At 36.6% G+C, this 57671-nt stretch carries 63 protein-coding genes (1 of these 63 running past the window's edge); 38 read left to right on the forward strand and 25 right to left on the reverse strand.

All coding sequences use genetic code 11. The features are described 5' to 3' along the window. Positions 1-147 precede the first annotated feature (147 nt). A complete protein-coding gene (locus tag IGQ45_14725) occupies positions 148-957 on the forward strand; it encodes a uroporphyrinogen-III synthase (protein ID MBF2058424.1) in 810 nt (269 codons plus the stop codon). A gap of 23 nt (positions 958-980) precedes the next feature. Here IGQ45_14725 and IGQ45_14730 read toward each other — a convergent pair whose 3' ends face one another. Both IGQ45_14730 and IGQ45_14735 read right to left on the reverse strand, forming a co-directional pair. Next, complete coding sequence (locus IGQ45_14730) at positions 981-1409, reverse strand: DUF5615 family PIN-like protein (protein ID MBF2058425.1); 429 nt, start codon at positions 1407-1409, stop codon at positions 981-983. Continuing rightward, positions 1406-1657, reverse strand: coding sequence for a DUF433 domain-containing protein (locus tag IGQ45_14735; GenBank protein MBF2058426.1), 252 nt, complete (start codon positions 1655-1657; stop codon positions 1406-1408). Before IGQ45_14735 ends, IGQ45_14730 begins: the two co-directional genes overlap by 4 nt. 415 nt (positions 1658-2072) lie before the next feature. Between IGQ45_14735 and secA the strand changes: the two genes are divergently transcribed. The 9 genes from secA to IGQ45_14780 all read left to right on the forward strand — a co-directional run bounded on the left by secA (position 2073) and on the right by IGQ45_14780 (position 12352). Continuing rightward, the gene (gene secA, locus IGQ45_14740) at positions 2073-4892 is read left to right on the forward strand and encodes a preprotein translocase subunit SecA (protein MBF2058427.1); all 2820 of its coding nucleotides are present in this window, start codon (positions 2073-2075) and stop codon (positions 4890-4892) included. Between the two features lie 226 nt (positions 4893-5118). Next, complete coding sequence (locus tag IGQ45_14745) at positions 5119-5703, forward strand: phycobiliprotein lyase (protein ID MBF2058428.1); 585 nt, start codon at positions 5119-5121, stop codon at positions 5701-5703. A gap of 39 nt (positions 5704-5742) precedes the next feature. After that, positions 5743-5874: a photosystem II reaction center protein PsbN gene (gene psbN, locus IGQ45_14750; GenBank protein ID MBF2058429.1), complete on the forward strand. Its 132-nt coding sequence runs from the start codon at positions 5743-5745 to the stop codon at positions 5872-5874. A gap of 335 nt (positions 5875-6209) precedes the next feature. Beyond that, entirely contained in the window at positions 6210-7040 is an 831-nt protein-coding gene (locus IGQ45_14755) for an ABC transporter permease (protein ID MBF2058430.1), read from the forward strand. Between the two features lie 219 nt (positions 7041-7259). Beyond that, on the forward strand, positions 7260-7661 hold the full coding sequence (locus IGQ45_14760) for a hypothetical protein (protein MBF2058431.1): 402 nt from the start codon (positions 7260-7262) through the stop codon (positions 7659-7661). 217 nt (positions 7662-7878) lie between these two features. After that, positions 7879-8721, forward strand: coding sequence for an ABC transporter ATP-binding protein (locus IGQ45_14765; GenBank protein ID MBF2058432.1), 843 nt, complete (start codon positions 7879-7881; stop codon positions 8719-8721). Between the two features lie 3 nt (positions 8722-8724). Further along, a complete protein-coding gene (locus tag IGQ45_14770; GenBank protein MBF2058433.1) occupies positions 8725-10869 on the forward strand; it encodes a transglycosylase SLT domain-containing protein in 2145 nt (714 codons plus the stop codon). A gap of 312 nt (positions 10870-11181) precedes the next feature. Beyond that, on the forward strand, positions 11182-11622 hold the full coding sequence (locus IGQ45_14775; protein MBF2058434.1) for a DUF2996 domain-containing protein: 441 nt from the start codon (positions 11182-11184) through the stop codon (positions 11620-11622). Positions 11623-12049: 427 nt separating this feature from the next. Beyond that, complete coding sequence (locus IGQ45_14780) at positions 12050-12352, forward strand: RNA-binding protein (protein ID MBF2058435.1); 303 nt, start codon at positions 12050-12052, stop codon at positions 12350-12352. A gap of 422 nt (positions 12353-12774) precedes the next feature. On the opposite strand, the gene IGQ45_14785 is transcribed toward IGQ45_14780, so the two are convergent. From IGQ45_14785 to IGQ45_14800, 4 genes are all read right to left on the reverse strand, one after another. Continuing rightward, entirely contained in the window at positions 12775-13593 is an 819-nt protein-coding gene (locus tag IGQ45_14785; protein MBF2058436.1) for a class I SAM-dependent methyltransferase, read from the reverse strand. A gap of 293 nt (positions 13594-13886) precedes the next feature. Next, on the reverse strand, positions 13887-14456 hold the full coding sequence (locus tag IGQ45_14790) for a DUF3611 family protein (protein MBF2058437.1): 570 nt from the start codon (positions 14454-14456) through the stop codon (positions 13887-13889). 238 nt (positions 14457-14694) lie between these two features. Beyond that, positions 14695-16119, reverse strand: a complete 1425-nt coding sequence (glnA, locus tag IGQ45_14795) for a type I glutamate--ammonia ligase (protein MBF2058438.1) — start codon at positions 16117-16119, stop codon at positions 14695-14697. A gap of 106 nt (positions 16120-16225) precedes the next feature. After that, positions 16226-16789: a Uma2 family endonuclease gene (locus tag IGQ45_14800; GenBank protein MBF2058439.1), complete on the reverse strand. Its 564-nt coding sequence runs from the start codon at positions 16787-16789 to the stop codon at positions 16226-16228. Between the two features lie 272 nt (positions 16790-17061). Here IGQ45_14800 and IGQ45_14805 point away from each other — a divergent pair, with 272 nt between their 5' ends. Then, positions 17062-17235 carry a hypothetical protein gene (locus IGQ45_14805; GenBank protein ID MBF2058440.1) on the forward strand — a complete coding sequence of 58 codons (174 nt, stop codon included), beginning with the start codon at positions 17062-17064 and terminating at the stop codon, positions 17233-17235. A gap of 96 nt (positions 17236-17331) precedes the next feature. Here the strand turns inward: IGQ45_14805 and IGQ45_14810 are convergent, their stop codons facing one another. Beyond that, a complete protein-coding gene (locus tag IGQ45_14810) occupies positions 17332-17643 on the reverse strand; it encodes a hypothetical protein (protein ID MBF2058441.1) in 312 nt (103 codons plus the stop codon). A gap of 303 nt (positions 17644-17946) precedes the next feature. Between IGQ45_14810 and IGQ45_14815 the strand changes: the two genes are divergently transcribed. Both IGQ45_14815 and IGQ45_14820 read left to right on the forward strand, forming a co-directional pair. Next, positions 17947-18729 carry a nuclear transport factor 2 family protein gene (locus tag IGQ45_14815; GenBank protein MBF2058442.1) on the forward strand — a complete coding sequence of 261 codons (783 nt, stop codon included), beginning with the start codon at positions 17947-17949 and terminating at the stop codon, positions 18727-18729. Positions 18730-18814: 85 nt separating this feature from the next. Beyond that, positions 18815-19660, forward strand: coding sequence for a hypothetical protein (locus tag IGQ45_14820; GenBank protein ID MBF2058443.1), 846 nt, complete (start codon positions 18815-18817; stop codon positions 19658-19660). Here IGQ45_14820 and IGQ45_14825 read toward each other — a convergent pair. From IGQ45_14825 to IGQ45_14835, 3 genes are all read right to left on the reverse strand, one after another. After that, positions 19657-20517, reverse strand: a complete 861-nt coding sequence (locus IGQ45_14825) for a hypothetical protein (protein MBF2058444.1) — start codon at positions 20515-20517, stop codon at positions 19657-19659. The two genes, IGQ45_14820 and IGQ45_14825, sit on opposite strands and share 4 nt — an antisense overlap. Positions 20518-20687: 170 nt before the next feature. After that, positions 20688-21044, reverse strand: a complete 357-nt coding sequence (locus IGQ45_14830) for an iron-sulfur cluster assembly accessory protein (GenBank protein MBF2058445.1) — start codon at positions 21042-21044, stop codon at positions 20688-20690. Positions 21045-21052: 8 nt separating this feature from the next. After that, complete coding sequence (locus tag IGQ45_14835; protein ID MBF2058446.1) at positions 21053-21457, reverse strand: phosphomannose isomerase type II C-terminal cupin domain; 405 nt, start codon at positions 21455-21457, stop codon at positions 21053-21055. A 120-nt stretch (positions 21458-21577) separates the two neighbouring features. On the opposite strand from IGQ45_14835, the gene IGQ45_14840 reads away from it, so the two are divergent. Further along, a complete protein-coding gene (locus tag IGQ45_14840; protein MBF2058447.1) occupies positions 21578-22015 on the forward strand; it encodes a hypothetical protein in 438 nt (145 codons plus the stop codon). A 623-nt stretch (positions 22016-22638) separates the two neighbouring features. Here the strand turns inward: IGQ45_14840 and IGQ45_14845 are convergent. From IGQ45_14845 to fabZ, 5 genes are all read right to left on the reverse strand, one after another. Continuing rightward, the gene (locus IGQ45_14845; GenBank protein MBF2058448.1) at positions 22639-24153 is read right to left on the reverse strand and encodes a pentapeptide repeat-containing protein; all 1515 of its coding nucleotides are present in this window, start codon (positions 24151-24153) and stop codon (positions 22639-22641) included. A gap of 116 nt (positions 24154-24269) precedes the next feature. Beyond that, positions 24270-25127 carry a glutamate racemase gene (locus IGQ45_14850; GenBank protein MBF2058449.1) on the reverse strand — a complete coding sequence of 286 codons (858 nt, stop codon included), beginning with the start codon at positions 25125-25127 and terminating at the stop codon, positions 24270-24272. A gap of 271 nt (positions 25128-25398) precedes the next feature. Continuing rightward, a complete protein-coding gene (gene cimA / locus IGQ45_14855; GenBank protein ID MBF2058450.1) occupies positions 25399-26994 on the reverse strand; it encodes a citramalate synthase in 1596 nt (531 codons plus the stop codon). A gap of 160 nt (positions 26995-27154) precedes the next feature. Further along, the gene (lpxA, locus tag IGQ45_14860; GenBank protein MBF2058451.1) at positions 27155-27943 is read right to left on the reverse strand and encodes an acyl-ACP--UDP-N-acetylglucosamine O-acyltransferase; all 789 of its coding nucleotides are present in this window, start codon (positions 27941-27943) and stop codon (positions 27155-27157) included. 101 nt (positions 27944-28044) lie between these two features. Beyond that, entirely contained in the window at positions 28045-28512 is a 468-nt protein-coding gene (gene fabZ / locus IGQ45_14865; protein MBF2058452.1) for a 3-hydroxyacyl-ACP dehydratase FabZ, read from the reverse strand. Positions 28513-28747: 235 nt separating this feature from the next. Between fabZ and menB the strand changes: the two genes are divergently transcribed. After that, the gene (gene menB / locus IGQ45_14870; protein MBF2058453.1) at positions 28748-29581 is read left to right on the forward strand and encodes a 1,4-dihydroxy-2-naphthoyl-CoA synthase; all 834 of its coding nucleotides are present in this window, start codon (positions 28748-28750) and stop codon (positions 29579-29581) included. Positions 29582-29723: 142 nt separating this feature from the next. After that, positions 29724-30356 carry a Uma2 family endonuclease gene (locus IGQ45_14875; protein MBF2058454.1) on the forward strand — a complete coding sequence of 211 codons (633 nt, stop codon included), beginning with the start codon at positions 29724-29726 and terminating at the stop codon, positions 30354-30356. Positions 30357-30531: 175 nt separating this feature from the next. Here IGQ45_14875 and pgsA read toward each other — a convergent pair whose 3' ends face one another. Then, a complete protein-coding gene (gene pgsA, locus IGQ45_14880) occupies positions 30532-31044 on the reverse strand; it encodes a CDP-diacylglycerol--glycerol-3-phosphate 3-phosphatidyltransferase (GenBank protein MBF2058455.1) in 513 nt (170 codons plus the stop codon). A gap of 57 nt (positions 31045-31101) precedes the next feature. Between pgsA and IGQ45_14885 the strand changes: the two genes are divergently transcribed. From IGQ45_14885 to IGQ45_14915, 7 genes are all read left to right on the forward strand, one after another. After that, positions 31102-31521 (forward strand): XisH family protein, encoded by a 420-nt coding sequence (locus IGQ45_14885; protein ID MBF2058456.1) that lies wholly within the window; start codon positions 31102-31104, stop codon positions 31519-31521. Beyond that, complete coding sequence (locus tag IGQ45_14890) at positions 31509-31844, forward strand: XisI protein (protein ID MBF2058457.1); 336 nt, start codon at positions 31509-31511, stop codon at positions 31842-31844. Before IGQ45_14885 ends, IGQ45_14890 begins: the two co-directional genes overlap by 13 nt. Positions 31845-31888: 44 nt before the next feature. After that, entirely contained in the window at positions 31889-32332 is a 444-nt protein-coding gene (locus IGQ45_14895) for a hypothetical protein (GenBank protein MBF2058458.1), read from the forward strand. 110 nt (positions 32333-32442) lie between these two features. After that, positions 32443-32778 carry a photosystem II reaction center protein Psb28 gene (gene psb28 / locus IGQ45_14900; protein ID MBF2058459.1) on the forward strand — a complete coding sequence of 112 codons (336 nt, stop codon included), beginning with the start codon at positions 32443-32445 and terminating at the stop codon, positions 32776-32778. A 506-nt stretch (positions 32779-33284) separates the two neighbouring features. Further along, complete coding sequence (gene rimP / locus IGQ45_14905; GenBank protein ID MBF2058460.1) at positions 33285-33749, forward strand: ribosome maturation factor RimP; 465 nt, start codon at positions 33285-33287, stop codon at positions 33747-33749. Between the two features lie 26 nt (positions 33750-33775). Then, entirely contained in the window at positions 33776-35059 is a 1284-nt protein-coding gene (gene nusA, locus IGQ45_14910; GenBank protein ID MBF2058461.1) for a transcription termination factor NusA, read from the forward strand. Next, positions 35046-35300: a YlxR family protein gene (locus IGQ45_14915; GenBank protein ID MBF2058462.1), complete on the forward strand. Its 255-nt coding sequence runs from the start codon at positions 35046-35048 to the stop codon at positions 35298-35300. Before nusA ends, IGQ45_14915 begins: the two co-directional genes overlap by 14 nt. Positions 35301-35810: 510 nt before the next feature. On the opposite strand, the gene IGQ45_14920 is transcribed toward IGQ45_14915, so the two are convergent. Continuing rightward, the gene (locus IGQ45_14920; protein MBF2058463.1) at positions 35811-36416 is read right to left on the reverse strand and encodes a tetratricopeptide repeat protein; all 606 of its coding nucleotides are present in this window, start codon (positions 36414-36416) and stop codon (positions 35811-35813) included. A gap of 159 nt (positions 36417-36575) precedes the next feature. Between IGQ45_14920 and trpS the strand changes: the two genes are divergently transcribed. Next, a complete protein-coding gene (gene trpS, locus IGQ45_14925; GenBank protein ID MBF2058464.1) occupies positions 36576-37583 on the forward strand; it encodes a tryptophan--tRNA ligase in 1008 nt (335 codons plus the stop codon). 129 nt (positions 37584-37712) lie between these two features. After that, on the forward strand, positions 37713-38615 hold the full coding sequence (locus IGQ45_14930) for a methylenetetrahydrofolate reductase (protein ID MBF2058465.1): 903 nt from the start codon (positions 37713-37715) through the stop codon (positions 38613-38615). 48 nt (positions 38616-38663) lie between these two features. On the opposite strand, the gene IGQ45_14935 is transcribed toward IGQ45_14930, so the two are convergent. Then, on the reverse strand, positions 38664-38825 hold the full coding sequence (locus tag IGQ45_14935) for a hypothetical protein (protein MBF2058466.1): 162 nt from the start codon (positions 38823-38825) through the stop codon (positions 38664-38666). A 104-nt stretch (positions 38826-38929) separates the two neighbouring features. Continuing rightward, positions 38930-39220, reverse strand: coding sequence for an RNA-binding protein (locus IGQ45_14940; GenBank protein ID MBF2058467.1), 291 nt, complete (start codon positions 39218-39220; stop codon positions 38930-38932). 313 nt (positions 39221-39533) lie between these two features. Here IGQ45_14940 and IGQ45_14945 point away from each other — a divergent pair, with 313 nt between their 5' ends. Then, on the forward strand, positions 39534-41276 hold the full coding sequence (locus tag IGQ45_14945) for a GHKL domain-containing protein (GenBank protein ID MBF2058468.1): 1743 nt from the start codon (positions 39534-39536) through the stop codon (positions 41274-41276). 92 nt (positions 41277-41368) lie between these two features. Beyond that, on the forward strand, positions 41369-41809 hold the full coding sequence (locus IGQ45_14950) for a response regulator (protein ID MBF2058469.1): 441 nt from the start codon (positions 41369-41371) through the stop codon (positions 41807-41809). Between the two features lie 30 nt (positions 41810-41839). Here the strand turns inward: IGQ45_14950 and IGQ45_14955 are convergent, their stop codons facing one another. From IGQ45_14955 to IGQ45_14965, 3 genes are read right to left on the reverse strand one after another with little or no spacing between them, the layout of a single operon-like run. After that, the gene (locus IGQ45_14955; GenBank protein ID MBF2058470.1) at positions 41840-42148 is read right to left on the reverse strand and encodes a hypothetical protein; all 309 of its coding nucleotides are present in this window, start codon (positions 42146-42148) and stop codon (positions 41840-41842) included. Positions 42149-42156: 8 nt separating this feature from the next. Then, complete coding sequence (locus tag IGQ45_14960; protein ID MBF2058471.1) at positions 42157-42339, reverse strand: hypothetical protein; 183 nt, start codon at positions 42337-42339, stop codon at positions 42157-42159. A gap of 44 nt (positions 42340-42383) precedes the next feature. Beyond that, positions 42384-44057: a diguanylate cyclase gene (locus IGQ45_14965; GenBank protein MBF2058472.1), complete on the reverse strand. Its 1674-nt coding sequence runs from the start codon at positions 44055-44057 to the stop codon at positions 42384-42386. A 413-nt stretch (positions 44058-44470) separates the two neighbouring features. On the opposite strand from IGQ45_14965, the gene IGQ45_14970 reads away from it, so the two are divergent. The 7 genes from IGQ45_14970 to IGQ45_15000 all read left to right on the forward strand — a co-directional run bounded on the left by IGQ45_14970 (position 44471) and on the right by IGQ45_15000 (position 48539). Then, the gene (locus IGQ45_14970) at positions 44471-44815 is read left to right on the forward strand and encodes a metal-sensitive transcriptional regulator (GenBank protein MBF2058473.1); all 345 of its coding nucleotides are present in this window, start codon (positions 44471-44473) and stop codon (positions 44813-44815) included. A 164-nt stretch (positions 44816-44979) separates the two neighbouring features. Continuing rightward, complete coding sequence (gene rpmH / locus IGQ45_14975; protein ID MBF2058474.1) at positions 44980-45117, forward strand: 50S ribosomal protein L34; 138 nt, start codon at positions 44980-44982, stop codon at positions 45115-45117. 39 nt (positions 45118-45156) lie between these two features. Next, complete coding sequence (locus IGQ45_14980) at positions 45157-45519, forward strand: ribonuclease P protein component (GenBank protein ID MBF2058475.1); 363 nt, start codon at positions 45157-45159, stop codon at positions 45517-45519. After that, positions 45509-45901: a PH domain-containing protein gene (locus IGQ45_14985; protein MBF2058476.1), complete on the forward strand. Its 393-nt coding sequence runs from the start codon at positions 45509-45511 to the stop codon at positions 45899-45901. Before IGQ45_14980 ends, IGQ45_14985 begins: the two co-directional genes overlap by 11 nt. Positions 45902-46153: 252 nt before the next feature. Then, a complete protein-coding gene (gene yidC, locus IGQ45_14990) occupies positions 46154-47302 on the forward strand; it encodes a membrane protein insertase YidC (GenBank protein ID MBF2058477.1) in 1149 nt (382 codons plus the stop codon). Positions 47303-47321: 19 nt separating this feature from the next. Further along, positions 47322-47810 (forward strand): RNA-binding protein, encoded by a 489-nt coding sequence (locus IGQ45_14995; protein ID MBF2058478.1) that lies wholly within the window; start codon positions 47322-47324, stop codon positions 47808-47810. A 249-nt stretch (positions 47811-48059) separates the two neighbouring features. Next, positions 48060-48539: an SRPBCC family protein gene (locus tag IGQ45_15000; GenBank protein MBF2058479.1), complete on the forward strand. Its 480-nt coding sequence runs from the start codon at positions 48060-48062 to the stop codon at positions 48537-48539. Positions 48540-48693: 154 nt separating this feature from the next. On the opposite strand, the gene IGQ45_15005 is transcribed toward IGQ45_15000, so the two are convergent. Together IGQ45_15005 and IGQ45_15010 are read right to left on the reverse strand one after the other, a co-directional pair. After that, entirely contained in the window at positions 48694-49656 is a 963-nt protein-coding gene (locus tag IGQ45_15005) for an ABC transporter ATP-binding protein (protein MBF2058480.1), read from the reverse strand. 117 nt (positions 49657-49773) lie between these two features. Further along, positions 49774-50034, reverse strand: coding sequence for a 2TM domain-containing protein (locus tag IGQ45_15010; protein ID MBF2058481.1), 261 nt, complete (start codon positions 50032-50034; stop codon positions 49774-49776). Positions 50035-50271: 237 nt separating this feature from the next. Between IGQ45_15010 and IGQ45_15015 the strand changes: the two genes are divergently transcribed. Further along, the gene (locus tag IGQ45_15015; protein ID MBF2058482.1) at positions 50272-51405 is read left to right on the forward strand and encodes an extracellular solute-binding protein; all 1134 of its coding nucleotides are present in this window, start codon (positions 50272-50274) and stop codon (positions 51403-51405) included. Between the two features lie 373 nt (positions 51406-51778). Then, positions 51779-54034 carry a glycosyltransferase gene (locus IGQ45_15020; GenBank protein MBF2058483.1) on the forward strand — a complete coding sequence of 752 codons (2256 nt, stop codon included), beginning with the start codon at positions 51779-51781 and terminating at the stop codon, positions 54032-54034. Between the two features lie 307 nt (positions 54035-54341). On the opposite strand, the gene IGQ45_15025 is transcribed toward IGQ45_15020, so the two are convergent. Next, positions 54342-56444 (reverse strand): nitrate reductase, encoded by a 2103-nt coding sequence (locus IGQ45_15025; GenBank protein ID MBF2058484.1) that lies wholly within the window; start codon positions 56442-56444, stop codon positions 54342-54344. Between the two features lie 237 nt (positions 56445-56681). Here IGQ45_15025 and IGQ45_15030 point away from each other — a divergent pair, with 237 nt between their 5' ends. Together IGQ45_15030 and IGQ45_15035 are read left to right on the forward strand one after the other, a co-directional pair. Then, a complete protein-coding gene (locus tag IGQ45_15030) occupies positions 56682-56945 on the forward strand; it encodes a nucleotidyltransferase family protein (GenBank protein MBF2058485.1) in 264 nt (87 codons plus the stop codon). A 339-nt stretch (positions 56946-57284) separates the two neighbouring features. Next, positions 57285-57671 carry the 5' portion of a nitrate reductase associated protein gene (locus IGQ45_15035; GenBank protein MBF2058486.1) on the forward strand. 66 nt of this gene lie beyond the right edge of the window, so 387 of the gene's 453 nt are visible here — the first part of the coding sequence; the start codon lies at positions 57285-57287; its stop codon lies beyond the right edge, outside the window.

Consider the following 57671-nt stretch of genomic DNA (forward strand, 5'->3'; position numbering starts at 1 on the left):
ACCTGAAACCTGAAACCTGAAACCTGAAACCTGAAACCTGAAACCTGAAACCTGACACTTCCCCTCACCAACATACTTTTTCAGCAAACCCTAATTATAGGTGTCTGAGCGGTTACAATAGCTATGGCTGATTTCTTTTTATAATAAATGTCTAATTATCGCATGACTTATCCCTTAGCTGGACAAACTATTTTAATTACTAGGGCAATGGGCGCTGCTTCGGAGTTTCGGCATTTGCTAGAGGCGAAGGGCGCTGTTGTTTTAGAGTTACCAGCTTTAGTGATTAAACCTCCTTCTAGTTGGGTAGAGTTAGATCAGGCAATTATTGATATAAATAACTTTGATTGGTTAATTCTTACCAGTGCCAATGGCGTTAATTATTTTTGGCAGAGGTGGGAAAAATACGGCAAAACTAAAGAAGATTTACAACATCTCAAGATTGCGGTGGTAGGTAAAAAAACCGCCCAAGTTTTGAGTAATTATGGTGTGGAAGCGGATTTTATTCCCCCTGATTTTGTGGCAGATGCCATGGTGACAAATTTTCCTGATGCCTTAGTAGGATGTAAAATGCTATTCCCTAGGGTGGAAACAGGAGGACGAGAAATATTAGTACAAGAGTTCTCTCAAGAAGGGGCTTGGGTGCTAGAAGTACCAGCTTATCAGTCAGGATGTCCTGATGATATTGATTCTACGGTATTATCAGCACTGGAAAATGGTATCGTTGATATTATTACCTTTGCTAGTTCTAAAACAGTGGGTAATTTTTATGATTTACTGGTAAGGGCGGAGGGCGCTGATACGGCACAATCTTTATTAGAATCTGTCGCCCTTGCTTCTATTGGACCACAAACTTCTCAAACTTGTCAAGAGTTATTCCAAAGAGTGGATGTGGAAGCGTCTGAATATACGTTATCTGGTTTGGGGCGGGCGCTGGAAAATTTTGTGTCGAAAAGATAGGTGGAGGGCGCTGAATAATCATACTACAAGTCTAAAAAAGGCCTAAAAATTACCTTTTTACCTTGAAGCTCGCCTATTTTAATTTTTTTAGCAAACGGTAAATTTCTAATACGATAACTATTGTCTTTGATCACAATAATTGCCCCAACTTGCAAAACATCTTGATGTTTTTGTAAAATGGGGTTTAATTTACTCAAAACATAATCAGGATTGGCTTTTTCTAACCGAAAAATAATCACACTGGGTAACGTATCACCGCTAAATGCTAATAATTCACCGAAATCTAAATCAAAAGTTAGAATAACTCTGTTTTCTGCTTTTGCCTTAATGACAATATCGCTATCTGCCAGTTTCTGTAAACTTTGATCTCTAAGATGTATAGCATCATAACCATTATTGCGTAGGTTATTAATGACAGTTTGAGAAACGCCCATATCCCCTAGAAATTTCATGCTACTTTTTCTTCCTCATAATAATAAATTTTTTCATCCGCCAATAATGAAGCATATTTTAAAGAGGCTTGTATGTCTTCCAATTCTAAATCAGGATATTCTCTTAAAATTTCTTCAATAGTCATATCACTGGCTAACAATTTTAAGACTAAGGTTACAGTAATGCGCATCCCTCGGATACACGCCCTTCCTCCCATGATTTCTGGGTTAAAAGTGATTCTTTCTAAAATAACTTTAGTTTTTTCCATTACTTTAGTTTTTTCCATTTTTCCATCCTACTTTGCTAAACTATACCTTCTCATTCTAGCTAATTGAAGTCTGCTAAATAAATTATATCAAGTTCGGATAATCTGTTACAAACACATTATATCTTCGCTGTTTCCCCACCGTGTAATGAATTACACGGAACCAACAGTATCACGTTCAATAAATTGAACTAAAATTATTTTAATTGATTGATAAGTGATCAAACGAACTTGATACTAGACAATACAATACAATTATCAAAAGTTTAGGCACATACCCCCCTGAGATGGTAACGCCTCACCATTGTCAATTTACCTTCATGATTGGACTTTTTCAGCAAACCCTAAATAGCCTTTCACGCAAAATGATATGATGAAGAATTATATAGAAATATAGAAGAACTTATAAAAATAGAGTATGTTTAAGAAAATATTTGGCGATCCCAACGCGCGCAAACTAAAAAAAATACAACCCCTCATCGCTGATATTAATATCCTCGAAGAAGATATGCAAAAGCTCACAGATGACGAAATGAGGGCAAAAACAGCCTCTTTCAAGGAAATGTTAGCCAAAGCCAAAAACAAAGAAGAAAGAGACGATTTACTTGATGAAATTTTACCAGAAGCCTTCGCTTTAGTCAGAGAAGCAGGGGTAAGAGTATTAGGAATGCGCCATTATGACGTGCAAATGTTAGGAGGAATTGTTTTACACACTGGACAAATTGCCGAGATGAAAACGGGGGAAGGTAAAACCCTTGTGGCTACTTTACCAGCTTATCTTAATGGTTTAACTGGTAAAGGGGTTCATGTTGTCACTGTTAACGACTATCTCGCGCGCCGTGATGCGGAATGGATGGGACAAATTCACCGCTTTCTAGGTTTAGAAGTGGGTTTGATTCAAAGTGGTATGGATTCTCCTGAAAGAAGAAAAAATTATCTCGCTGATATAACTTATGCCACGAATAGTGAGTTAGGTTTTGATTACCTACGGGATAATATGGCGACTTCCATTGAAGAAGTGGTCCAGCGCCCTCCCAACTACTCTATCATTGACGAGGTGGATTCTATTTTAGTGGACGAAGCGCGCACCCCGTTAATCATTTCTGGGCAGGTAGATCGCCCCATGGAAAAATATCAACAGGCAGCCCAAATCGCTCAAATCCTTACTAGACAAAAGGAAGACGGAGACGGAGGCCATTACGAAGTGGATGAAAAAGCCAAAAGTGTCTTATTAACCGATGAAGGTTTTGCCAAAGCTGAGGAATTATTAGGGGTTGAGGATTTATACGATCAACAAAACCCTTGGGCGCATTATATCTTCAACGCTATTAAGGCTAAGGAATTATTTGCCCGTGACGTTAACTACATCGTGCGTAATAATGAAGTGGTGATTGTGGATGAGTTTACGGGAAGGGTATTACAAGGGAGAAGATGGAGTGACGGTTTGCATCAGGCCATGGAAGCCAAAGAAGGGGTAGAAATCCAACGAGAAACCCAAACCCTCGCTAGTATAACCTATCAAAACTTTTTCCTACTGTACGAAAAATTATCGGGTATGACAGGCACGGCAAAAACAGAGGAAACGGAATTTGAGAAGGTTTATAACCTCCAAGTTACCATTATCCCCACCAATCGCCCTAATGATCGTCATGATTTACCCGATGTAGTCTATAAAAATGAGGTGGCTAAATGGAAAGCGGTAGCGGAGGAGTGCGCTGAAATGCACGAAACTGGTCGCCCTGTCTTAGTTGGTACTACAAGCGTAGAGAAATCAGAATTATTATCTCATTTATTAAAAGAAAGAAAAATCCCCCATAATCTCCTCAATGCGCGCCCCGAAAACGTGGAGAGGGAATCAGAAATTGTCGCTCAGGCCGGGCGCAAGGGCGCTGTAACTATTGCTACTAACATGGCGGGAAGGGGTACAGATATTATTCTTGGCGGTAACTCTGACTACATGGCGCGCCTCAAAATTCGAGAATATTTAATGCCTCAAATCGTGCGCCCAGAGGATGATAGTTTGATGGTTAACGTGGCTGGAATTGACATGGCAAAGCGCCCTTCACCCCAAGGATTTAGCGGTAACGGTAAAGGTAAAAAAGGCAAAACATGGAAACCTAGTTCTGATATTTTCCCTTGTGAATTATCCCCCGAAACAGAACAGGCGCTGAAAGATGTTGTTAAAATGGCAGTGGATAGCTATGGCTTACAAACCCTCTCGGAATTAGATGCTGAGGAAAAGATCGCTGTGGCGGCTGAAAAAGCGCCCGTCACCGATCCTGTTATCCTAAAAATGAGAGAAGTATATCAAATGATTCGTCGTGAATACGAAAACCTCACCAGTACAGAACATGATATGGTAATCGATAAGGGTGGTTTACACGTCATCGGTACAGAAAGACACGAATCACGGCGTATAGACAACCAATTAAGAGGTAGAGCCGGAAGACAGGGCGATCCGGGTTCAACACGCTTCTTCTTGAGCTTAGAGGACAATTTACTGCGGATTTTCGGCGGTGATCGAGTGGCTGGGTTGATGAATGCTTTTCGAGTGGAAGAAGATATGCCCATCGAATCAGGGATGTTAACTCGTTCGTTGGAGGGCGCTCAGAAAAAGGTCGAAACCTTCTATTATGATGCTCGTAAGAGCGTTTTTGAGTATGACGAAGTGATGAATAATCAACGGCGCGCCATCTATGCCGAAAGGCGACGGGTGTTAGAAGGGCGCGATTTGAAAGACCAAGTTATTCAATATGCTGAAAAAACTATGGATGAAATTGTCGATGCTTACGTCAATCCAGACTTACCCCCCGATGAGTGGAATTTAGAGGCATTAGTCGATAAAGCCAAAGAATTTATTTATCTCTTACAAGATATTACTGTCAAGGATTTGGAAGATATGACGGCATCGGAGATGAAAGCCTTTTTACGAGAAGAAGTCCACAAGGCTTATGATTTAAAAGAACATCAAATCGAACAAATGCAACCCGGTTTAATGCGTCAAGTGGAAAGATTTTTCATTTTGCAACAAATCGATATGTTGTGGCGTGAACATTTACAAAATATGGATGGTTTGCGCGAAGCAGTGGGATTGCGGGGTTATGGGCAAAAAGACCCTCTAGTTGAATATAAGCAGGAAGGTTATGAGATGTTTTTGGAATTGATGATCGATATTCGCCGTAATGTGGTGTACAATCTCTTTCAATTTCAACCCCAAGCACAACCCCAAGCAGTTTAAAAGGGCAAAGGTTAAATAAAGGTGTCAGGTATCAGGTGTTAGGTATTAGGTGAAAGAATTGACAAAAAATATATCTTAATTGATTTTTTCGGTTAAATTTTTTTCTCGAATCATATCATCGTCTGAAAATTACACCTGCAACCTGAAACCTGAAACCTGCCCTTATCAGGCATTCTTGCACCTAAATGACTATAAAATAAAATAAAACAATATCAACTGAATAAAAATGGACGGATTAAAATTTTTTCAACAAAGCGCCGGAGAGTGGAAATCCCAGCGCACGACACACCATCTCCCTTTTCGTCGTGCAGAAAGTGGCGAATCAGAAATTAAGGTAAAAAATCTTGATAAAAACGATGCCAAAATTGCTGAAATCTGTGATATGCACCAATTTGATCCAGAATTATCCGTAGGTGGTTCTTTTGTCAGTTGGGAGGGCGCTATGGCATGGGATAAAGAAGACGAAAATCATCAAGGGGAAACGGTTTTTGCCCTCATTCCCGAAGCGGATAACCCCCGTCAAGGTAAGTTATTGAGAGAGAGAGGCTACGCTGAAATTGTCCCCGTAGCAGGGGAATATTACTTGGATGATGAAGACGCTTTAATTTTAACCACTGAATACGAAACCATGACTATTTATGAGCGTTTTTGGTTTGTGAATGAAGACGTAAGACTCAGAACCAGCACAGTACAAAGATTTGGCGGTTTTAATACCGCTACTTTTTGCATTGAAACGAGGGAAAAACCAGCGCCCTCCACCCCCACCAGTAAAGAATTATTATTGGATACCCCTGCCATTACAGGGTGGTAGAATAGAAAATATATTATTGAAATTAATTTAACATTATCTATGGATACAGCAACTTTAATTGGTTTTAGCGTCGCTATTGCCCTTGTCGTCTTAACAGGATACTCCATTTATCTCGCTTTCGGACCTCCTTCCGCTGAACTTAGCGATCCTTTTGATGATCACGAAGACTAATAAATAATTGACCATGGATAATTAAGTTTTGCTGAATCAATCAGCAACATTACAGCGCATTTCAGATGAGCAAATCACGTTTTTTGTTTCTCGCAAAGGCGCTAAGACGCAAAGATAATCTTTGTGATAATCCGAAGTGTCTTTCAAGTAAATGAAGACCTTTGTAATTGATAAAGTTTAAGACAGATTATATTAAGTCCGTTGATTACTTACAAATTAGTAATATCAATATCTTAGTTCAATTTATTGAACGTGGTCTCGTTAGCCGTGTAATTCATTACACGGTGGGTAAATTACTGTTATTCATTGTCCATTGTCAGTTATTCTCGGATAAAATGCTTAAAAAAAATCATGATTTTGACTTATCAACTTATTTATTTTATACAGGAATTATCATAACCTTATTTTTCCTTATTATTGCCTTATCTGCTAACTTTTGGCAACATATCGGAGTAATAAAAGACCCCCTCGAATCTCTTGCTAACCCTATTCACCAAGCGCCCGATAGTCAATATTGGTGGGGAACTACAGGACAAGGTTATGATGTATTTAGTCGCACTATTTTTGGCACTCAAACAGCTTTTAAAGTAGTAATTTTAGCCACCAGTTTAAGTTTAATTATTGGTGTGCCTTTAGGATTAGTTAGCGGTTATTTTGGGGGAAATTTAGACAAGTTTTTGTTATTTATCATGGATACAATTTACACTTTACCCGGTTTATTATTATCCATAACTTTAGCTTTTGTGGTGGGTAGAGGCATTTTAAACGCTTCCATCGCTTTATCTATTTCTTATATTCCCCAATATTATCGAGTGGTGCGCAATCAAACTACCAGTGTGAAAAATGAATTATTTGTAGAGGCTGCCACGGCGACGGGCGCTGGTGAAGGGCGCATTTTAAGCAAATATATTTTTTTTAATGTCGTTCAAAGTATCCCCGTTTTATTTACTCTCAACACTGCTGATGCTATTCTAATCTTGGGAGGTTTAGGCTTTTTAGGTCTCGGTTTGCCCGATAATGTGCCAGAATGGGGTTATGATTTGCGCCTAGCCTTGGATGGATTACCCACAGGGATTTGGTGGACAGCATTTTTTCCCGGTTTTACCATGACATTAATGGTGACAGGTTTATCTTTATTAGGAGAGGGATTGACAAGAAATAAGTAGGTGGTGCTGAAAAAGTATTTTGGTGAGGGGATGTGGAATTTAGAATGTAGAATGTAGAATTTAGAATTTTTGACTGGGATGAAAAAAATACAGTATTTTTAGAGAAAAAAGTCAATTTATGACACTTTTTGTTATGTATAATAGACTTTAAACCTTTATTTGACAAGCGTTATGATTTATTCAGCAGACCCTAAGTAAAAAGTAAAAAAGCCATATTAAATGAGTAATAATTTTAATTTTCAAGTAGCTAATTTATCTCTAAATCTTCCTGATGAATGGTTAGAAAAATTGGATAAAATTGCCTTACAAAAAGAGCAAAATATAGAAGAGCTAGTAACGGATATTATTGGGCAATATTTAACCATTGATATTGAACCACTAAAAATAGAAGAAATACTACAAAAAAATAAAGCCGTTGAAGGGCGCTTGAAAGTATTGGAAAATAAAGTATTGGAAAATAAAGATCAACAAATTGAAAAAATAGTTAATCGTTTAAGTATTTTAGAAAAATTAGTTGCCTCACTGCAAATCAATAGAAGTCTTGCTCCTGTTCAATTTAGTCAGGATTATGATGAGATTGAAGATGAACCAGACGAAATTCTCACCGATTTTTTATTATAAGAAAGGCAGTCGTGAGAGCAAATTGACAATTGACCATGGACAATTATGAGGTTTTACTATCCTAGTGTAGTGTCTATAATCTTGTGGTTTAATTAACTTTTTTCTCTAAAAATACTGTATTTTTTTCATTCCAATCAAAAATTCTAAATTCTACATTCTACATTCTAAATTCTATATCCCCTCACCAAAATACTTTTTCATCAAACCCTAATTAAATATGGCAGTTATATTAAAAAACGTTAGCAAAATTTACAATCAAATTCCAGTAGTAAATGACCTTTCCTTTGAGATTAAATCAGGGGAAATATTCGGTTTATTAGGACCAAATGGTGCAGGAAAATCCACAACTATTAAAATGTTAATAACTCTCGCTAGTGCTAGTAGTGGTATTATTGAAGTGGCTGGGTATGATGTGAGCAAAAATCCCGAACAAGTTAAACGCAGTATTGGGGTAGTCTTACAACAAACTAGCGTAGATGGGGAGTTGACGGTATGGGAAAATTTGGAATTTCATGGCAGAATGCACCATATTCCTAACCCAGAAAGACAAGAATTAATCAATCGTTGGTTAGAATATGTGGAGTTGTCAGATCGGCGCCGTGATTTAGTCAAGACGTTATCAGGGGGCATGAAAAGACGTTTACAAATTGCACGGGCGCTATTACATAATCCACAAGTGTTATTTTTAGATGAACCTACCGTAGGATTAGACCCTCAAACTCGTCGTCGTTTGTGGGAAATTATCAAAGATTTAAACCGTCAAGGCATGACAATTTTATTAACTACTCATTATATGGAAGAAGTGGAGTTTTTGTGTCAGAGAGTTGGTATTATTGATGCTGGTCAGCTAATTGAATTGGGTACGGTGGAGCAGTTTAAGGAAAAATATGGTCAGGGAATTATGGTAAAGCAAAAGGGCGAACGCATTGATTATGAGTTTTTTCCGACTCTTCAGGATGCTAATGAATATGTTAATCATCTTCAAGATCGCACGGGTATTATGATTCGAGCGTCTAATTTAGAAGATATTTTCGTTAAACTTACTGGTCATCAACTTTAGTCTATGAATAGCAAAAAATCTCGCTTAATTCTTCCCCTCTCTACGTTGGTGTTATTGGCATCAGGGGTAATTGGAGCAACTTATTTAACTCCTCAGTTTGGTAAAATTTGGGATAAAGTGATCTTGCCTCGTTTTGAAGAAGCGCCCGAATACCGTTTAGATGCGCCCTCCGAAGTATTAGCATTAGCGCCCGACCCCCCAGCCGAAAGAAGAGCTAAATTAGCAGAAATTGCTTCTCGTCCAGATTCTAGCTTAGATAGGGCGCGCGCCCGTTATTTATTAGCCTCTGATTTAATTAACGAAGATTTTGACGGCGGTTTAGCTTGGACTTACTTAGAAAATTTAGAGCTACAGTATCCCATACTAGCGCCCTCCATCCTCTACAAACAGGGTCGAGCCTTTGAGTTGATGAATGATCGAACCCGAGGGGAAGAATTTTGGCAAAAATTAATTACTGAATATCCCACCTCCCCTATAACAGTAAATGCTTATTATAAATTAGGAGAAAATGACGAAAGTTATTGGCGCATTGCCATAGAATCTTTCCCTCAACATCCCCTCAGCCAAACCATGATGTATGAATTGTTGACAGATAATCCCGACCAAATGGATTTAATGTTAAAGTTGGTGCAACATGATATTACAGCAAAAAGTGATCCGATACGAGATCGTTTAGTGAGTGAATATGCCGAGAAATTAACCCCTTCTCAGTGGCAAATTATTGCCGATAGTTATTGGCGCCGAGGGCAATTTTTAAGTGGGGCGCAAAGTTATGTCAAAGCGCCCTCCACCGCCGAAAATCTCTATCGTATTGCCAGAGGTTATCAGGTGAGTGAGAAAAAAAATGAGGCAATTATCGGCTATGAAAATTTAATTAAACAATTTCCCGAAGCCACAGAAACAGGTTTAGGGCTAAGACGTTTAGCCACCCTCGTCAGTGGGGAAAAAGCCCTTAATTATCTCACTCAAGTGGATGAGCGTTTTCCAGCAGAAGCGCCCTCCGCCCTTAGTCAAAAAATCGTCCTCTTAAATAGTTTAGGCAGAGGTAATGAGGCGACGGGCGCTAGATCAGAATTACTACAAAAATATTCCAACTCCGATGAAGCTGGTGATTACCGTTGGCAAATCGCGCGCGATTTTGCTAGTAGAGGGGATACCGCTTCCGCATGGCAATGGGCGCAACAAATTGCCGTCAATAATCCTGATAGTAGCGTTGCCCCCAAAGCCTCTTTTTGGGTGGGCAAATGGGCGCGAGGATTAGGACAAACGGCAGAAGCAGAAAAAGCCTTTCAATATGTCTTAGAAAAACATCCTCACTCTTACTATGCTTGGCGTTCAGCCGTTAATTTAGGTCAAGATGTGGGAGATTTTACTACCATTAAAAACCGCTCATTTACCATCGAAACTCCGACGGCGCGCGCCATTCTTCCCGGCGGATCGACTATGTTTAAAGAACTTTATTTACTAGGGCAAGATGAAGACGCCAAAACCCTATTTCAAGCAGAAATAATCGATCCTGAAAATATTTCGGTGACAGAACAATTTTCCCAAGCCGTCTTATTGCAACTGGAAGGAAAATATCTGCAAAGCATTAGTATGATTTGGAATTTGAGCAACCGAGAAAAACCCGATGACTTGCGCCAATGGCACATTTTGCGTAGTAGTCCTGAATATTGGCAAGCATTATTTCCCCTACCATATAAAGAACAAATTGTCAAGTGGTCAACGGAAAGAAAATTAAACCCATTTTTAGTAACCGCATTGATACGTCAAGAGTCAAGATTTCAACCGTTAATTAAGTCGCCGGTGGGCGCTACGGGTTTGATGCAGGTAATGCCAGACACGGGGGAATGGATTGCACCACAAATCGGCTTGGCGGATTATTCTTTAACAGACCCTGATGATAGTATTAATTTAGGTACATGGTATTTAGATTATACCCATCGCACCTATGACAATAACTCCATGTTAGCCATTGCTAGTTATAATGCAGGTCCGGGTAATATTTCTAGTTGGTTACAAGAGTATGATATTTCTGATTTTGATCAGTTTGTGGAAAATATTCCTTTTCCTGAAACTAAAAATTATGTAGAGACAGTATTCGGCAATTATTGGAATTATGTCAATCTTTACAAGGATAATGGATAATTTACGCATCGATGATAAGTATCAAAACTTCATAATTCATAATTCCTACTTAATTGGGAGTTTTCGTTTTAAAATAAAGCTGAGTTCGAGATAAAATTTTCTGTACTGTAAGGGTGTCAGGTGTTAGGTATTAGGTGAAAGAATTGACAAAAAATATATCTTAATTGATTTTTTAGGTTCAATTTTTTCCTCGAATTATATCATCGTCTGAAAATTACACCTGAAACCCGCAACCTGAAACCTGCCCTTATCAGGTACTATTGCATCGAACTGAGGTTAAAATAAACTGAGAAATAATTAAATATTAAAATTATGAGCGAAGAAACCCAAAATAATAACCCAGCGCCCTCCGCCAAAACACCAGCAAAAAAAGCTAAACCACCGGCATTAGAAGATAAACCATTTACTGAATTTATCGAACAAGATTTTACCCCATCCCTAAAAACTGCCTTTGCAAACCAAGGTATTGCTGACATCGACATCGCCCTCAAAAAAGGCAAGATTCCCGTCTTGGGCTTAGAAAATAACCCGGAATGTTGGCAGGTGGTGGGCGCTTGGGGCGCGCGCAGTTTTGCCATTTATTTTTTAGATGAAGATATTAGTGGGCAAAAGGCTTTTAGTTGTACAGTAAATAGTCAAAAACCTAGTACATTAGAATCATTTATGATTGACGAAAGACGAGTTAACCTTGACTTAATGGTGTTATATACCTTACAGCGCCTCAACGGGCAGAAGTGGTTAACCATGAATTAGAAATGAGCAAGGGGTTTAAACCCCTTCTTCTCGTAATATCGGGCTTCTAGCCCGAATCTAGCTAGAGTCTGCTGAAAAAGTGGGATAGTGAAGACAAATTGATAATGATTGACTTCTCCAGACACACAGGCAAGATGCCTGCTTCACCGTGCAAAAATTCTAATTGTTGGAGATGTCTAATAATTAATATTCTCCCTTTCTCCCTCTGCTTCCCTTTCTTCCTCTGCTTCCCCTTCTCACTAACCCATCAAAAAAAGCGCCCTCCAACTAAACTAAGAATAAATGTGCTATAGTAATAATTGATGAAATAAAGTATCGGTTTCAAGATTTTGTTTAAGACATTCACGAATTTTTCGAGTTTTCCATTGGCAGTCTTTTCTCCGAGTTACGAATCATTGCAAAATAAATAAAACAAGGAGACTAGATTATGTCAATTTATGTAGGCAACTTATCCTATGACGTTACAGAAGCACATTTAACTTCTGCCTTCGCTGATTTTGGATCAGTGAAAAGAGTATACTTACCCACTGACAGAGAAACTGGACGCATGCGTGGTTTTGGTTTTGTGGAAATGGATACTGATGCAGAAGAAAATGCAGCCATCGAAGCCTTAGATGGTGCAGAATGGATGGGACGTGACATGAAGGTAAATAAAGCTAAACCCCGTGAAAACAACAACTCTTTTGGCGGTGGCAACAGCAGAGGAAACCGTTTTTCTCGCACTCGCTAATTAGCTTTTCACATTAATCAGAATCAGGGATGTAGCATGATGCTATGTCCCTTTTTTCATAGACATTGACTTTATTGGCTTTTTTTTTCGGTGGGGGCGATAAAGAACCTGAAAAGATTGAAAATAAAAGAGTGTAAAGGTGACACCTCTGGGAAAATAGAATCTGTTGCATAAAAATATTCTTGATGTCTAAAAAATGTTTCAACTCTCTAATAAGTTATCGTGCAAAATTAATTGACTGATATTACGCAAAAATAGAATTAATTGTTGGTGTCGCGGTGTTAGGTTAAAGAATTGACAAGAAACTTATGTTTATTGATCTTTTTGTTGTACAAAAGTCTATAGAGGAAAGGGTTTTAACGCTGAAACCTGCAACCTGAAACCTCCCTTAACTTAACATTTGAATCAGTGCGTAACGTCAGTTAATTGACTCGAATAATGGTTAAACCATCGCGCAGAGGTAATAATACCTTTTGTACTCGCCCTTCTTCTGCTACCATTTGATTAAAGTGATGAATAGCTTGACCATTTGCTGTACGCTGAGATTCTGGTAAATACGCTTGTCCTTGATATAAGGTGTTATCCACCACAATGACACTACCGCTATGGACTAAATTTTTGTTTAATAATAAGCGAAAATAATCTTGATATTCTTTCTTATTGGCATCAATAAATACTAAATCGAAATTTTTGCCATCCTCTGCGAGTTTCGTCATTGTATCGAGAGCTGGAGCCACTTTGACAGTGATTTTATGACCAGATGGAGACTCTTTAAAACAGTCTTGGGCAAATTTAGCGACATAATTATCAATTTCACAGGCGATAACTTGTCCATCATTGGGTAAGGCTTCAGCAATAGCTAAAGCCGAATAACCGGTAAACATTCCTATTTCAAGCACGTTTCTAGCGCCCGTCATCTTCACAAAAATTTGTAACATTTGCCCTTCAATATGTCCTGAAAGCATTTCCTGTTCTAATTTAAAAGCAGTTAAGCCCTCTTGATATAGTTTTGTCCAATCTGTCTGCGCTGTTTTTTCTGCTAGGTTAGCTAAGGCTTGGGATTGGGGGCTGGATACTTCACTCAAATAGGGGTTTAATCCTGATGCCAATTGATATACCTCTTCTAAATCTACTTTTAATTGAGAGGATTCCTCAGTATTCTTGACAGTTTCTAATATTCCCTCTAATTTTTCCACTAAAATGGCGAGGGGCGCTATGGGTTTCGGTTTTTCTATAGTCATGGGTTTTTTTGTGTTATTTAACTTGGAAGGGAGTAAGAATTAATTATCCATTGTCGGATTACTTTGCATTTTCTCAATAGGATTCAGATCAATAAATCCACTTTCGTTAAGATCAAATTAAGGATTAAGATGGTTTGAGTAAGATTAGCTGGGGTGGTGAGACAGCAATCAAAACAACCCTTAATGTCTTATTTTAAAACTAGAGAGTGTAAATCATATTCTTCTCAGACGTAAATCAATTCCATCGTAGTTCAAGAAATCTTTAAATCTAATTTTACCCTTTTAACTTTGACTTAACTATTAATTCGATTCAGTAAAATTAAGGAAGTAACAATACCTGAAAAATGAGCAGCAATGGTATTAGTATTCGCCTGAATAATTAACATATCAAGAGAATTAACATATTGCTGAGTATTAGGACCAATTAACTGAGGAGAAAGAGTTAAAAGTTTAGCAAGGGTAATACCCACCAGCGCCTCTGCCCCAAGGATAGCGAATAACATTCCCACCAAATTAAGCACTAATCCAATTCTGATTAATTGTAAAGTATCAGATTTTTTTGGGCGCATGGCTGGGTCTCGATTTTGAACCTTGCGCCCGATTCTGCCGTAGCGAAAAGCAGTAACTAACGCTCCAATCAATAAAATAATGCCCACGAAAGCACAAAAAATACCAAATCTTATGCCCTCTAATCTTGCATCTGTTTCAAATAAAGCAGGAGTAGAAAATAAGAGAGTTACAGTCGAGATAATACCTAGTACCAGTTGTGTCCAAAATCCCCAAAATCCCCATCTTTGTAGATTAGAAGAAACTTTTTGTACTACGGGCGGTAATGGTTGACTTAACTCTGTATTGTTGCTCATGGATGGTAATGATTTGGATGCTTAAAAGTCCAAATCTATATTAACACGACTAAAGATTTTACCCCAACGAGAAAAACAATTCAGATATAACTTTCAATCTCTTAAATTTCACTTTGTGTTGTTTAAAAATATCTTTGCGCCTTTGCGCCTCTGCGAGACACAAAAACGCAATTTAACCATTGAATTCAGTTACCTCAACTCAACCTAATTTTTGAAACAAAAGACTAAAACGAGAGCCTTAAACATCGTAGTATAAAGCAAACTCATAAGGATGAGGACGAAGACGCATGGGATTAACTTCATTATCTAACTTATACTGTATCCAGTTTTCGATAAACTCTTGACTAAATACACCAGTATCTGTTAGAAATTTGCTATCTTTTTCTAAGGCGGCTAAAGCGCCCTCCAAAGAAGCAGGAGTAGAAGGAATTTTACTCAATTCTTGGGGGGATAAATCGTAAATATCCACATCTAAAGGTTGTCCCGGATCGATTTCATTCTTAATACCATCGATACCAGCGCACAACATGGCAGCAAAAGCAAGGTAAGGATTACTGGTGGCATCTGGACAACGAAACTCCATGCGTTTTGCTTTGGGGTTGTCCCCAGATAAGGGAATACGAATGGATGCAGAGCGATTACCTTGAGAATAGGCGAGGTTGACGGGCGCTTCAAAACCAGGTACAAGGCGCTTATAAGAGTTGGTGGTAGGATTGGTAAAGGCGAGGAGCGCTGGAGCGTGTTTGAGAATACCACCGATATAGTGTAATGCCATGGGGCTTAAATCAGCGTAGCCACCCTTTTCGTAAAAGAGAGGCTTGCCATCTTTCCAAATGGATTGGTGAGTGTGCATCCCTGAACCATTATCGTTAAAGAGAGGTTTAGGCATGAAGGTGGCAGTTTTGCCGTATTTTTTGGCGACATTTTTGATTACATATTTATAGGTCATCAAATAATCCGCCGCCTTGATCAAAGTAGCAAAACGGAAACCTAACTCATTTTGTCCACCCGTAGCCACTTCATGGTGATGTTTCTCAATGGGTACACCGCATTCAGCCATAGTTAATAGCATTTCCGTGCGCATATCCTGCATGGTATCGGTGGGCGCTACGGGAAAATAACCTTGTTTGTAACCCGGTTTATACCCTAAATTACCGCCTTCTTCTTCCCTACCAGTGTTCCAGCGCCCTTCAACGCTATCCACATAGTAGTAACTTTTATTTTCTTGTTGATCAAAACGTACATCATCGAAAACAAAAAACTCAGCTTCAGGTCCAAAATAAGCAGTATCACCAATATTACAACTATCAAGATAATCTAAAGCCTTTTGAGCGATACTACGAGGACAACGGGAATACCACTCCCCCGTGCGTGGTTCTTTGATACTACAAATCATGCTTAAAGTCGGTTCAGCATAGAAAGGATCAATCCAAGCAGTATTCGGCTCGGGAACCATTGCCATATCGGAATCATTAATGGCTTTCCAACCACGAATACTAGAGCCGTCAAAAGGTACACCCTCAATAAAAGAATTTTCGTCAATTTGATTATAATAAAATGTGCAATGTTGCCAAGTACCGGGTAAATCGATAAACTTGAGGTCAATCATTTTAATGCCATTGTCCTTGATCATTTGCAAGACATCTTGTGGAGTTTTAGCCATTAATCATTTCTCCTAATCGTTTTTTATGAAATTTTCTTTTCAAAAGTTCTATCCTAAAGATACCGTTAACTTTGTTTTGTAACTTTTGATACTTTTACTTCTATTCCTAAAAATTTAACCAACCAAAAATATCTCCTAAAGTTAACTGAAAATCTGACATGAAGTTAGGCACGGGCAACACATCACTATCACTATCAAAAGCCTTAACTTTTTCAGGGGAGTAGGCAAATATAGTTTTTTGTTCACCATCGATAATCCAAGCTAATTCACAGCCACTGTCAAGACAATGTAATATTTTTTTGATAATTAAACTCTGACTTTGTGCAGGAGAAAGAATTTCAATCATCCAATCAGGGGCGCTACTAACTATATTAGCAATATCTCCATTTTCATCTTTGGGAATATGCTCATAAGTCAATACTACAATATCTGGCACGATGGATTTACCCCCAAAAGTGCATCTTAATTCAGGAAAAGCAAAACCAATTTTTTTGGGCTTGAGAAAGGAATTAAGGGTTGTGGTTAATTCTGCTTGAATAATACTATGTTTTCCTTGGGGCATCGGTTTAGTAGTAATTTTATTATCAAAAAATTCTTGTGCTGGTTTAGTTTCTGGAGTTTGCAGAAATTCCTCTAAACTGGCTATTTTTCTTTCAATAAGAGTGACCATATATTCTATTGTTTCAAGTATTGATTCTAAAGTCATTATAGAAAAAATCATTTACTTCGCCACGATTTGATTATTCTCTTTTTTCTCTTGTGACCAAATAATTGCCATAGCTAACTCAATATCACTGCAGTAATTTATAATCTTCACGATGAAAGCAGTGTTTTTATTGTAAAGAAATATCGCAAAATATTAATCTTCTTGACGAATATTTCTCATTATTAAAATAGAGTGTTATCTTAATTACTAATAATAAAAAAACTAAATAAACAAGAATGAATAATCAAGAAGGAAAGGACTTATTAACTGCTGGTTTAACTGCGGCGGTGGGCGCTGGAATTATTACATCTTTTGCTGTTACCCAAGGGCAAAATCCGTTAATTGCTACAGCCATTACTATTATTTCTGCACTTTGTGCAGTTCTTTGTTATCAAGCTGATTTAATTTAACGTGATTTATTTTAGGGCTTAATAATATTTTTTATATTGATTATTATTATTTTTTTGAAAAGAAAATAAGCCCTAATTAAAATATCTAAGAATTATTTAATCTAAATCAAAATTTGCGACTACCAGCGCACACAAAGCAAAAGCGCCCACCAAAGGCATCGGACAACTGAAAATATAAGTAGAAACTCCAGCTACCATCATAATAAGTAGTGCTATGGCTAACCAAATTTTCTCTTCGTGACAAAATCCTTTTTTCGCTTTAATTTGTAAAAGAGTTTCTCTGGGTATAGGTAAAGGCATCACAGCATTAGGGGGAAATGCCCAATAATCTCTACGATCAAGAAATAAATCTGTCCATCCATTTTCATAACACCATTCCCTAATCCAATCTTCCGAAAAATGCTTGATCATTGTTACCTTATTTCTAATTATTGCTTTTTTTAAGTTATCAAAACTTTTTTGCTCTCAACCATTATCTTTATTAAAGTTAATAATAAAGATAAAAATAAGTAATAATACTCAAGCATAATCTGTTACAATCAAAAATTAAAGACTGTCATAATAGGTTAGTTTAAGCTAACATTTATTATTGAATATGAGGTGGTAGTGAAGATGTGAAACTCTATATTTGATAGAGTTTCACCATTATGCAACAATATACTCCCCCATGGAGTTAGTAATATTTGAAAATTAAATTTTTTTAATAAAATAATGATTAAAAACAGCCGAAACTTTAAGAAAATATTAAGATCATCATTTTTGTTATTAGTAAGTAGCTACTTTTTTATTAATAACAATAAGCCCATTGAAGCTCAAAATAATCAAGAAGCAGAAATTAGAGCATTAATAAGTAATATTTCATTAGCCAGTAGTCAAGAAAACTTGATGGAAATTAAAAATTATCTTAGTCCTGAGTTTAGCAGTGAAGATGGTTTAAATAATGAATCTTACTTGCAAATTTTAGAGAGTTTTTGGCAACAATATGACAATTTGAAATATACCACAGTAATTAACAATATCAAAACCCAAGGTAATCAAGTAATTGCCGAAATTACCACCAATATTGAAGGAATCAATAACAATAATGGTCAGCCACTTAATTTAAAAACTGAAATTTCTGCACGTCAAATTTTTGAAAATAACCAGCTAAGACAAGAAGAAATCATCAGAGAGAAAAATCAAATTACTACAGGGGCAAATCCTCCCGAAATTATGCTAAGATTGCCCACTCAGGCGAGATTGGGAGAAACATTTGATTTTGATGCCATTATTCCAGCGCCCCTCGCCGGAGGCTTACTCATTGGTGGCGTAAAAGAAGAAAAAATTACCCCTGATTTAAAACTAAATCCTGAATCCATTGAATTAGAGGCGCTATCCACGGGGGGAATTTTTAAACGAGTGACTATGGATGAAGGAAATCATTGGTATTCAGCTATTTTTATTCGTGCTGACGGCATGACGTTAATTACCCAAAGAGTAAGACAAGAAAGCTAAAATATTGTCTCTATGTTGAAGAATTGATCCGTTACAATGGTTACAAATAGATACATTTCCATAAAAGGTAATCTGAGGCAAAAACATGGTATCCAGTAAAAAAGCATCTCCTGACTATTTTAAGTCTCGCATGGGAACATTTCTAAATCCATTATTCCTAAGTGGAGTTGTGGTTGTAGGGGTTTTTGGCATTGTCACTTGGCAATTAATACTCAACCCTCGTCAAACTAATAACACTCAAAGTAATGGTAATAATAATTTACCGTCTGGGTATGTAGATATTCAAACTAATGGCGTTAATAATGGTAATCCTTTAGTGGGGAATGGAGAGGAAAATTTTGAGCCAAATCCCCTTACCGCCGTAGAACAAGGAACACAATTACTAGCGCCCATCGCCCAAAACGACAATAGAAATAATAGTAGTAGTGCAGACAATAGGACTAGGCTTTATAATCAATTAAGTTCCATGCCCAATCTATTTCCCGACTTATTACCTGAGACTGCAAATAATGGCGGTAGCGGTAGTGGCAGTCTGCCCAATGTACCTCTAGCCATAGCCAATAGTGAATATTCACAGTATCAGCAACGCTCTATTTCCAGCAATGTGGGAGGATTTAGTGCCGGACCTACTCCTTTATCCCAAGCAGTGAATCAAATGATGGCTTCTCAGAGTGCTAATCGTGGTTATGATACCTCTCGTTATGGAAATATCCCTCAGCCTTCCATGAATACAGGAGTACAAAGTAATATGGGTAACATGGGTAATACTGCAGTTCCTAATAGTTTTGCAGGAAGTGCGCCAACATCTAGTTTTAATACTGCTATTCCCATGATCCCTTCCGGCGCTAATTATGGCGGAGGTGCAGTTATGCAACCATCCACCAGCCCCTATTATAATTATGGTTTAAATCCTAATCAGTCGCCTTTTTAGCCTTGATTTTGCCATTCTTCTTCATTCCAGTCAATGTCGCCATCTGGTTTATATTCGGCATCCTCGCCATCGTTTTCGTCTTCTTCTAGCCACCCCTGCCATTCTCCGGCTAATTCAGTGGCACTATTTTCAATATCTGGGGTTTCTTCTTCATCTTCCATTAAGTTATCCCAGTCTTCTTCTGTGGCTTCGTCTCCTGTGGCGACAATATCTTCATCTTGGATACTAAAAATATCTTCTTCGTCTATTTCATCTTGCTCAAACTCCACATCTTCAGCCGTATAAATAATTTCTTCTTTTTCGTCTAATTCGTCGTCATTAGTGGCCTTATTTTCTTGATCTAACCAATTTTCTGATTCTTCATTTTGATCAATTATTTCCGATTCATCCGAAAACAAGTCTTCACTAAAAAGATCATCATTTTCTAATTCTGAAATTTCGATTTGTGACGGCTCTATCTCTTCATTGTTTAATTCAGTAATACTATTATTTTTTGTTTCGCTCCACTTATCCTTGGTTGATAATATGGAAGAAGAAGGGCTTTTAAGCAACTCTACTTTTTCACCTTTAAGAATTTTTATAGCTTTGGCAATAGTTTCTCTATTTTTTTGCCAAGTATCATTGATTCTAGCTAATTCTTGGCGATGAAAGTTTATCAATGTCTGATTATCTGAGTCTAAGTTGTCCGCAGATAATTGATTTTTAACACCTTTAATTAGATCAATTTCTGTTATGTTTTGTGTTATTTTACCTTCACTATTGAGGGAAGTTTTTAAAGTAATTTTGAAATTATTAGTAAGAGCTAAAATAGCTATTTCTTGCCATGGTTTAAGCTCGGAGGGAGAAGATTTTTCCATTGAATGACTCTTTAAATTATTGGTAATTTTACTGTGGTAATCTTAGCAGACCGTGGTCGCTGGATATACATTTTGCAGGGGGAAACCGGGAAAGAATAACTAAAAGTAAAAAGTTTTAATACTTAATGTATAACTTTAGCAATTTTTCATTATCAATTGTCAAATTTTCATTATTCATTAATAACTACGGTAGAAGAATGAGGAGAAAAGGAAATACCACAACTACATATATTTTGAGCTCTGGGATTCTGATACTGAAAAGCGCCCCCCATCAAATCTTCAGCATAGTCAATTACTAAATTTTCAATGTGTTGATAGCTTTCTTGATCAACAATGATCGGTATTTCTTCATGATGAGTAAAAACTAAATCTTGATCAGCGCCCGACCCCATTTCTAAATCAAGATGATAATATAAATCAGCACACCCTCCTTGATTAACCCTAATTCTAAGATAAGGGGGTGAAGGGCGCTCGTTTTGTTGTAAACGTTTAATTTCTCTAATGGCGTTGCTGGTGAGATTAATCATTTCTAAATTTACTTTCTAGCATAGTCATCTTGAAAACGAATAATATCATCTTCTCCTAAATATTCACCATTTTGCACTTCAATTAAAACTAATTTAATTACCCCCGGATTTTCTAAACGGTGGCTAGTACATTGAGGCACATACGTTGATTGATTAGATGTTAAAATTTTAACCTCATCACCACATTCTACCTTAGCAGTACCAGATACCACAATCCAATGCTCACTACGATGATGGTGCATTTGCAAACTGAGACGATGCCCCGGATTAACTTCAATCCTCTTAATTTTATAACCAGGTCCTTCTTCTAGGGTAGTGAAACTACCCCAAGGGCGCGTTTCTGTATTATGAAGATGATTACTAGCCGAGAAAGAAATAACGGTATTTACTGTTTTTGATTGTGCTTGAGCCATGTCCATTTATAAAAGAAAAATTTTACTGCTTAAATATAACAAATTATTTTTAAATTGCAAGACGTGGCAAGTTCAATCTAGGTTATGATAAAACTCATTGACAGTCAGTATCATATTTTCATGAGTCATACCTTCATTGTTGAACCGGGGCGCTGGATTATTAAAGGCAGTTGGCGAGATAAAAATAAACCCGTCATCACATTTAAAGGCGCAACAATTATTACTTGGGATCAAGCTAATTGGTTTACCATGAAAACGAAATTAGTCTTCGATGACGGGCGCCCGGGCATTGAGTTTGACTACAAAGGATTTTTACCGAGTAATCGAGATCAATATACTTATGTACTGAGAAGAACTGATTTCGATAAAATTGAAGGAGAGGGATGGATTAATACGGATTCTATTATTCAACGCTATTGGATTTTAGGGGATAATCGTCACCGCACAGGTTTTGAAAGTCTTTTTCAAATTGATGAAAGCAGCTATTTTTATTCTAGCACCATGGTTGCTGGTAATAATTTGATCAGTAATATGGAGGGAATTTTTGAACGACACTAATAATAATTAGGGTGCGCTAAAAAAGTGCAACCGTGAGGGCAAATTGACAATTGACAATGGATAATTGACAATTATGAGGTTTTACTATCCTCGTGTCGTGTCTGTAATCTTGTGTTTTAACTGCATTTTTATAAAAAAAAGTGTGATTTTGCATATTTTTCAAGGCTTGTAGTATGTCTTACATCAGGTCTGCTTGATCAGCCGAAGGCTGCCGCTGCGCGATCACTTACAAATCAATTAAAACAATCTTAGTTCAATTTATTGAACGAGATACCATTGGTTCCGTGTAATTCATTACACGGTGGGTAAATTGCGAAGATATAGTCTATTTGTAACTAATTATCCAAACTTGATATTAACCCTTATGAATCAACACTTCTAAGTTAATTCAGCAGACTCTAATTAGGTGTTACTGAAAAACTGCAATCGTGAGGTTAAGGGAAAAGGTTTTAAAAGGGCAAAAATTCAAATGCTTAAAATCCTTGTCTAATAAAAGTTTTAAGTCTATTCTACATAACGAAAAGTGTCATAAATTGACTTTAAAAAAAAATACTGTGTTTTTCCATCCTAATCAAAAATTATTAATTCTAAATTCTACATTCTACATTCTATATTCCCCCCCCTTACCAAATGCGCTTTTTCCCATCAGGATAAATTGTTGCCCAATTAGTTTCTGCATTTTCCAACTGTGCCTCATCCAGTTTAGCGCCCTCCAAATTAGCACCACAAAGATTAGTTTTATGAAAACTAGCGCCCTCCAAATTAGCACCCTTCAAATTACAATTACTAAGATCAGCATACTGTAACTGAGCCTTAGCTAAATAGGCTTTTTTCAGATTAGCCTTACTTAATTTAGCCTTGGTAAAATCAGCATCATAAAAATTAGCGCCCTCCAAATTAGCGCCCTCCAAATTAGCTTTGATAAACTTAGTATGACGGAAACTAGCACGGGGTAAATTAACATCAGCTAGATTAAACTTGTTAAAAACCTCATTGCTAAAATCAGTTTTACCCATAGCATAAGAATTTAAAACCGTTTCCTGAGTAACAGGAATTTTCACCGACGACTTACCATGATTTGTACCAACACCCTTGCCTTGACGAGATTTTCTAGCACGAATGGCCATGGCTAAACGAGAAGTAGCCGAAGTATAACTACTGGTTTCCTCACCCTCATCATCACTGACACTAACTGCCTTCGGTTTATGAAACATACTATCTTTTAATTCCTCATCATAAGGCATCATATCAAGATCATTGATGATGTCATCTACCATACGATAACGATGGCGTAAGTCAACCTCCAACATTTTTTTGAGAATCCGAGCAAAATTATTACCAACTTTGATTTCATTTTCCCAGAGTAACTCCCCAGTAAACTCATCACAAGGTAAATCTTTTGGTGGTTTTCCTGTCAGTAAAAATAAACAAGTAGAACCTAACGCAAAAATATCGCTACCATAAACAGGACGCATTGCCAATTGTTCAGGGGGTGCATAACCCATTGTACCCACCGCAAACTGAGTAAAAGCAGTTTGCCCATAATTACTTGCCAACTGAGTATTAACTTGATCTTTCACCGCGCCAAAATCAATCAAAACTAATTGCCCATCTTGCTCACGTCTGATAATATTGGCAGGTTTAATATCTCGGTGAATCATTTTAATAGAATGAATATATTTTAAAACGGGTAATATTTCCGTTAAAAACCGTTTCGTTGCCGATTCACTCAATACCCCATCTTGTTTTACCTCTTGTTGTAAAGTTTTACCTTTAACTAAACTTTGCACTAGATAAAATCTTTGACCATCTTCAAAATAATCAAGGAGTCGAGGAATTTGAGGATGGTCAATTCTGCCCAGAGTTTTAGCTTCCCTTTCAAATAAATCCAGAGCCATTTTAAAAGTTTCAGCATCAGTTGAAGATGGTCTTAACTGTTTAATTACACAAAAAGGATTACCCGGTAAAGTTAAATCAATACCCAAAAATGTAGCACCAAATCCCCCCTTGCCAATTTTTTTGATGGTACGATAACGATTGTGCAGTATCAAAGACTCACCGCAACTCTCGCACTCAGTTAAGTTGGGGTGGTTTTTCGGTTGACTACAAGAAGGGTTGAGGCAGTAACTTAAAATCATTCAGCAATTTTGACGATGCTTTCTTGACGTTTATTTCATCAAGTATAGCAATTAACTGTCAGTAATTAGTGATGAACAATGAATTATTATCTCCCCTGCTTCCCCTTCCTCGGACTTTAGGCAATCAAACTATTAGCATAGATTTCTTGACGATGATTAACAACTTCCAACACAGGAGAAAGATAAATTTTTTCAACCACAGGGGCAAACCCTAGCCATCGGTGAGAGGCGCTGGCAAAATCTTCCCCATCATCACCACTAATACAAAAACGAGTAGGTAAAGCCTCCCCTTGATTTCGCAAACCGAGAATTTCTAACTCTTTCATGGTGGCGCGCGCCACCGCTTGCGCTGGATCAACTAATTTAACCCTAGAGGGTAAAAGCTCTTTTAAAATACCTTCTAAATGAGGATAATGGGTACAACCATATACCAAGGTATCAATTTTATTATTTAAAAGAGGTTGTAAATATTCCTTTGCTACCTGTGTCGTATAAGGATCATGAATCAAATTTTGTTCAATTAGTGGCACAAATTCAGGGCAACCCATTTGCCAAACTTGCACACGGGGATCAATTTCTTGGATAGCATTACGATAAGCATTACTAGAAGCGGTAGCAACGGTAGAAATAACTCCAATACGTTTACCTACTTTTACCGCAGACTTAGCACCGGGATGAATTAAACCTAAAATAGGAAAATCATATTCCAAACGTACTTGTTCCAACGCCAAAGCAGAACTGGTGTTACAAGCCATAATAACCATTTTGACTTGTTCTTGACTCATCCAAGTCAGAATCTCCCTCACATATTGTAAGATTTCCTCTGCTGTACGAATACCGTAGGGAAGGCGTTTTGTATCACCAAAATATAAAATTGACTCTTGGGGTAATTGGCGATACAGTTGCCGTAAAACGGTTAAACCGCCCACTCCACTATCAAACACACCGATTCTGTGACTGGAAACAGTTGTCATATATCTAAATTTTTATGCCTTGAAATTAATATAATATAAGCAAATTTACTTAACTTTGTAAATATTTTCTAAATATTAATACCTCTTTTCCAATTTGGATCAATTATTTTTAGTAAAACAAGGCAAAGGAAAAATAAATTTTCTTGGCGGTATTTATTTAGCAGTAATAGTTATATGGCTCAATTGATGACACGCCCTAGCTATATATTTATTTTTTTGTTTGTGTGAATTCTGACAATATTCAGTCTAAGACTTTTTCAAATAATCCTAGTTAATGAAATTTGCTCAAACCATACTCAATGCCTTCTACTACGGCTTGATAAGAGGCATCAATAATATTGGTAGATACTCCCACGGTATTCCAGCGCCCTCCACCGTTACTGGATTCAATTAGTACCCTTGTTTTAGCTTCCGTACCGGCGGTACTATTTAAAATACGCACCTTATAATCAGTGAGGTGAAAAGTAGCAATTTGGGGGTAAAACTTCACTAAGGCTTTACGGAGGGCGCTATCCAAAGCGGAAACAGGTCCATTACCTTCTGCTACCTCTAATAATTCCTCCCCCTTTACGCCCACCCTAACGGTAGCTAACGCATGGGTATAAGGATTATGCTCAATTACGGCAATGTCAGAATGAACCTGAAAGCCCTTGATGGTGAAAAATTCCTCTCGATGCCCCAGCGCCCTCCGCATCAACAACTCAAAACTAGCTTCGGCTGCCTCAAATTGATAGCCCTCATTTTCTAAATTTTTCAGTTTTTGTAAAATCTCTCGACAGGTGGGATCATTTTTTTGTAAATCAATGCCAAAACTTTTTGCCTTTGCCAAAACATTACTTAACCCTGACTGATCAGAAATAACGATACGCCTTTCATTACCTATAGTTTCAGGGACAATATGTTCGTAAGTCAGAGGATTACGAGCCACCGCCGACACATGAATACCTCCCTTATGGGCAAAAGCCGAGCGCCCCACAAACGGCGCATGATCATCGGGCGCTAGGTTAACAATTTCACTAATGAGGCGACTATGGGGGGTTAACTGCTCTAACTGTGCTTTGTCAAGGCAATCATAGCCTAACTTTAGCTGTAAATTGGGGATAACACTGCACAAATTAGCATTACCGCACCTTTCTCCATAACCGTTAATCGTGCCTTGCACCATGGTAGCGCCCGCCAACACCGCACTCAGCGCCCCTGCCACTGCTGTACCACTGTCATTATGAGTATGAATACCTAATTTTATTTGAGGATAATCTTTTAAAGCCAATTTCTCCACTACTTCCGAGACAATGCGCCCAACTTCATGGGGGAGAGTACCGCCATTGGTATCACATAATACTAACCACTCAGCGCCCGACTCCATAGCGCCCCTCAAAGTAGCAAGGGCATAATCGGCATTTTGTTTGTAACCATCAAACCAATGCTCCGCATCGTAAATAACATGACGATTTTCAGAAACCAGAAAATTAATACTATCCTCAATCATCAAAATATTTTCTTCTAAAGTGGTTTTTAAACCCTCCGTTACCTGTAAACCCCAAGATTTGCCAAAAATGGTTATCCATTCAGTGTTCGCCCCTAAAATCGCTTTGAGCAGGGGATCATCTTGGGCATGGTGGGAAGGGCGCCGGGTAGAACAAAACGCCACCACTTGAGCTTGTCGTAAAGACTCCCGTTGTAGCTGTGCAAAAAACTGGACATCCTTGGGATTAGCGCCCGGCCACCCCCCCTCAATAAAAGGTATGCCCATATCATCTAAAGTGTGGACAATCTTTAACTTGTCATGGAGAGATAGGGAAATTCCTTCCCGTTGTGCGCCATCTCTGAGGGTAGTATCATAAATCCAGATTTTTTGCTTATCCATAAGGAAAATTGATAATTGACAATGGTTTAAAAGGGCAAAGGGCAAAGGAAATTATTATTTCATAATTCATAATTCATAATTTATTATCTCCGCTGTCTCCCCGTCTCCCTGTCTCCCCGTCTCCCCGTCTCCCCGTCTCCCCGTCTCCCCGTCTTGTTGGTTATCGACTGCCGGGAATAGGTCCTCGTCTTTTAGTATCATTACTGGAAGCAAGAAGAAAATCTCGTAAAATTTTTACTTGATTACTGACTGTCACGGATTCTAGTTTATCCAGCGCCCGTGCCAAAGTCAAATCAGAGCGATAAATTAACCGAAAAGCCTCTTTTAACTCTTTTACTTCTTCACCACTAAAATTGTTTCTTCTCAATGCTACCAAATTAAGAGAACGGACGCGCGCTGGATTACCTTCCACTAAAGTATAAGGAGGTACATCTCGATCAATACGACTCATTCCCCCTAACATTGCCATAGTGCCAATGTGGACAAACTGATGTACTCCTAATATACCGCCAATGACTGCCTTAGAATCCACCTGTACATGACCTGCTAAACTAACGGAATTAGCAATGACCACACGATCCGCAATGATGCAATTATGGGCAACGTGAACATAAGCCATTAATAAATTATCATTGCCGATGATGGTATATTCCCCCTCTTCTGTGGCTCGATTGAGGGTGACAAATTCACGGATCATATTGCGATCACCGATTTTTAAACCAGTTTTACCCCCTTTATATTTTAAATCTTGAGGGTCTAAACCAATGGCAGCACCGGGAAAAATTTTATTATCAGTACCAATTTCTGTGTCGCCATAGATGACGGCATTAGCGCCCACCACCGTATTAGCACCAATTTTAACCCCAGCACCAATGACGGCATAAGGCTCAACGGTAACGGTAGAATCTAACTCAGCTTGTTTATCAATGATCGCAGTAGGATGTATCACGGCAATGAACCTTTTTTCTTGATTAATCTAATAGGGGTTTGACGGAAAATTATATGTTTCGGGGTAATGGGTTTAAATCCATTGTTATTATTACCAAGACATTAGTCAAAAAGGGAAAATAACATTTCTCCTTCTACCACTAATTGCCCATCAACTAAACCTTGCCCTTGCATTTTAGCAATGCGATTCATTCTAAATGATAATAATTCTACTGTCATAATTAGTTGATCGCCGGGTACAACTGGACGGCGAAAACGTACTTTATCGATGCCAGCGTAGGCAAAAAATTTGCCTTTCATGCCGGGTAAAAGGGTTAAGATTACTCCGCCGACTTGTGCCATGGCTTCCATTTGTAAAACCCCCGGCATTATTGGTTTACCCGGTATATGCCCTTGGAAAAATGGCTCATTGATGGTGACGTTTTTTAGCCCCACTGCTTTTTTTTCTGGTACATAGTCAATGATACGATCTACTAGGGCGAAGGGGTAGCGATGGGGTAATAGTTCCCGTATTTCTTCTATGGCAAAAGTTGTTTTAATGATAGTTTCTTGATTGTTTTCGGTGGTCATCAATTTATATGCTAGGGCGGAGGGCGCTGGTTTTTGGTCGATTATAGAATATCATGTTTTCTTTAACTTACATCCTAATTTTTTGAAAAAGGCAAGTGTAAAAACGTAATATGCTACGTCTGGACAACAGGGTGATAATAATTCATAATTCATAATTCATAATTCATAATTCATGATTCTTGCCTGTAGCTTCAGATGCTGATACAATCAACTTCACTTGAGCGGAGAAAGATTTATGAGTGTTGATTGGCAGGAAGTGAAAACTTACGAGGATATTTTATATTACAAGTATGATGGCATGGCGAAAATTGTCATTAATCGACCTCATAAACGCAACGCTTTTCGCCCTCAAACAGTTTTTGAATTGTATGATGCTTTTTGCGATGCGCGGGAAGATCAAACCATCGGTGTTGTATTGTTGACGGGCGCTGGACCTCATACCGATGGGAAATATGCTTTTTGTTCTGGTGGCGATCAAAGTGTCAGGGGCAAAGGTGGTTATGTGGGCGCTGATGGTGTACCCCGTTTAAATGTACTAGATTTACAGCGTTTAATTCGTTCCATGCCTAAAGTGGTAATCGCTTTGGTGGCTGGTTATGCCATCGGTGGCGGTCATGTTTTACATTTAATTTGTGATTTAAGTATTGCTGGGGAAAATGCTATTTTCGGGCAGACTGGTCCAAAAGTTGGTAGTTTTGATGGTGGTTTTGGCGCTAGTTATTTGGCGAGGGTGGTAGGACAAAAAAAAGCGCGCGAAATTTGGTTTCTCTGTCGGCAATATAGCGCCCGTGACGCTTTACAAATGGGACTGGTTAATACTGTTGTACCAGTAGAAGAGTTAGAAAATGAGGGCATAAAATGGGCGCAAGAAATTTTGGCAAAAAGTCCTCTGGCTATTCGTTGTTTAAAATCTGCTTTTAATGCTGATTGTGATGGTCAAGCTGGTTTGCAAGAGTTGGCTGGTAATGCTACCTTATTATACTATCTCACGGAGGAGGGCGCTGAGGGTAAACAAGCCTTTTTGGAAAAGCGCAACCCTAATTTCCGTGATTATCCTTGGTTGCCATAGTTTGAGTGAAAAATGGACAATGGATAATGGACAATTGATAACTTAGAGTTGATAGCTTAGAATTTACACACCGATGATTAAGTATTAAAACTTTATAATTCATAACTCATAACTCATAATTTCCCCATAGGAGTAATTAATCATGGTAGCCTTAACCGAAAAAATCGTAACTTCCTCTGAAAATGAAATCAAGTATTATTCTCCTGAAGAATATTTAATCTTAGAAGAAAAAGCAGAAACTAAACACGAATATCACAATGGAGAAATTATTGAGATGGCTGGTGCAACAATCAATCATAATAGGATTAGTGGTAATATTTACGCACATTTAAACTTCTTTTTGAGGGAAAAAGAAAAGGAAGTATTTATGAGTGATGTTAAAGTATATATTCCTGAGTATAAAATTTATACCTATCCTGATGTGATGATAGTTGCTGATAAACCTGTTTATCAAGAAAAAAGTAAATCTGCTATTCTCAATCCCGTTATTATTATTGAAGTGCTTTCTCTTTCTACTCAAGACTATGACAGGGGACAAAAATTTAAGTATTATCGCTCTGTAGAATCTCTACAAGAATATATTTTAATCGATCAATATCAATACGGTATCGAACAGTTTGCTAAAAATGAACAGCAAAAATGGGTTTTAACAGAGTATAAGAAACTAGAAGAAAATTTATTGTTAGAATCCATGGGTTGGGAAATACCTTTAACAGACATTTATCAAAGGGTAGAGTTTTCCTCAAAATCAGAAGATGCCAAAAATAATGGATAATTATTGTATCTTCGCCCTACACCCACCGTGTAATGAATTACACGGAACCAACAGCCCAATCGTTCAATAAATTGAACTAAGATTACTTTTAATTAATTTATAAGTGTTCAAACGAACTTGATATAATTCATAATTTCCCCTTTGCCCTTTTAACTTTGCCCTTTTTTAGCAACCCCTATATTAAATAAATTAAACCAGAGTATAAAGTTAAAATTACTGATAACCAAAAAACAATTATCCCGATTTGATTAATCATCATAAATTCTGGCATAATCATCATGGCAATAGCGGTTATTTGAGTGACGGTTTTTAATTTGCCCCAAATATTTGCACCTTGTAAGGAGTTTTGTTGGGTTAATTGTGGATTGACACGCCATCCAGCGATAACCATTTCTCTGATAATGATTAAAAATACTCCCCATGCTGGAATTACTTGCCTTTCGATTAGTATAAGGAGAGGGGCGCTGACTAATATTTTATCCGTGAGAGGGTCTAAAAATTTACCTAATTCGGTAATTTGATCGAGACGGCGCGCTAAATAACCGTCTAACCAATCCGTAGCAGATGCCAGTATAAATAAACCAAAGGCTAACCATTGAAAGATAATCTTATCTTGGTATAAAAATATTGTGAGAGGAATAACCGCCACAATTCGAGTAACCGTAACAGAATTAGGTATATTTAACATATAAATGAGTGATGGAGATTTCTCAGTTAGTGAAAATAAATGTTATTGAAACTAGATATGCCAAGGAAAGATATTTATCACATGACAGTCAAAAATGCTCTGATTAAGGATGGATGGACAATAACCGATGATCCTCTCAGAATTAGATTAGCACGGGGAAGAAACTTATTTGTTGATTTAGGGGCAGAGCGTTTAATTGGTGCTTGTAAGAATACTGAATATATCGCCGTAGAAATTAAAAGTTTTACTCGTCCATCAGCCATGAAAGATTTAGAGGAAGCGGTGGGGCAATTTGTACTTTATTATCATTTATTAAAACGGTACTATCCTCAATATAAATTATATTTAGCAGTGCCAGAAAATATTAGAAAAAGTATTTTTGAAGAAGAGGCTGGACAAACTTTAGTTGATAACAAAATTTTGAGTTTATTTAGCTTTAATCCTGAAAATGAGGAGGTTATAGAATGGATTTATTAATTAATAAATATGAGGAAATTATCGAAAAAGTATACAAAGATTATGCTGAGTTTTTAGCAGATGATCTAATAAAAATAGACTTAGTTTTTGATAGAGAAAATCACCATTATTTGTTAGTAGAAATGGGATGGCAAAGGGACTATTATCTTTATGGAACTTTATTGCACTTAGATATTATTGATCATAAAATATGGATTCATCATGATGGTACGGAAGATGGTATAGCTGAAGAATTGATCAAAGAAGGTATTGCCAAAGAAGATATTATCTTAGGTTTTAAACCTCCTGAAATTAGACCTTATATTAACTATGCAGTTTCTTAAACAACTGTTCAAAAAATTATTATATATTTGACAAAATCAGTTTTATGAGCGCCCTCCACCCCAATCCTAGTTTAGAAGACTTTATTAAACATAAATCTTTATTGATTATCAACCCCAAAAAGAAAAATGGGTTAATTATAGTTAAAAAATACTATGCTGAATTTGCGGGGCCGGGCGCTATAGTAGGGGGATGTTTTGACCAAGACTTAATCGAAGCTATCCCCGTGGGTAAACTTTCTTTACTTTTACCTCAAAACGCCTCAGAAAGACAAAGAGCCTATCTACTCAGGCGACAATGGGTTAAACTCACCAAACAGATCACTGATAATCCCCATGCCCATGAAAGGGCGCAAGTGATCTTGAATCAATTTGAACATTGGTTTGACTCGGCCACCGCCGAAAATCTCTCCGATGAAATATTTGCCCTACTGGTGGGAGTATTACCCCAAACCGTTACAACTGCTAGGGATTTAGTCAATCGTTTATAAGTATTTTAAACTTTTCCCTTTTTCCTACCTTTGCCAAAACACTTTTTCAGCGCACCCCAACTATGTAATCATAGTAGAGTTATAATGAAAAAATTTAGGAAAGATAAAATATGGCTCAAATTGAATTTGCCAGAGGAATCGTTGAAAAATCAATCCCCGACGTAAAATTAACAAGGTCTCGTGACGGAAGTAATGGTACAGCGACTTTTCGCTTTGAAGACTCAGTTATTCTCAAAAGCGGAAATACTCAAGAAGTAACGGGAATGTATCTTATTGATGAAGAAGGAGAATTGATTTCCCGTGAAGTAAAATGTAAATTTGTTAACGGTGAACCAGTAGCCGTAGAAGGCGTTTATATCATCAAATCTACCCAAGAATGGGAACGCTTTATGCGCTTTATGGAACGCTACGCCGAAGAAAATGACTTAGGCTTTAGCAAATCTTAGCACTCACACTATTAAATTAAAGATTTTGAGGGGCGATTTTTACCTCATAAAAACTTAACTAAACTAACTGACGTTACGCATAATAAACCTTAAAATACTAATTTTTCGTTCGTACTTAACCTTTGAAACTATTAATATCTCGTTTGACTGCGTAACATCAGTAAACTAACAAAACTTTGATTAATACCCCTCAGTTTGTCTCCCTAAGCAATTTGAGGTGCAACCCATAATGAGGACACCTCCCTTTGCCAAAGCACATCCTCATTCACAGTATACCCTAGTACAATTAATCGTCTATTTTTCATTGTTATTCATGATGGAAAAAATTTAGTTATAATATCCAATGGGTATGTAATGTTGCATAGAAACTGTTACTGATATTCCTTCCAGCGCCCGTCACCATAACCATGGAGACAAAACAACATTAACAACCAAAAACATGAGAGTAATCGAGTGGGTGAAGCCCACTTTTTTTATTGTCATTAAACCCTAAACAGAGATTTTTTATGACTCATCCTCTAATTCCCCAAATAACTGAATTAGCAGCGCCCCTCGCCGAAAAACTAGGGGTAGAAATTGTCAATATCGTTTTTCAAACCAATAAAAATCCATCCTTACTGAGAATCGACATTCAAAAATCTAGTCAAGAAACTAGCCTCGATGACTGTGAAAAAATGAGCCGATTACTAGAAGAAATTCTCGAAAATGCCGATATTATTGCCGAAGGTTACTCCCTCGAGATTTCTAGCCCGGGTATCTCCGAAAATCTTAATAGTGATCGAGATTTTATCAGTTTTCAGGGATTTCCCGTGATGGTGACAACCCACACCCCCCACAAGAAAAAAACCCAGTGGCTAGGCAGTCTCAAAGGTAGAGATGAAACTTCAATATATCTAAATTGTAAAGGGCGCATGGTGACAATTCCCAGAGACTTAGTGCAACAAGTACAACTAACCACCGCAGAAAATTAATTACCAATAAATAAAGAAAAATAATTATGAGTATTGTTAGATTACCCGGTTTAAATCATTTAATTGAGGAAATTAGCGAAAGCCATAGCCTCTCCACTAATGCTGTACAAGAAGCTCTCAGAGAAGCTCTATTCAAAGGTTATGAGCGTTTTCGTCGTGCCAAAGAAACTAATCTTAACCATTTTTTTAGCGAAGATTATTTTGATAATTTCCGAGTCGAATTAGATACAGACGAAGAAGGCTTCCGAGTTTTAGCCTTCAAAATCGTTGTGGAAACTGTAGAAAATAGCGACCATGAAATTTCTCTGGTGGAAGTGATGGAAGTTAACCAAGAAGTAAGATTAGGGGATGAAATGGTGGTGGATGTCACCCCCGAACAAAAAGACTTCGGGCGCATGGCTGCCATTCAAACTAAACAGGTTTTACAACAAAAATTGCGGGATCAACAAAGAATTATGATCCAATCGGAATTTAAAGAGTTAGAAGGCACGGTTTTAACGGCTAAAGTGCAGAGATTTGAACGGCAATCAGTCATTATGACCATTCAAAGTGCTTACGGGCGCCCGGAAGTCGAGGCAGAATTACCTCGCAGTGAGCAAGTAAGTAGCGATAATTACCGTGCTAACGCCAGTTTTAAAGTTTATCTCAAAAAAGTGCGCGAAGGCTTCCAAAAAGCTCCCCAATTATTGGTATCTCGTGCTGATGCTGGTTTAGTAGTCTATCTTTTTGCCAATGAAGTGCCAGAATTTGAGGAAGGAATTGTTAGTATTGTGGCAATTTCGAGGGAAGCTAATCCCATGAATCGTAATTTGACAGCGCGGACTAAAATTGCGGTGGATAGTAACGATGCGGATGTTGATCCTGTGGGCGCTTGTATTGGCGCGCGCGGTTCTCGTATTCAAGCGGTAGTTAATGAGTTAAAGGGTGAAAAAATCGATGTCATACGTTGGTCAGAAGACCCGGCAGAGTATATCGCCAATGCTTTAAGTCCTGCTAGAATCGATCAGGTAGAGTTATTAGAATCTGATGAAAGACACGCTAGGGTGATTTTAGCTCAAAATCAGTTAAGTTTAGCCATTGGACGAGATGGGCAAAATGTGCGTTTAGCAGCTCGTTTGACGGGGTGGCGCATTGATATTGTCTCCAAGGAAGAATATGCGGAATTACGAAAAAATCCCCCCTTATCTTCTCAAAATCGAGAAGTCATTACACAGAAAGTAATGGAAGAGGTAGCGCCCGTCACCCCAGAAATAGAGGAAGAATTAGCGCCCCTCACCGTAGAAACTGACGTTAACTATGAAGAAGAATAAAAATTGGCGCCGTTGTCTTAGTTGTGGGCATTATGCCCCCAAAGATGATTTTATTAGGGTGGTGAGGATATTTCCTGATCACCAAATTGCCATAAATAAAGGTGAGGGGCGCTCGGCTTATGTTTGCCCCAACTCTGATTGCATTAACATTGCCCGTAAAAAGAAACGGCTAGGGCGCTGTTTGAGGGCGCCCGTCTCCCCAGCAATTTACGATGATTTACAGCATATTTTAGATAAATAGGGTTTGCTGAAAAAGTATTTTGGTGAGGGGAGGTGTCAGGTGTCAGGTGTCAGGTGAAATAATTGACACCTGACACCAACAATTACAGCGCATTTCAAATGAATAAACCACGTTTTTTGTGTCTCGCAAAGGCGCAAAGACGCAAAGATAATATTTGTAATAATCTAAAGTGTGGTTTAAGGAAATGAAAACTGCTGTAATTCTATTTTTGCGTAACATGAGTAAATTAATTAAAAATAATCTTAGTTCAATTTATTGAACGAAAAACTGTTGGTTCTGTGTAATTCATTACACGGTAGGGAAATTGCGAAGATACCATCTATTTATAACGGATTATCCGAACTTGATATTAGATCATCGTCTAAAAATTACACCTGCAACCTGCCCTTATCAGGCATTCTTGCATCGAACTGAGGTTTTTTTGGTTTTTCTGTTGCTGAAAATTTTTATTTGTTGGGTTTTCCTATCCTTAACCCAACCTACAAAAAATTTATAAATTATTTTTTAACTTCAACTAACTCTAAACTGCTGATCAACCTGTGCCACATACCAAATATAATCATCTATAGGCTCTTTAATTGCTTGATCAATGTAAATATTACCTTCATGGTGATACTCTAGCCCCTGAGATTGTAAATATAATCCAGCATAAACATGACTATAAACAAAATCTCTTTTATCACCATTTTTTCCAGCTTTCAATAAATCATCCACAGAACAATTTTGAGCAAAAAGTTGATAAATTTGACGCAAAATAGGGCGTGGATCATACTTTACAGGAAGTAAAGATTTTTGAGCCTCGCCAGCGCCCTCCGCCTTAGCAATACATAAATAAAGCCAAATAGTTTCTTCAATATCACGGGAGTTGACACTTAAATCTATTTCAAACTGTCTCGCTCCTTGTATGTATTTACCTAAGTAATAATAAGTAATACCTCTTTGCCAGAGATAGGGAGTTAATTGGGGATTTAACTCTTCCGCCTTATTATAATCCCGTAAAGACTCAATGAGTTTGCCCAATTTAAAATAAGTCATGCCTCGATAAATATAATTTCGGGCATCAAAAGGGTAAATCCGTAATCTTTTATTCCATTTACTTAAATCTGTTTCGATCATAATGGACAATTGATAATTGATAATTGATAATGGACAATTGATAGTTAAATCTCTCTCCCCTTCTCCTCTGCTTCCCCTTTTCCCTTTCCCCCTGTTTCATGACAGAGCCTATAAATGGTATAATAACGGGTGGGGTAGTGAAAAAATAAAACAATTACAATGAGTAAAAAACGGATATTATCAGGAGTACAACCGACAGGAAATCTACACATCGGCAACTATCTAGGCGCGATTCGTAACTGGGTAGAAATACAACCACAATATGATAACTTTTTTTGTGTGGTGGATTTACACGCCATTACCGTGCCTCACAATCCTGCTGTTTTAGCTCAGAATACCTACACTATCGCCGCCCTGTATTTAGCCTGTGGCATTGATTTAAACTACTCAACTATTTTTGTTCAATCCCATGTTAGCGCCCACACTGAATTAACATGGTTGCTCAACTGCGTTACCCCCCTCAACTGGTTAGAACGCATGATCCAGTTTAAGGAAAAAGCCATTAAACAGGGAGAAAATGTCAGCGTTGGCTTGTTGGACTATCCCATTTTAATGGCATCTGATATATTATTATACGATGCGGATCAAGTACCCGTAGGGGAAGATCAAAAACAGCATTTAGAGTTAACCCGTGATATTGCCATCCGTTTTAATGATCGTTTTGCTGATGGGGAAAACTCCGTCTTAAAAGTGCCAGAACCTTTAATTCGTAAGGAGGGCGCTAGGGTAATGAGTTTGAGTGACGGCACCAGTAAAATGTCAAAATCTGATCCTTCTGAATTGAGTAGAATAAATTTACTAGATGATGCTGATACTATCAAGAAAAAAATTAAAAAATGTAAAACTGATGCTGTTATCGGTTTAAGTTTTGATCCAGCGCGCGCCGAATGCCATAATTTATTAACTCTTTATAGTATTTTTGCCCAAAAAAGTAAAGATGAAGTAACGGCGGAGTGCGCTGATATGGGTTGGGGTAAATTCAAACCTTTGTTAACCGATGCCACCATTGAAGCGTTAACTCCCATTCAGCAGAAATATCAAGAAATTGTTGCCGATAGAAGTTATTTAGATTCGGTATTGCAACAAGGGCAGGAAAAAGCTGAAATCGTTGCTAATGCTACCTTAAAGAGAGTAAAACAGGCTTTAGGCTTTTTGATAATGACTTAAAAGGGCAAAGGAAATTATTATGTCATAATTCATAGTCTCCCCTTTCTCCCCTTCTCCCTCTGCCTCCTCTTCTCCCCTGCCTCCCCTTCTCCCTCTGCCTCCCCTGCTACCCTTTCTCTGTCTGAATTAATGGAAAATATCACCAAACTAAGAAAAGCCATCGCCCTCAAAGAATTTATTATCACCGCCGAAGTTACTCCCCCCAAAGGAGGCAACCCCAGCAGAATGCTGGAAGTAGCACAATTACTCAAAAATCGTGTTCATGCTATTAATATTACCGATGGTAGTCGTGCCGTATTACGAATGTCCTCCATCGCTTCTTCGGTGTTATTATTACAACACGGTATCGAGCCAATTTGTCAAGTAACAGGGCGCGATCGTAATTCCATTGGTTTACAAGCTGATTTGATGGGCGCTTATGCTTTAGGTATTAGAAATATTTTAGCTCTAACTGGCGACCCGATTAAAGCTGGAGATCATTTACAAGCAAAACCAGTTTTTGAGTTAGAATCAGTGCGATTATTAAAGTTAATAAATAATCAATTAAATCAAGGATTAGACATTAATAATAAACCTCTCACCGATGGCGCTTTGGATTTGGTGACGGGCGCTGCTGTTGATCCTCAATCGAAAAGTTGGTCAGGATTACAACGCCGTTTTGATCAGAAAATAGCTTCAGGTGCAAAGTTTTTTCAAAGTCAATTAATTACTGATTTCGACAAGCTAGATAAATTTATGAATCAAATTGCTATTAAAAGTAGCGCCCCTGTCTTAGCAGGAATATTCTTGTTAAAAAGTGCTAAAAATGCTCAATTTATTAATAAAAATGTACCGGGTGTGGAGATTCCTGAACATTTAATTACCAGATTAGCAGAGGCAAAAAATCCCCTTCAAGAAGGCATGAAAATCGCTTCAGAGCAAGTTAAAATGGCTCAGAGTATTTGTCAAGGAGTGCATTTAATGGCGGTAAAAAAAGAGGAATTAATTCCCCAAATTTTAGACTTAGCAGGAATTGCACCTATTAAAAAATGAACAAAAAACAAGGGGTTTAAACCCCTTGCTACACCAATAACTGATAAGTTACTGTTGATTATCATTATCTGACTGTTCATTAGAATTACCAGTACCGTTATAATCTCTTCTTTTAAACTTAGAATTAAAACGGGTGGTTTTTTTTCTAAACTGACGGGCGTAAGCCTTATTGCGTTCAGCTTTTTCCTTTTTAGGATTACTTTTTGCCATTATTGCCTCATATATTGAAATGTTTAGGCTCTCAATTTAAGCAACTCAATAAGATTAAGTTATTATAATTAAGAGCATTAAAAAAATAGATTCAGTTAGACTGATTAGAAGCGATTACCTCTGCGTCCACCTTTATTAAAAGATTGGTTTTCTTCACGAGGTCTAGCTTTATTAACTTTTAAATCTCTTCCCATCCACTCAGCTCCGTCAAGGGCTTCGATCGCACCATCTTCTTGGGCTTCGGTTTCCATTTCTACAAAGGCAAAACCACGCATTCTGCCAGTTTCCCTATCAGTAGGGATATGAACTCGTTTAACTGTACCATATTCGGCAAAGACTTCGCTGAGGTCATCTTGACTTACACTATAGGAAAGATTTCCTACATATATCGACATGAATTGACAAACTCCATAAATAATTAACTTGTAGAGAGTAAAGATGCTGTTTAGGAAGTTTATCAATATCACAAATACTGAACAAAAACCTTATCACTTAATCTTGGTCTCTGGTTAATTATAACACTAACTCGAAAAAGTAGCTACAGGTTAATAATTAATTAATAATTCCTTACATTCGCTTAACGGGGCAAAAGGTAAAGTTTATTCAGTAAAAGTTTAATTTCTTGATCAATTAATTCTAAAAAAATAATCTAAAATCTGTTCAATTTATTATCATAAAAGCAATCTTTTTTATTAGTAATTATTAGTTATGTTTAGCTTTTTTCTGCAATTATTATCTCATGACCGTTATATACCTCATGGACATTGTTATTTATGGCAACCGTCATTAGTTTGGCTACATTTGCTGACGGATTCTTTCATTGCTTTAGCTTATTTTTCTATTCCTTTAATGCTAATTTATTTTGTTAAAGAAAAGAAGGAAGATACTCCTTTTCCCAAAATTTTTATTTTATTTAGTCTATTTATAATTTGCTGTGGTTTTACCCATACGATGGGTGTTATTACTTTATGGTATCCTATTTATTGGTTTTCAGGATTAATTAAGGCAATTACTGCTTTAGTTTCTCTATTGACTGCTTTTGAGTTATTTCCTGTTATTCCTGTTGCTTTAGCTTTACCAAGTCCTGAAAAGTTAAGCAAAATTAATACTACTTTAGAACAAGAAATTAAGGAAAAAAATATTGTCCAAGAGCAATTATTATTTTTAAATCAAAACTTAGAAAATATCATCACAAAAAGAACAGCAGAAATTGCTGAAATCAATATTTTTTTGCAAGAAAAACTAAAACTAGAACAACTAATAAGTAAAGTTGCTAATTCTTTTCTTAATATTGATTATCCTAATTTTAGTAGTAATTTTAAATATGTTATTCGGGACATTTGTCAAACTTTTCAGTTAAACGGTGGTAGTCTCTTATTTTTAAATAAAAATTGTGATTTTCCCCCCCAATATCTTTATCCAGAAACTATACAAATTAATAATTTAGAACAAGATATTCCTTCTTTATTAATGAGAATAAGAAATTTAGAGTTAATTAAACAAAATGATATAGAAGAAAACTTTATCAAAGATTCTTTTATTGTTCAAAATAAAATTAAGTCTTTCTTAGCTAGTCCGATTCATTCCCGTGGCGAACTTAAAGCAGTGTTAATTTTATGGCATCAAGAAGGGATAAAAAATTGGGACAACATAGAAGAAAATAGCTTAAATCTAATTAGTAATATTATTGTTAATGCTTTAGACAATTATTCTCTTAATAAAGCCTTAGAAACAAGTAATAAAGAGCTTAAAAGGTCTAATGAAGAATTGGAACAGTTTGCTTATGTAGCTTCCCATGATTTACAAGAACCTTTGCGCACGATGGCTAGTTTTTCTGATTTATTAGTGGCAGAATATCAAGATATTTTAGACAGAGAAGGGCAAGAATATTTACAGTTTATTTTTTCTGCTTCTAGTCAAATGAAGCTATTAATTCAAAGTCTTTTAAATTTGTCTAAAATACAAGAAAAACCTCCTTCATTTACTTTGGTTAATCTTGACGAGCTATTACAAAATGTGTTGGATTTATTGAGTGTCAAAGTTAGGGAGAAGGGCGCTGTTATTAGTTGCGATAGCTTACCGATAGTGAAAGGAGATCAAATTCAATTATTACAGTTATGGCAAAATTTGTTAAATAATGCTCTGAAATTCAGTGATAAATCGCCTTTATCGATCAAAATAACGGTAGAATCAAGGGAAGACCATTGGCTATTTTCCATTAGTGATAATGGCATTGGTATTGCTCCTGAGTATCAAGAAAAGATTTTTGTTATTTTTCAGCGTCTGAATTCTCGACATGATTATGATGGTACTGGTATTGGGTTAAGTTTATGTCGTAAAATTGTCACTCGTCATAGAGGAGAAATTTGGGTACAATCCGAGTTAGGAAAAGGGTCAACATTTTTTTTTACTATGCCTAAAGTGAATACAGCATTCTTAAATGAGTCATGAAATATAATCCTCTCCTAACTCACAATGGAAGGAATTAATGATCATTTTTCACAAATATCGCCGTAATCTGGATATTAGTATTTAAAAAAGTTATGAAATTCTTAAATCGAGCAATTAATATTTTACTGGTAGAAGATTCTCGCACCGATGTAATTTTGATGAAAAAAATGCTGTCTATGCTTAATACTCCCAGTCAAGTGGAGGTTGCTGATGATGGGGTAGAAGCTATTGCTTTTCTGCGTAAGGAAAATAAGTATCAAACTAAAACGAGACCAGATTTAATCATTCTTGATCTTAATTTACCTCGTAAAAGTGGTCATGAGGTATTGGTAGAAATCAAAAATGATCTTATTTTAAGAGTGATTCCTATTATTATTTTAAGTACATCTGACAGTGAAAAAGATATTCTCCGGTGCTACGAAAATTATGCGAATTGTTATATTACTAAGCCCATGAGTTTAAAGGATTTTCAACAACAAATTAAAATCATTGAGGATTTTTGGTTTAATGTTGCCCATTATCCTAGTGAGTAATGGGTTTTTTTTTCCTTGTTTTGCCTACTGCTAATCTTGGGGGGCGCTTTTAGCCAGTTGTTTTAACATATTTTCTACTTGCTGGGCATGGCGCACTCCAACAAAGCCTATTTCCTCACGTTGCGCATCACCATCGCTGTCTTTCCAGTGTCTGACACCCATAATCACATCACCACTGCCATCAGGTTTTTCTCGGCGATATAAGTCTTTGATTTGCTCTGGGGAAAAACTCCTAATGGTAGTAGATGAGCTTCCTTGAATAATAATCGCCCGTTTATTGGTGATCAAATAAACTGTATTACGCATGGTTTGCCATTGCCAATAAGGGCTTGAGAGCATAAAAAAACCTACCACCACATCCAAAATATGGCAAAGCTAGTCCAAGGAATAGCGAATAATACTGCACCGATGGAGGGCGCTGAAAAAAACCTCGCAATGGGTTGTTCAACCCATTTGATGATTTCTCCTGTGTCTAACTCTTTCTCGATAGTTTGACGAAGTTGTTTCGGGATTTTTAGGCTACTTAACATAAAAATTCACTGTCTTGAGCTAATATTTTAAAATTAATTCACTATTAATTTAAACTGTGATTAAGATAATTTTGCATTAAATTACGATCAGCGCTCTTCAACAAATCTTCATCATTGTCTCCTTGTTGAGGATAATAAGCCGTTGCCATACTAAAACTATAACGAATAGATTGCTCTTTAATGGTGGTGGGTTTAGCACTCAAAGCTATAACCTTTGCCAAAATAATTTCTACTGTTTCTTTGTCATCCTGATTTAATAAGATCGCAAACTCATCATCACGCCAGCGCCCGATAATATCCCTTGCCGACAATGTTTTTTTTACTTTTCTGGCTATTTTTTGCAATAGAAGATCAGCAATTTCGTAACTTTGTCCATAACCAATTTCTCTTAATTCGTTAATTTTTAATAAACAAACTGCGATAATGGATTTATCTTCCTTACGACTATTAGCATTAGCAACCATAGCGGATAATTGTTCTCTAAATAACTTGCGGTTAGCTAAATTAGTGACATTATCATGACAACTTTGATAACGTAATAATTCTTCGATATTTTTTTGTTCACTAATATTTTTTATACAAAAACAAATAGCTTTCTTGCCTAAATAATAGGCAATTCTTCCTCTCATTTCCACATCAATTAATTGACCATTTCTTTTACGATTAATTGATTCTCTCGTAAAAGTTAAAGAAGATGAGATAATTTCTTTGATATTTTCATTCAAAATATCTCGATCCACACCTAAAAATTCATTAAAATCCCTGCCTATTAGTTCTTCTTTACTGCTGTAACCAAGCATTTCATAAAATGGTGTGTTGGTGTTGAGTATTTCTTGAGATTCTAATTCGATAAATACTACTCCTTCTGAAATCTGCTCAATGATACTTTTATATTCAATTTCGCTATATTTTATTTCTGTCTCTAAGGAGTCTTGATTGTCGGGCGCTAGGAGATAAATATTAATATTTTCCCCGTGGTCAGTGTAGGAAATATATTCAGTATAATTTTTATGATTTAAACTAATTTCTCTGATTAAAAATTTAGGTTGATTTTCTTGGAGTTGAAGATCAATATTTTTTAGTAAAGGATGTTCTAATTTTAATTCTTCCAAATCAGTAAAATTATCTCTCATGGTGGGGCTAATATTAATTATTTCTCCCTGATTATTAATAGTTACAGAAGGATAATCATAGACATCATTTAACTGATTTATTTTTTGTAAAAAATATTCCGTTAGAGGTTCAATATAAGTCTTATTCTCAAAAGTTGGTAAGGTTGAAGAAGTATCTTCGGCTTGAGTTTCATTAATATTTGCTACTTCTTTATTTTTTAGTAAACTATAAAAAGTTTTAGAATTGACATCGACAATATCATATTTTGCTCTTACTTGTATTCCCCCCAACACAACTAAATCACCCGGTTGCAGTTGGTGCATTAAACATTTTTGACCATTAACAAAAATCCCGTTAGTGCTACGATTACCTTTTAAATCGCCGTCAATAATCCAAAATTTAACGTCAGGGTTATTGGTATTTTCCCCTTCGTAGGTAACTTTCAATAAAGTTGCGTGACTACGGGAGATAACTCGATGGTGAAGGGCAATGGCACTGGTGGAACTTCTACCAATGGAGTAGGCATTTTTTTCAAGAAAAAAAGTCTTTTTCCCGGTGGTTAATTCAATGGCAAATATATGTTTCAGGGGATTTTCATTACTCATTTAATTACCTACCAAGTATCTCTAGCTTACGGTTTAAAGATAACATAACTTTTTAGAATCACACCATAAAAAGCTAGTTTTCGTTTAATTCGTTTGGTGAGGGTAGGCAAGACGTAACTGTTAAACGTTTGAGTCATTAAGCAAGGGGTTTACAGCAATTTTCATTTCTTTAAACCACACTTAGCATTCTTCTTTGCGACTTGGCGACTTGGCGAGACATAAAAAATGTGGTTTATTCATTAGAAAAGCGCTGTAAACCCCTTGTTAATAATAAAAATGGCAAATTAAATGGGTTTAGGGATTATTGAAAAAATGAAAAATCCAGCGCCCTCCACCATAGACTAAAAACCTAAAAACTATAGCCTGTTTTATAATGGTGGTAAAATCATCGTTTTAAAAATAAATTGACTACCATGGGAACTAACGGCAATGGCACTCACCATCATCACCATAACTCATCGGATGTAATTACAGCGCACTCCCACAGTCACAGTGAGGAATCGATACGAAAAATCATTAACCGTCTTTCTCGTATTGAAGGTCATGTTAGAGGTATTAAAACCATGATTAATGAAAATAGGGATTGCCCAGAAGTTTTAATTCAAATTGCTGCCATTAGGGGCGCTTTAGACCGAGTTGCTAGAATGATATTAGATGAACATTTAAGTGAATGTATCACCCGCGCTGCGCAAGATGGTAGTATTGACATAGAAATCGAAGCCCTCAAGACAGCCCTAGACCGATTTTTACCCTCTTAGACGCAGAGAAGGGGAAGCAGAGGGAGAAAGGGAGAAAAGAAGACAAGGGGAGACAGAAGGATTATAATTCATAACTCATAATTCATCATTCATAATTCATTCAACCTGAGTTATAATATAAAACGCTGTTTTTTTTTAATAAAATAAGTTAGGAGGAAAGAAAATTGAGTAAGCATACTTTAAATGGTACTAGACGGAAACAAAGAAGAACCTCTGGTTTTCGTGCCAGAATGAGAACTGAAAATGGACGTAAAGTAATTCAAGCTCGTCGTCGTAAAGGCAGACAAAGATTATCTGTATAGTTTTTTGACTGACTATCTATCCATTTATCATCAACTCCAGTGGGATTACCGTCACAACATCGGCTTAAAAAGCGGTCGGATTTTGATACTGTCCATAAACAGGGTATTCGCCGCTCAAGTCGTCATCTCATCATTCGAGCATTTCCCCTGATTACTTCGGTAAGCTCCCCCGTTAGTAGATTTGGCATTTCCATTAGTCGAAAAGTAAGTAAAAAAGCGGTGGTGCGTAATCGCATCAAAAGACAGATTAGGTCAGCTTTATGGAGTTTATTCCCTGAGATTTCCTCTCCTTGGTTAGTGGTAATCATGGTTAAATCTGATGCCGTCGAATGCAATTATGAGCATTTTTTGAGAGAATTAAGAGAGCTATTTATTAAAACAGGAATGATCTATGGGAATTAAAGAAGATGTATTTTATGAAGGTGGTCCCCACATTGGCGATCTCATTTTCAATGTATTATTAGCTTTTACCGTAATTTGTTTGCCATTGACGGTGGGCGCTGTAGTTCGGGCGATTTGGCTTCGTTACCGTATTACAGACCGCCGTATTTCTGTGACTGGAGGGTGGCAAGGGCGAGAACGCACCGATATTATTTATTCTGAAGTGGTTAAAATTGTCAAAGTTCCCAGAGGTCTCGGTTTTTGGGGTGATATTGTCGTTACTCTCAAAGATAGAAGTCGTTTAGAATTACGAGCTATGCCTAATTTTCGCAAGGTTTATGATTATATTGCGGAGCGCGCTGCTGATAAAACCGGTAAAACAGTGGAAGCTATTGCCAAATAACAAGATTTTACAGCGTAGGGGTTGAACATTGTTCAACCCTATGATCTGGTTTTATCCTTTTTAGGTAAATAAACTTAGCTTTTTTTATCTCGCCAAGGCACAAAGACGCAAAGATATTTTTGGCAAGAGAGAAAGGTGCGGTTTAAGGAAATGGAAACGATGGTAAGAAAGTGGTAATTTCCCTTCTTGTTTGAAAAACTTTTCAGTGTAAGATGTACAATAAAACCCGTATAGTAAGGAAATAAAATTAAAATGGATTTTGGTATAGGTTTTATATCAACTAATATTATGTTGCCAATCCTAGATTTTTTCTATGGGATTGTGCCTAGTTATGGGTTTGGCATTATCGCGCTGACTTTAGTGGTACGTCTTGCGGTTTACCCTCTCAGTGCTGGTCAAATTCGCAATATGAGAAAAATGCGTATTACTCAACCTCTGATGAAAAAAAGACAAGAGGAAGTACAACGTAAATATAAAGATAATCCTCAAAAACAACAAGAGGAAATGGGCAAAATTATGCAGGAGTTTGGCAACCCTTTAGCCGGTTGTTTACCTCTGTTATTACAAATGCCCATTTTATTTGCTTTATTTGCCACTCTCAGAGGATCGCCGTTTGCCGATGTTAATTATACGGTGGATGTACAGATTTTCCCTCAAGAACAAATTGAACGTATCCAACCTCAACCATTTAGTGTTAAGGCTCAAAATGTTTTTATCAGTGATGGAGTACACCAAAAAATTACTGCTCTTTTACCCACTGGTAATAAGTTAATAGTGGGAGATACTGAACAAATTGAGTTACAAACTCCTGAAGGTAAGTCTTTGTCTGCTCTAAGTTCTGAATACGAAAATACTAATTTACAACCCCGTTGGCAAGTTATTAAAGGACAAGAAAGGGTAGAAGTAACAGAAAATGGAGAAATAATAGCTTTAGCCACTGGGGATGCCACTATTCAAGTAACATTACCCGGTATTGCCGCCGATAAGGGTTTCTTATTTATTGAGGCTCTAGGGCGTATTGGCGCCACTGGTGAAAATGGTGAGATTCACTGGGACATTTTGGGCATGATTATCTTTTTTGGGGTGAGTATTTACCTTAACCAAGAGCTTTCTGGGTCTTCTCAACCTAGTACAGGAAATGATCAGCAAAAGAGTATTAATAAAATCACGCCAGTAATTTTTTCGGGGATGTTTTTGTTTTTCCCTCTTCCGGCTGGGGTGTTAATGTATATTGTTTTGGCTAACGTTTTTCAAACTATCCAGACTTTAATTTTAATGCGCGAACCTTTACCAGAGAATATTCAAAAAATTCTTGATGATCAAATGAAAGAGGCTAAGGGTAGGGAAGCAATTCCTTTTGAGAAAAAAAGTTCTAAAAAGAAAGAGAAAACTTCAGGTTAAATAAAAGATAAGTAAAATTATGGATGAACAAATCCAACGGGGTCAGCACTGGTTACAAACTCTCCTGAAATTGATGAATGTTCCTACTGATGTACAGGTGGGCAGAATTGAGGACAATGGTCAACAAACAATTTCTTGTTGGTTGACTATGGATGAGCGTAATTTTAATGCGGATCAAATCAGTGCTTTAATCGGTAAAAAGGGGGATACTATTGATGCGATTCAATACTTAGCTAATTCTCTTTTAAATGTTAATTTAGGGGAAAATTTGCCCTGCTTTTTTACGGTGGAGTTGAATGGTTATCGTCTTGGTCGTCAGGCGGAGTTGATTGCTATTGCACAAGCAGCGGCGGCGAGAGTTCGACAAACGGGAATGCCGGAGGAAATTCGTTATTTATCTTCGGTGGAAAGGCGACAAATTCATAGTATGTTGGAATCTTCTGATGATTTAACTACAGAAAGTCAAGGTAATGAGCCTGAACGTCGTTTGATTGTTAAGTTACGTTAGTTTTACTTTTAAAATAATTAATATAATTAGAGGAAATAAATTTCCTCTTTTTTTATTGGTTTGATTAAAACAATTATTATTGAGGGTAAAAGGCGCTGATTTTATTAAAAAAGTTATCATTGATGGTGAAGGGCGCTGGTTATAATAACAAGTTAGTTAAAAAAATTGTGTCAAAAGCCTACTTTTGACCATTTGATTAGTTTATTAGATAAGTTTCCTCACTCCAATATAGTGGGATAATCAATCATCATGATCTTTAATTTTTCTTTCAAATTACTAGCTGACGGAGAAAAACTCTTATGTCAATGTTCTTTATATAAAACTTATCGAGTCATGACTAATGTGCCAGTGGATGTGGTTTGGCATCGTCTAATTAATCTGGCTGATATGTCTTGGCATCCTTTATTTGAAAAAACGAAGTTACCAAAGGGTTTAATCCCTAAACCTGGTTTAATTTTTCGGGTAGTTACTCGTTTAACACCAATTCCAATTCGGGTTTTTGTGGAAAATGTACGCCCTCGTGAATTTCTGAGTATTCGTTTATTGGCAATTCCGGGTATTGAGCAAAGAATTACTTATCACATGGAGTCCACCTTGCGTGGTAGTTATATTGTTTATTCTATCACTCTCAAGGGGTGGCTATCTCCATTAATTTGGTGGTTAATCAAGCCTTATTCGATGGAAGTTGCTTCGGAGTTGGCGAATGCGGCGGCGAAGTCTTTACCATAATAGATATTATCTGAGTGTTAATGGAAAAGTGGTGTCGTGAGGGCAAATTGACAATGGATAATTGACAATTATAAAGGTTTACCACCTCCATATAATCTTGTATTTTAACTGTATAGAGTGTTTATTTTGATCAATAATTTTTGGAAAAAAATATTTATTGACTGGAAACAATGCCTTTTTCTTTTAATTGTTGAATAAAATAATCTTCTAAGGATTCTCTTGCTAAATTCATGCTGATTAATCCAGCGCCCTCCACCCTTAAAAAAGCCATAAAATCTTCAGGATTAGACTTTAATTCACCGATACATAAATCATTTTCTTGTCTGATATTATCTAACCAATCCTGAAGCCGTAATGCAGAAATATTTTTAACGACTACCTGATAATTTTTAGTAGTGCCTAAAATGTCATCAAGAGAACCAATATTAAGTAATTCTCCCCGTCCTAAAATTGCAATTCTATCGCAAATTTTTTCGACATCAGCTAAAATGTGAGAATTAAAAAAGATAGTTTTTCCCTGCTCTTTTAGAGATAAAATAATTTGTCTAACTTGATACCGTCCCATGGGGTCTAAACCTGACATTGGTTCATCAAAAAAGACAATTTCAGGGTTATTAATCAACGCTTGTGCCATACCTACTCTTTGCATCATGCCTTTAGAATACTGCCTTAATTGTTTTTTTTGTGCGGTATTTTTAGCCAATCCGACTAAGTCTAATAACTCGATAATTCTACGCTTTTTCTCTTGACTAGGAATCTGAAATAAATCACCAATAAAGTTTAGAAATTCCCATCCTGTTAAAAATTCATAATAGTAAGCATTTTCGGGAAGATAACCTAACCTTTTTTTTACAGAATTATCTCCTAATGATTTTCCTAATAAAAAGGCTTTTCCAGAAGTGGGTTTGATAATACCTAAAAGAGTTTTTAATAAAGTAGTTTTTCCTGCACCGTTTGGACCTAATAAACCAAAAGTTTCCCCTTCAAATACTTGTAATGTGCAGTTTTTTAGCGAAGGGATTTTTTTATTTAACCAAAATCCTGTCACATAAGTTTTAGTTAAATCATAAGTCTCAACAACGGCTTTCTTATTGTTTATCTGCTTAACTTCAGTCATTATTAGAATAATTTATACGCTGAAAGAAACTACATAACTTTTGTACCAATTTTAACATCAAACTTGCCAAATAAGGGGTTTCAACCCCTCATTCAAACATTGAGATTATTTGTGTATTTATTCTTTATTCTCTTGTTTATAGCTATAATCAGCAATTACTCCGATATACAATAAATGTAAGAGGAGAAGGGCGCCCCAAATACCACTAAACCAAGTTATCCACTCCCACGACGCGCGCTGTAAATTGTGAAAAAACCACACTCCCGAATTACAGGCTAGAAAGAAAGCGACATGAACGGCAAAATTCATGCGATCATCTAATTTACGGTATTGTAGATCGTTCTGGCGATCTGGTTCTCTGGGCCAACGAGGAGGCATAATATTAACTCTAACTCAACTAACTTGACTAGATTTAGTTTACCCTGAATGAGGATGATTTTGGCAATTTCAATATCAAGATATAATCATTATGGTGATGAAATACAGAATGGTCTCACTAAATCCCCCTTTTAAAAGCAGGGTTTTTACAAAGTCGGCATTAAAACCCTTTACCCTCACCCCCAACCCCTCTCCCACGGGAGAGGGGAGTAATATTTTATTCAGATACTCTATATTATGATTAATCGTCGTTCTTTTTTAATGACATCCAGCGCCCTCCTCCTCAGCAGTTTAATTACGGGTTGTGAAAACCAAGCAGATTTAGAAATATTTTTATTACAAAATTCTATTCCTATTCAATTAATTTCTGCTTTTAAAAAAGAATTTGGTACACAAAAAATTATTAATTTACAACCACAAATAAATTTACAAAAAATTTATGATTTCCTCCTTAAATGGCAAGGTAAAACCTCAGAAAGAAAAGACAAATCTAGGTTTAAAATACCTTTTATTAACAGAGATTCAGCGCCCGATAAAATTTCTGATTTAGTAACCCTAGGGAATTATTGGTTAAAATCTGCTATTATAGAAAAATTAATCAATCCTTTAGAAACTAAAAAATTAGAAAATTGGGCAAATATTCCCCCTATTTTTCAGCAATTAGTCACTAGAAATAATCTGGGTAATTTAGATGATAATAGCATGGTGTGGGGTGCGCCTTATCGTTGGGGTTGTACCATGATAGTTTACCGAGAAGATCAACTTAATTTTAGACCTCAAGACTGGCAAGATTTATGGGCAGAAGAATTAAAAGGTAAAATTTCTTTACTAAATCAACCAAGGGAAATTATCGGTTTAATTCTTAAAAAATTAGGTTATTCTTACAATGAAGAAAATATCAATCAAATTAAGGAATTAAAAACAGAATTAGCATTACTAAATCAACAAGTAAAATTTTATGATTCTACCAACTATTTACAGCCATTAATTAATGGTGACACCTCATTAGCTGTGGGATGGTCAACTGATATTTTGCCCGTATTAAATACTCAAAAAAACCTCAAAGCAATTATCCCTAAATCTGGCACAAGTTTATGGGCGGATATTTGGGTAAATCCTATTAATGAGGCAACAAATGAAGGCAGATTAACTAATATTTATCAATGGATTAATTATTGTTGGCAGAAAAATTCAGCTAAAAGTATTAACTTATTTACTGATGGTTATTCTCCCATTCAAGCAGAAACAAAAAATAACACAAAAGCAGAAACTTTATCTTTAAATAAACTTGACAATTGTGATTTTATTGAACCTTTAAATACTGAAAGTTTAACAGTGTATGAGAGTTTATGGCAAGAAATCATATCGTAACAATGGACAATGGATAATGAACAATTGATAATTATAAGGTTTTGCTATCCTCGTATAGCAGAATTTTGCTATTATGTCGAGTTTGTTTGATCACTTACAGATAAATTAAAAATAATCTTAGCTCAATTTATTGAATGGGATACTATTGGTTCCGTGTAATTCATTACACGATGGGGAAATTGCGAAGATACAATTTTTAATAACTAATTATGTGAACTTGATATTATTTTCTCGCCAATTTCCTATGGAGGCAATTTATTGGGAGGCAAGTTATAAGTTGTCGTGCAAAATTAAGTTTTTCTCATCTTATTCTGACCCAAATTTTATCTATGGTCGTCAATATACAAAAAGATACTAATTTTTGAATCAAATTATGAAAAGGCAAACTCGTTTTTATGTGTATCCTGCCTCTAGTGTTATTTTTTTGATAATAACGGGTTTGGTGACTTTATGTGGCTTATGGTGGGGCGGTAATCAAACTTTAATCGATTTTTTTGGTAATTTTTATTTATTCCAAGAAATTCCTTCTCAGTGGTTAAGAGTCCCTCAATTTCAGCAATCTTATTTCTTATTTTTACCTACAGTTATAGTTGCCATCATCGTTACCATTACGACTAAAATATCACCCCAACAAAAGCTATGGTCAAGATGGCTAATGATTAGCATTCTATTATTATTTATGGGGCGCTATCTTGTTTGGCGTTGTTTATCTAGTTTAAATTTAATTGATCCTGTTACAGGTATTTTTAGTTTAGCTTTATTGGCAATAGAATTATTTTTTGTAGCTAGTCCTTTGTTACAAAATATATTGATGTTAAAACTAAAATTTCGTAATCATCAAGCTGATAAAATGCAACAAACTGTTATAATAGGGCAATATCAGCCTAGTGTCGATATTTTAATCCCTACTTATAATGAACCAGCAGAAATTATAAAAAAAACGATTATTGCTTGTCAAAATATAGATTATGATAACAAAATAATTTATCTTTTAGATGATGGAGATCGCCATGATATAGCTAAATTAGCTTGTCAATTAGACTGTGAATATATTACTCGCTCTGATAATTTACACGCAAAAGCTGGTAATCTAAATCATGCTTTAGAATTAACTAATGGTGAATTAATTGCTGTTTTTGATGCTGATTTTATGCCCCAGCGCCCTTTCCTCAGTCGCACCGTTGGGTTTTTTCAAAAAGCAAAAATTGCCCTTATACAAACTTATCAAAGTTTCTATACACCTGATCCAGTGGCGCGTAATTTAGGTTTAGAAAATGATTTTCCTCCCGATGTGGAAATTTTCTCTCGTCATTATCAAGTCATCCGTGATAGTTGGGGGAGTGCGCTGTGTTATGGTAGTTCTTTTGTAGTCAGAAGACAATATTTGATGGAAGTAGGGGGATTTTGTCAAAATTCCCTCAGTGAAGATTATCATACGGGAGTAAAATTGGCGGCGCAGGGTTATGAAGTGATTTATCTCAATGAGAGTTTAAGCGCTGGGTTAACTGCAGAAAATATTTTTGGACATATTCGTCAGCGACAACGGTGGGCGAGAGGTACAATGCAATCATTATTTATCCCTGAAAATCCCCTCACTATCAAAGGGTTAAGTTTTGGGCAGAGATTAACTCATTTTGAGGGTATCATGCAATGGTTTACTAGCCCGTTAAGGATTTTAATTTTCTTTTTACCTCTTGCTTATACGGCTGGAATTATTCCCATCAAAGCAAGTGTTTCTGAGATTATTTATTTTGTTTTACCTTACTATTTTTTACAAGTAGGAACTTTTGCTTGGCTTAATTTTAAGAGTCGCTCGGCAATGATTTCAGAAATATATAATATCATTACAACTTTTCCAGTAGCTTGGGAAATTGTGCAAACTTTAATCACTCCTTTTTCGTCTATTTTTAAAGTTACTCCTAAAGGTACAAAATCAGATAGTTATTATTTTAATTGGTCTTTAGCGACTCCTTTATTTTTTGTTTTTGCTGTTAATATTGTCAATCTTATTAGTATTATTGGCTTTATTAAAGCTGGTGTTTTAGGAGAATTTAATACGGCGGGAGGTATTGGTTTAATTTTATTTTGGAATGTTTATAATATAGGGATTATCGCTCTCAGTTTGTGGGCGCTATTGGATGTGCCGAAGCCTGAAAACTATCAATGGTTCAAAGTTTGTGAATCAGCGAAAATTATTTATAATGGTTATATTTATGACACGATAATTACTCAAATTTCTGATCAGGGTGTTGAAATTAAACTTAATTTTAGAGCAAACTTTAGAGCAGAAGATAATTTAGAAGTTATGATGGATAATTTTTGTGTGAAGGGCGCTGTTTCTTCCGTCAAATACCATCATACCTATAGTCTGTTGAAAATTAATTTTGAGCTATCCAATTTAGCACAATTTCGCCAGTTAATTAATAAAATTTATGGTCAAAATAATATTTGGTCAACCATGACGACTCCATCGGAAATAAAGACTGTTTATTTTTTGTTTAAGTCTCTATTTACTACTCCAATTAAGTGGTTATATTTTCAATCAAAATTAAGAAAAAATCTACCGAATAGTGTATCAACTAATCTAGGTAATTCTCAAGTAAAGATTAATACTTTCAGTGAAAAATAAATAGGGCTTGAGGAAAAAGTAAAGTCATGAGGGCAAATTGACAATTGATAATGGATAATTGACAATGATGAATCAAAACTTCTGAGTTATGTCAAGTCCGCTCATAACAAAAAGTGTCATAAATTGACTTTTTTCTCTAAAAATACTCTATTTTTTCCATCCGAATCAAAAATAATTGATACAAATGAGCAATTTATGAAAAATAACTATTTGGCTAAAGTCTTAAATTTATAAGCATTTCACCTGAAACCTGACACCCGAAGCCTGACACCTCCCCTCACCAAAATACTTTTTCAGCAAACCCTATTTAGGAAAGCCTAATTATTTTAACGGCACAGGCTTTTAATTCTGGTTGCTTAGAATCAGGGCAGGAAATCGAGTGAGTTAGGGCATTTGCCTCAGTATTTTCCGCCCATAAATTCCCCCAGTGCATTGGTACGAATATTGTACCAACTGTAATGCGATCAGTAATTTGGATTTTAAATATTCCTTCTCCGCGGCGAGAAATTACTTTAACCATTTGCTCTTTTTCTAAACCTAATTCTAGGGCATTTTTGGGGTTAATTTCTAATAATGGTTCAGGGTACATCTTTTGTATTTTCTCAATTCTCCCCGTGCGCGTCATGGTGTGCCAGTGTCCATATAATCTTCCGATAGTTAAAATTAAAGGAAATTCCTCATCGGGCAATTCGGCTAAACCTTTTGGGTGATAGGCTAAGAATAAAGCGCGCGCCGTCCCAGTATAAAATTTAAAATCAGTATAAAGTCTTTTGCCGTATTTATCCTTAACTGGATCGCTATTTTCTGGAAAGGGCCACTGCATCGCACCATATTCTGTTAAGATTTCATGACTTAAACCAGACATATCACAGGGGCGATTTTTAGTAGTTTGTACATATTCCCCATATACCTCCCCTGAGTTGGCAAAATTGAAATATTTTTCATAACCTAATCTTCTACCTACCTCAGCAAAAATTTCCCAATCTGCTTTGGCTTCTCCCAGCGCCCTCCGACTTTGCGGAGAGAGGGTGACAACTCGCTCAGAGTTAGTCATCGTACCAGTTTTTTCACTCCACTGACAAGCCGGTAATAATAAATGGGCAAGGGCGCTGGTTTCCGTAGGATAATAAGCATCTTGATAAACGGTAAAAGGAGATAGTTTCAATGCTGGTTGGGCGCGCCGTAAATTAGGCATACTAACGGCTGGATTAGTTGCCACAATCCATAACAAACCAACTTTACCTTGTTCTAAATCCGTAATGATTTGCCAAGCATCCTTACCTACCTGCGGAGAAATACTTTGAGGCGGTAACTGCCATAATTCTTCCAATTCTTGACGATGTTGAGGATTTTTAACACTGCGATAACCCGGCAAAATATGAGCTAACCCCCCCGTTTCGCGCCCTCCCATGGCATTAGGTTGCCCCGTTAAAGAAAAAGGTCCAGCGCCCTCCCTCCCTATCTGTGCCGTCATTAGGTGTAAATTAATAATATTTCGAGCTTTTGCCGTGCCTTCCGAAGATTGATTAATACCCATTGACCACAAAGATAATACATTCTCTGACTCTAACCAAAAACGAGCAGATTTTTCTAAATCTTCCCTACTAATCCCACACAGAGAAGCCACCACATCAGGGGTATAACCCTTAATAACCTCTTGATATTCTGCAAAACCATCCGTATGATTATCGATAAAATCCTGTTTAATGCCCCCCCAGCGCCCGATCAAATGCGCCATACCATGAAGTAAATATATATCACTACCCGGATTAATAGCTAAATGTAAATCAGCGCCCTCCGCCGTTTTCGTGCAACGAGGATCGACTACAATCATCTTAGCCTTGGGATTACCCTTAATTTGTTTGTACAAACGATTAAACACGATAGGATGACACTCCGCCGTATTACTACCAATAATAAAAGCACAATCAGTATAATCTAAATCCTCATAATTGCAAGGTGGCCCATCCACCCCAAAACTTTGGCTATAAGCCGATACTGCCGATGACATACATAAACGAGAATTACTATCAAAATTATTAGTACCCAAACAGCCTTTAAGTAATTTTTGAGCAACGTAATAATCTTCCGTTTGCATTTGCCCTGAGCCATACATACAAATGCTTTCTACTCCCAAACTATCCCTAGCAGTGATAATTTTTTCGACTATTAAATCATAAGCAACATCCCAACTAATCCGCTCAAAATCATCATCCAATGACTTACGATAAAGAGGATATTGTAAACGATCTTTATCCAACGATTCCAGAATAGTAGCGCCCTTCACACATAACATTCCCTGACTAGAAGGGTGATTGCGATCGCCAATTATTTTAGATTGTTGACCTTTCGTAACGATTTCCAAACCGCAACCGACACCGCAATATGGACAGAGGGTTTTTGTGGACATTTTCTACAACTGATACTCAAATCCTTAAAGAAGATAGTCTAAAGGTCTTTAATGTAATATTTTGTAACTTTAACTACTATTTATTCCTATTTCTAGCAACTCATGCAATTAGTGAATGCACATTAAGCATGAATTTAATCGATAATTGACAATGGATAATGAAAAGTAGATAATTAGGTGTTGATAAAACAGTTCAACGGCGAGGGCAACCTGATACATAAAATCTTTTTTGTCTTTATGAGTAAAAACGATATTTTTCACCAGTTACGAAAACATCAAAAGACTTTGCAAGATTATGGAGTAAGACGATGTGGTTTGTTTGGTTCATTTGTGCGAGGGGAAGCAACACAAAAAAGTGATATTGATTTGCTAGTAGAGTTTGATCCCTCATTAAAAACTTTTATGAATTTTATGAATTTATGCTTTTTCCTCGAAGAATTATTTGAGCGTAAGGTAGATGTATTGACTCCAGAATCTTTACAGCGCTTTTCTAATGAATAAACCACATTTTTTATGTCTCGCAAAGTCGCCAAGTCGCAAAGAAGAATGCTAAGTGTGGTTTAAAGAAATGAAAATTGCTGTAAGTCCTATTTTTGGGCATAAGATTCTGGCGGAGGTGGAATATGTCTCATTCTCTTGAGGATTATTTAGGGTTTAAGCATAGGATAAGAGACAAAAAATAGGAAAAAACAACACTGTTAGGACAAAGATAGCATTAAAAAAACAAAACAACAGATATTACAGTGAGAAAATAAATTCTTCTAATTTTTAATTATCCATTATCAATTGTCAATTACCCTCACTACATCACTTTTTTATTAACTCCTAATTACTGAGCTTATGAATTATTTTTTTGAATTTGAATCAGATTTTGTAGAATCATTGCGGTGTATTCCCATGATAGTCAGAATGAAATTAGACACCTGCGGAGTAAAACTAAAATTATTTCACTGGCATCAATTTTCACAATTAGAAAGAGAAACAGTTGTAAAAATGCCTTGTGAAATAGAAACAGATATTAATAATTATCGAAGATTTGTACAAGATTTAGTCATAGCAAAAACAGGGGAACCAGCGCCCTCCCTTCCAGTTGAAAAAGAACCTGCATGGCATAATAAGCAGACAATTCCTGAATCAGTGCAAGAAAAAGCTCAAGAATTTGATGTTAAAATCTCTATAGAAAAGTGGCAAAAATTAACACCATTACAAAGATTTGCTTTAATAAAA

The sequence above is a fragment of the Cyanobacterium sp. T60_A2020_053 genome (assembly GCA_015272165.1).
GTDB lineage: Bacteria > Cyanobacteriota > Cyanobacteriia > Cyanobacteriales > Cyanobacteriaceae > Cyanobacterium.

Coding starts and splice junctions, on each gene's coding strand:
- IGQ45_14725 (MBF2058424.1), top strand. CDS start 148: ATGTCTAATTATCGCATGACTTATCCCTTAGCTGGACAAACTATTTTA.
- IGQ45_14730 (MBF2058425.1), bottom strand. CDS start 1,409: ATGAAATTTCTAGGGGATATGGGCGTTTCTCAAACTGTCATTAATAAC.
- IGQ45_14735 (MBF2058426.1), bottom strand. CDS start 1,657: ATGGAAAAAACTAAAGTTATTTTAGAAAGAATCACTTTTAACCCAGAA.
- secA (MBF2058427.1), top strand. CDS start 2,073: ATGTTTAAGAAAATATTTGGCGATCCCAACGCGCGCAAACTAAAAAAA.
- IGQ45_14745 (MBF2058428.1), top strand. CDS start 5,119: ATGGACGGATTAAAATTTTTTCAACAAAGCGCCGGAGAGTGGAAATCC.
- psbN (MBF2058429.1), top strand. CDS start 5,743: ATGGATACAGCAACTTTAATTGGTTTTAGCGTCGCTATTGCCCTTGTC.
- IGQ45_14755 (MBF2058430.1), top strand. CDS start 6,210: ATGCTTAAAAAAAATCATGATTTTGACTTATCAACTTATTTATTTTAT.
- IGQ45_14760 (MBF2058431.1), top strand. CDS start 7,260: ATGAGTAATAATTTTAATTTTCAAGTAGCTAATTTATCTCTAAATCTT.
- IGQ45_14765 (MBF2058432.1), top strand. CDS start 7,879: ATGGCAGTTATATTAAAAAACGTTAGCAAAATTTACAATCAAATTCCA.
- IGQ45_14770 (MBF2058433.1), top strand. CDS start 8,725: ATGAATAGCAAAAAATCTCGCTTAATTCTTCCCCTCTCTACGTTGGTG.
- IGQ45_14775 (MBF2058434.1), top strand. CDS start 11,182: ATGAGCGAAGAAACCCAAAATAATAACCCAGCGCCCTCCGCCAAAACA.
- IGQ45_14780 (MBF2058435.1), top strand. CDS start 12,050: ATGTCAATTTATGTAGGCAACTTATCCTATGACGTTACAGAAGCACAT.
- IGQ45_14785 (MBF2058436.1), bottom strand. CDS start 13,593: ATGACTATAGAAAAACCGAAACCCATAGCGCCCCTCGCCATTTTAGTG.
- IGQ45_14790 (MBF2058437.1), bottom strand. CDS start 14,456: ATGAGCAACAATACAGAGTTAAGTCAACCATTACCGCCCGTAGTACAA.
- glnA (MBF2058438.1), bottom strand. CDS start 16,119: ATGGCTAAAACTCCACAAGATGTCTTGCAAATGATCAAGGACAATGGC.
- IGQ45_14800 (MBF2058439.1), bottom strand. CDS start 16,789: ATGGTCACTCTTATTGAAAGAAAAATAGCCAGTTTAGAGGAATTTCTG.
- IGQ45_14805 (MBF2058440.1), top strand. CDS start 17,062: ATGAATAATCAAGAAGGAAAGGACTTATTAACTGCTGGTTTAACTGCG.
- IGQ45_14815 (MBF2058442.1), top strand. CDS start 17,947: ATGATTAAAAACAGCCGAAACTTTAAGAAAATATTAAGATCATCATTT.
- IGQ45_14820 (MBF2058443.1), top strand. CDS start 18,815: ATGGTATCCAGTAAAAAAGCATCTCCTGACTATTTTAAGTCTCGCATG.
- IGQ45_14825 (MBF2058444.1), bottom strand. CDS start 20,517: ATGGAAAAATCTTCTCCCTCCGAGCTTAAACCATGGCAAGAAATAGCT.
- IGQ45_14830 (MBF2058445.1), bottom strand. CDS start 21,044: ATGATTAATCTCACCAGCAACGCCATTAGAGAAATTAAACGTTTACAA.
- IGQ45_14835 (MBF2058446.1), bottom strand. CDS start 21,457: ATGGCTCAAGCACAATCAAAAACAGTAAATACCGTTATTTCTTTCTCG.
- IGQ45_14840 (MBF2058447.1), top strand. CDS start 21,578: ATGAGTCATACCTTCATTGTTGAACCGGGGCGCTGGATTATTAAAGGC.
- IGQ45_14845 (MBF2058448.1), bottom strand. CDS start 24,153: ATGATTTTAAGTTACTGCCTCAACCCTTCTTGTAGTCAACCGAAAAAC.
- IGQ45_14850 (MBF2058449.1), bottom strand. CDS start 25,127: ATGACAACTGTTTCCAGTCACAGAATCGGTGTGTTTGATAGTGGAGTG.
- cimA (MBF2058450.1), bottom strand. CDS start 26,994: ATGGATAAGCAAAAAATCTGGATTTATGATACTACCCTCAGAGATGGC.
- fabZ (MBF2058452.1), bottom strand. CDS start 28,512: ATGACCACCGAAAACAATCAAGAAACTATCATTAAAACAACTTTTGCC.
- menB (MBF2058453.1), top strand. CDS start 28,748: ATGAGTGTTGATTGGCAGGAAGTGAAAACTTACGAGGATATTTTATAT.
- IGQ45_14875 (MBF2058454.1), top strand. CDS start 29,724: ATGGTAGCCTTAACCGAAAAAATCGTAACTTCCTCTGAAAATGAAATC.
- pgsA (MBF2058455.1), bottom strand. CDS start 31,044: ATGTTAAATATACCTAATTCTGTTACGGTTACTCGAATTGTGGCGGTT.
- IGQ45_14885 (MBF2058456.1), top strand. CDS start 31,102: ATGCCAAGGAAAGATATTTATCACATGACAGTCAAAAATGCTCTGATT.
- IGQ45_14890 (MBF2058457.1), top strand. CDS start 31,509: ATGGATTTATTAATTAATAAATATGAGGAAATTATCGAAAAAGTATAC.
- IGQ45_14895 (MBF2058458.1), top strand. CDS start 31,889: ATGAGCGCCCTCCACCCCAATCCTAGTTTAGAAGACTTTATTAAACAT.
- psb28 (MBF2058459.1), top strand. CDS start 32,443: ATGGCTCAAATTGAATTTGCCAGAGGAATCGTTGAAAAATCAATCCCC.
- rimP (MBF2058460.1), top strand. CDS start 33,285: ATGACTCATCCTCTAATTCCCCAAATAACTGAATTAGCAGCGCCCCTC.
- nusA (MBF2058461.1), top strand. CDS start 33,776: ATGAGTATTGTTAGATTACCCGGTTTAAATCATTTAATTGAGGAAATT.
- IGQ45_14915 (MBF2058462.1), top strand. CDS start 35,046: ATGAAGAAGAATAAAAATTGGCGCCGTTGTCTTAGTTGTGGGCATTAT.
- IGQ45_14920 (MBF2058463.1), bottom strand. CDS start 36,416: ATGATCGAAACAGATTTAAGTAAATGGAATAAAAGATTACGGATTTAC.
- trpS (MBF2058464.1), top strand. CDS start 36,576: ATGAGTAAAAAACGGATATTATCAGGAGTACAACCGACAGGAAATCTA.
- IGQ45_14930 (MBF2058465.1), top strand. CDS start 37,713: ATGGAAAATATCACCAAACTAAGAAAAGCCATCGCCCTCAAAGAATTT.
- IGQ45_14935 (MBF2058466.1), bottom strand. CDS start 38,825: ATGGCAAAAAGTAATCCTAAAAAGGAAAAAGCTGAACGCAATAAGGCT.
- IGQ45_14940 (MBF2058467.1), bottom strand. CDS start 39,220: ATGTCGATATATGTAGGAAATCTTTCCTATAGTGTAAGTCAAGATGAC.
- IGQ45_14945 (MBF2058468.1), top strand. CDS start 39,534: ATGTTTAGCTTTTTTCTGCAATTATTATCTCATGACCGTTATATACCT.
- IGQ45_14950 (MBF2058469.1), top strand. CDS start 41,369: ATGAAATTCTTAAATCGAGCAATTAATATTTTACTGGTAGAAGATTCT.
- IGQ45_14955 (MBF2058470.1), bottom strand. CDS start 42,148: ATGCTCTCAAGCCCTTATTGGCAATGGCAAACCATGCGTAATACAGTT.
- IGQ45_14960 (MBF2058471.1), bottom strand. CDS start 42,339: ATGTTAAGTAGCCTAAAAATCCCGAAACAACTTCGTCAAACTATCGAG.
- IGQ45_14965 (MBF2058472.1), bottom strand. CDS start 44,057: ATGAGTAATGAAAATCCCCTGAAACATATATTTGCCATTGAATTAACC.
- IGQ45_14970 (MBF2058473.1), top strand. CDS start 44,471: ATGGGAACTAACGGCAATGGCACTCACCATCATCACCATAACTCATCG.
- IGQ45_14985 (MBF2058476.1), top strand. CDS start 45,509: ATGGGAATTAAAGAAGATGTATTTTATGAAGGTGGTCCCCACATTGGC.
- yidC (MBF2058477.1), top strand. CDS start 46,154: ATGGATTTTGGTATAGGTTTTATATCAACTAATATTATGTTGCCAATC.
- IGQ45_14995 (MBF2058478.1), top strand. CDS start 47,322: ATGGATGAACAAATCCAACGGGGTCAGCACTGGTTACAAACTCTCCTG.
- IGQ45_15000 (MBF2058479.1), top strand. CDS start 48,060: ATGATCTTTAATTTTTCTTTCAAATTACTAGCTGACGGAGAAAAACTC.
- IGQ45_15005 (MBF2058480.1), bottom strand. CDS start 49,656: ATGACTGAAGTTAAGCAGATAAACAATAAGAAAGCCGTTGTTGAGACT.
- IGQ45_15010 (MBF2058481.1), bottom strand. CDS start 50,034: ATGCCTCCTCGTTGGCCCAGAGAACCAGATCGCCAGAACGATCTACAA.
- IGQ45_15015 (MBF2058482.1), top strand. CDS start 50,272: ATGATTAATCGTCGTTCTTTTTTAATGACATCCAGCGCCCTCCTCCTC.
- IGQ45_15020 (MBF2058483.1), top strand. CDS start 51,779: ATGAAAAGGCAAACTCGTTTTTATGTGTATCCTGCCTCTAGTGTTATT.
- IGQ45_15025 (MBF2058484.1), bottom strand. CDS start 56,444: ATGTCCACAAAAACCCTCTGTCCATATTGCGGTGTCGGTTGCGGTTTG.
- IGQ45_15030 (MBF2058485.1), top strand. CDS start 56,682: ATGAGTAAAAACGATATTTTTCACCAGTTACGAAAACATCAAAAGACT.